General features: G+C 69.8%; 39 protein-coding genes and 1 tRNA gene. 19 read left to right on the forward strand and 21 right to left on the reverse strand.

Going from position 1 to position 47,728, the window contains the following annotated elements; all coding sequences use genetic code 11:
• Positions 1–469: 469 nt before the first annotated feature.
• Positions 470–1,291 (reverse strand): DUF881 domain-containing protein, encoded by an 822-nt coding sequence (locus ACFO0C_RS14115; protein ID WP_378067045.1) that lies wholly within the window; start codon positions 1,289–1,291, stop codon positions 470–472.
• Between the two features lie 173 nt (positions 1,292–1,464).
• On the opposite strand from ACFO0C_RS14115, the gene ACFO0C_RS14120 reads away from it, so the two are divergent.
• From ACFO0C_RS14120 to ACFO0C_RS14140, 5 genes are all read left to right on the forward strand, one after another.
• Positions 1,465–1,728 (forward strand): cell division protein CrgA, encoded by a 264-nt coding sequence (locus ACFO0C_RS14120; RefSeq protein WP_378067046.1) that lies wholly within the window; start codon positions 1,465–1,467, stop codon positions 1,726–1,728.
• Between the two features lie 179 nt (positions 1,729–1,907).
• Complete coding sequence (locus tag ACFO0C_RS14125) at positions 1,908–4,055, forward strand: (Fe-S)-binding protein (protein WP_378067047.1); 2,148 nt, start codon at positions 1,908–1,910, stop codon at positions 4,053–4,055.
• A 133-nt stretch (positions 4,056–4,188) separates the two neighbouring features.
• The gene (locus ACFO0C_RS14130; protein ID WP_378067048.1) at positions 4,189–5,523 is read left to right on the forward strand and encodes a hemolysin family protein; all 1,335 of its coding nucleotides are present in this window, start codon (positions 4,189–4,191) and stop codon (positions 5,521–5,523) included.
• Complete coding sequence (locus tag ACFO0C_RS14135; RefSeq protein ID WP_378067049.1) at positions 5,516–6,556, forward strand: hemolysin family protein; 1,041 nt, start codon at positions 5,516–5,518, stop codon at positions 6,554–6,556. The genes ACFO0C_RS14130 and ACFO0C_RS14135 overlap by 8 nt, the downstream gene beginning before the upstream one ends.
• A 111-nt stretch (positions 6,557–6,667) precedes the next feature.
• Positions 6,668–7,561: a LamG-like jellyroll fold domain-containing protein gene (locus ACFO0C_RS14140; protein WP_378067050.1), complete on the forward strand. Its 894-nt coding sequence runs from the start codon at positions 6,668–6,670 to the stop codon at positions 7,559–7,561.
• Here ACFO0C_RS14140 and ACFO0C_RS14145 read toward each other — a convergent pair whose 3' ends face one another.
• The 4 genes from ACFO0C_RS14145 to ACFO0C_RS14160 form a co-directional block, all read right to left on the reverse strand.
• Positions 7,562–8,056, reverse strand: a complete 495-nt coding sequence (locus ACFO0C_RS14145; protein WP_378067051.1) for a hypothetical protein — start codon at positions 8,054–8,056, stop codon at positions 7,562–7,564.
• Positions 8,057–8,135: 79 nt separating this feature from the next.
• Positions 8,136–11,969, reverse strand: coding sequence for a GDSL-type esterase/lipase family protein (locus ACFO0C_RS14150; RefSeq protein ID WP_378067052.1), 3,834 nt, complete (start codon positions 11,967–11,969; stop codon positions 8,136–8,138).
• A 373-nt stretch (positions 11,970–12,342) separates the two neighbouring features.
• Positions 12,343–12,413 (reverse strand) — tRNA-Gly (locus ACFO0C_RS14155).
• Between the two features lie 84 nt (positions 12,414–12,497).
• A complete protein-coding gene (locus ACFO0C_RS14160) occupies positions 12,498–13,007 on the reverse strand; it encodes a pyridoxamine 5'-phosphate oxidase family protein (protein ID WP_378067053.1) in 510 nt (169 codons plus the stop codon).
• Positions 13,008–13,103: 96 nt separating this feature from the next.
• Here ACFO0C_RS14160 and dcd point away from each other — a divergent pair, with 96 nt between their 5' ends.
• Positions 13,104–13,682 carry a dCTP deaminase gene (dcd, locus tag ACFO0C_RS14165; RefSeq protein ID WP_378067054.1) on the forward strand — a complete coding sequence of 193 codons (579 nt, stop codon included), beginning with the start codon at positions 13,104–13,106 and terminating at the stop codon, positions 13,680–13,682.
• A gap of 214 nt (positions 13,683–13,896) precedes the next feature.
• Here dcd and ACFO0C_RS14170 read toward each other — a convergent pair whose 3' ends face one another.
• Positions 13,897–14,376, reverse strand: a complete 480-nt coding sequence (locus ACFO0C_RS14170; protein ID WP_378067055.1) for a YcxB family protein — start codon at positions 14,374–14,376, stop codon at positions 13,897–13,899.
• An 83-nt stretch (positions 14,377–14,459) separates the two neighbouring features.
• Here ACFO0C_RS14170 and ACFO0C_RS14175 point away from each other — a divergent pair, with 83 nt between their 5' ends.
• On the forward strand, positions 14,460–14,738 hold the full coding sequence (locus ACFO0C_RS14175; protein ID WP_378067143.1) for a YciI family protein: 279 nt from the start codon (positions 14,460–14,462) through the stop codon (positions 14,736–14,738).
• Between the two features lie 10 nt (positions 14,739–14,748).
• Here ACFO0C_RS14175 and ACFO0C_RS14180 read toward each other — a convergent pair whose 3' ends face one another.
• A complete protein-coding gene (locus ACFO0C_RS14180) occupies positions 14,749–15,291 on the reverse strand; it encodes a phosphoribosyltransferase (protein WP_378067056.1) in 543 nt (180 codons plus the stop codon).
• 123 nt (positions 15,292–15,414) lie between these two features.
• Here ACFO0C_RS14180 and ACFO0C_RS14185 point away from each other — a divergent pair, with 123 nt between their 5' ends.
• Complete coding sequence (locus tag ACFO0C_RS14185) at positions 15,415–16,569, forward strand: PP2C family protein-serine/threonine phosphatase (RefSeq protein WP_378067057.1); 1,155 nt, start codon at positions 15,415–15,417, stop codon at positions 16,567–16,569.
• On the opposite strand, the gene ACFO0C_RS14190 is transcribed toward ACFO0C_RS14185, so the two are convergent.
• Positions 16,570–16,725, reverse strand: a complete 156-nt coding sequence (locus tag ACFO0C_RS14190) for a hypothetical protein (protein WP_378067058.1) — start codon at positions 16,723–16,725, stop codon at positions 16,570–16,572.
• Positions 16,726–16,972: 247 nt separating this feature from the next.
• Between ACFO0C_RS14190 and ACFO0C_RS14195 the strand changes: the two genes are divergently transcribed.
• On the forward strand, positions 16,973–18,829 hold the full coding sequence (locus ACFO0C_RS14195) for an acyl-CoA dehydrogenase (protein ID WP_378067059.1): 1,857 nt from the start codon (positions 16,973–16,975) through the stop codon (positions 18,827–18,829).
• A gap of 225 nt (positions 18,830–19,054) precedes the next feature.
• Positions 19,055–21,316, forward strand: coding sequence for a S8 family serine peptidase (locus ACFO0C_RS14200; RefSeq protein ID WP_378067060.1), 2,262 nt, complete (start codon positions 19,055–19,057; stop codon positions 21,314–21,316).
• Between the two features lie 49 nt (positions 21,317–21,365).
• Here the strand turns inward: ACFO0C_RS14200 and ACFO0C_RS14205 are convergent, their stop codons facing one another.
• Positions 21,366–21,884: a SixA phosphatase family protein gene (locus ACFO0C_RS14205; RefSeq protein WP_378067061.1), complete on the reverse strand. Its 519-nt coding sequence runs from the start codon at positions 21,882–21,884 to the stop codon at positions 21,366–21,368.
• A 111-nt stretch (positions 21,885–21,995) separates the two neighbouring features.
• Here ACFO0C_RS14205 and ACFO0C_RS14210 point away from each other — a divergent pair, with 111 nt between their 5' ends.
• Positions 21,996–22,274: a DUF6458 family protein gene (locus tag ACFO0C_RS14210; protein WP_317789289.1), complete on the forward strand. Its 279-nt coding sequence runs from the start codon at positions 21,996–21,998 to the stop codon at positions 22,272–22,274.
• A gap of 46 nt (positions 22,275–22,320) precedes the next feature.
• On the opposite strand, the gene trhA is transcribed toward ACFO0C_RS14210, so the two are convergent.
• The gene (gene trhA, locus ACFO0C_RS14215) at positions 22,321–22,998 is read right to left on the reverse strand and encodes a PAQR family membrane homeostasis protein TrhA (protein WP_378067062.1); all 678 of its coding nucleotides are present in this window, start codon (positions 22,996–22,998) and stop codon (positions 22,321–22,323) included.
• 78 nt (positions 22,999–23,076) lie between these two features.
• On the opposite strand from trhA, the gene ACFO0C_RS14220 reads away from it, so the two are divergent.
• Genes ACFO0C_RS14220 through ACFO0C_RS14230 form a run of 3 tightly spaced genes read left to right on the forward strand, consistent with a single transcriptional unit; the run spans position 23,077 to position 25,257 of the window.
• Positions 23,077–23,682, forward strand: coding sequence for a 5-oxoprolinase subunit B family protein (locus ACFO0C_RS14220; RefSeq protein ID WP_378067063.1), 606 nt, complete (start codon positions 23,077–23,079; stop codon positions 23,680–23,682).
• Positions 23,679–24,518 carry a 5-oxoprolinase subunit C family protein gene (locus ACFO0C_RS14225; protein WP_378067064.1) on the forward strand — a complete coding sequence of 280 codons (840 nt, stop codon included), beginning with the start codon at positions 23,679–23,681 and terminating at the stop codon, positions 24,516–24,518. Before ACFO0C_RS14220 ends, ACFO0C_RS14225 begins: the two co-directional genes overlap by 4 nt.
• On the forward strand, positions 24,514–25,257 hold the full coding sequence (locus ACFO0C_RS14230; RefSeq protein WP_378067144.1) for a LamB/YcsF family protein: 744 nt from the start codon (positions 24,514–24,516) through the stop codon (positions 25,255–25,257). The genes ACFO0C_RS14225 and ACFO0C_RS14230 overlap by 5 nt, the downstream gene beginning before the upstream one ends.
• On the opposite strand, the gene ACFO0C_RS14235 is transcribed toward ACFO0C_RS14230, so the two are convergent.
• The 8 genes from ACFO0C_RS14235 to pdhA all read right to left on the reverse strand — a co-directional run bounded on the left by ACFO0C_RS14235 (position 25,245) and on the right by pdhA (position 36,952).
• Positions 25,245–26,099 (reverse strand): CU044_5270 family protein, encoded by an 855-nt coding sequence (locus tag ACFO0C_RS14235; protein WP_378067065.1) that lies wholly within the window; start codon positions 26,097–26,099, stop codon positions 25,245–25,247. The genes ACFO0C_RS14230 and ACFO0C_RS14235 overlap by 13 nt on opposite strands.
• Positions 26,092–26,667, reverse strand: a complete 576-nt coding sequence (locus ACFO0C_RS14240; RefSeq protein ID WP_378067066.1) for an RNA polymerase sigma factor — start codon at positions 26,665–26,667, stop codon at positions 26,092–26,094. The genes ACFO0C_RS14235 and ACFO0C_RS14240 overlap by 8 nt, the downstream gene beginning before the upstream one ends.
• A gap of 31 nt (positions 26,668–26,698) precedes the next feature.
• Positions 26,699–28,492, reverse strand: coding sequence for an NHL domain-containing thioredoxin family protein (locus tag ACFO0C_RS14245; RefSeq protein ID WP_378067067.1), 1,794 nt, complete (start codon positions 28,490–28,492; stop codon positions 26,699–26,701).
• Between the two features lie 110 nt (positions 28,493–28,602).
• Positions 28,603–32,568 carry an LppU/SCO3897 family protein gene (locus ACFO0C_RS14250; protein WP_378067068.1) on the reverse strand — a complete coding sequence of 1,322 codons (3,966 nt, stop codon included), beginning with the start codon at positions 32,566–32,568 and terminating at the stop codon, positions 28,603–28,605.
• Positions 32,569–33,008: 440 nt separating this feature from the next.
• Positions 33,009–33,149 (reverse strand): hypothetical protein, encoded by a 141-nt coding sequence (locus ACFO0C_RS14255; RefSeq protein ID WP_378067069.1) that lies wholly within the window; start codon positions 33,147–33,149, stop codon positions 33,009–33,011.
• Between the two features lie 199 nt (positions 33,150–33,348).
• On the reverse strand, positions 33,349–34,830 hold the full coding sequence (locus tag ACFO0C_RS14260; RefSeq protein WP_378067070.1) for a dihydrolipoamide acetyltransferase family protein: 1,482 nt from the start codon (positions 34,828–34,830) through the stop codon (positions 33,349–33,351).
• A gap of 5 nt (positions 34,831–34,835) precedes the next feature.
• Positions 34,836–35,813: an alpha-ketoacid dehydrogenase subunit beta gene (locus ACFO0C_RS14265; protein ID WP_378067071.1), complete on the reverse strand. Its 978-nt coding sequence runs from the start codon at positions 35,811–35,813 to the stop codon at positions 34,836–34,838.
• Complete coding sequence (gene pdhA / locus ACFO0C_RS14270) at positions 35,813–36,952, reverse strand: pyruvate dehydrogenase (acetyl-transferring) E1 component subunit alpha (RefSeq protein ID WP_378067072.1); 1,140 nt, start codon at positions 36,950–36,952, stop codon at positions 35,813–35,815. The genes ACFO0C_RS14265 and pdhA overlap by 1 nt, the downstream gene beginning before the upstream one ends.
• 380 nt (positions 36,953–37,332) lie before the next feature.
• Here pdhA and ACFO0C_RS14275 point away from each other — a divergent pair, with 380 nt between their 5' ends.
• The gene (locus tag ACFO0C_RS14275) at positions 37,333–38,517 is read left to right on the forward strand and encodes a hypothetical protein (RefSeq protein ID WP_378067073.1); all 1,185 of its coding nucleotides are present in this window, start codon (positions 37,333–37,335) and stop codon (positions 38,515–38,517) included.
• A 9-nt stretch (positions 38,518–38,526) separates the two neighbouring features.
• On the opposite strand, the gene ACFO0C_RS14280 is transcribed toward ACFO0C_RS14275, so the two are convergent.
• The 3 genes from ACFO0C_RS14280 to ACFO0C_RS14290 are packed head-to-tail and all read right to left on the reverse strand — an operon-like array spanning position 38,527 to position 43,226.
• Positions 38,527–39,729 (reverse strand): hypothetical protein, encoded by a 1,203-nt coding sequence (locus ACFO0C_RS14280; protein WP_378067074.1) that lies wholly within the window; start codon positions 39,727–39,729, stop codon positions 38,527–38,529.
• Between the two features lie 33 nt (positions 39,730–39,762).
• Complete coding sequence (locus ACFO0C_RS14285) at positions 39,763–41,427, reverse strand: GTPase family protein (RefSeq protein ID WP_378067075.1); 1,665 nt, start codon at positions 41,425–41,427, stop codon at positions 39,763–39,765.
• On the reverse strand, positions 41,424–43,226 hold the full coding sequence (locus ACFO0C_RS14290) for an ABC transporter (RefSeq protein WP_378067145.1): 1,803 nt from the start codon (positions 43,224–43,226) through the stop codon (positions 41,424–41,426). Before ACFO0C_RS14290 ends, ACFO0C_RS14285 begins: the two co-directional genes overlap by 4 nt.
• 288 nt (positions 43,227–43,514) lie before the next feature.
• On the opposite strand from ACFO0C_RS14290, the gene dnaK reads away from it, so the two are divergent.
• The 4 genes from dnaK to ACFO0C_RS14310 all read left to right on the forward strand — a co-directional run.
• Positions 43,515–45,365, forward strand: coding sequence for a molecular chaperone DnaK (gene dnaK, locus ACFO0C_RS14295; RefSeq protein WP_378067076.1), 1,851 nt, complete (start codon positions 43,515–43,517; stop codon positions 45,363–45,365).
• Entirely contained in the window at positions 45,362–45,994 is a 633-nt protein-coding gene (grpE, locus tag ACFO0C_RS14300) for a nucleotide exchange factor GrpE (RefSeq protein ID WP_378067077.1), read from the forward strand. The genes dnaK and grpE overlap by 4 nt, the downstream gene beginning before the upstream one ends.
• Before the next feature lie 73 nt (positions 45,995–46,067).
• Positions 46,068–47,264, forward strand: a complete 1,197-nt coding sequence (gene dnaJ, locus ACFO0C_RS14305) for a molecular chaperone DnaJ (protein ID WP_378067078.1) — start codon at positions 46,068–46,070, stop codon at positions 47,262–47,264.
• 21 nt (positions 47,265–47,285) lie between these two features.
• The coding region (locus ACFO0C_RS14310) for a heat shock protein transcriptional repressor HspR (protein ID WP_378067079.1) at positions 47,286–47,728 on the forward strand (443 nt) is incomplete at its 3' end.

The raw sequence follows: 47,728 nt of genomic DNA on the forward strand, positions 1-47,728 counted from the left end.
GCCGGAGTTCCCGGCCCAGCGAAGGCTGCCTGAGCCGCCGGAGTTCCCGGCCCAGCGAAGGCTGCCTGAGCCGCCGGAGTTCCCGGCCCAGCGAAGGCTGCCTGAGCCGTGGGAGTTCCCGGCCCGACAAGGGCCGCAGGAGCCGCGGAGGTGGCAGCGCCAGCGAAGGCGGCCGGAGCGGACGGAGCCGTGGGGGCTGCCGAAGACACCGGGCCGGCCGAAGACGCCGGGCCGACTGAAGACACCGGGCCGACCGAAGAGGCCGGGGGGTTCGGGGCCGCGGGCGCGGCCGCCGCCGGGTGCGGGTCTACGTTGCCGCCCGGGCCCACCGGGGACGCGAGTGGCCCGCCGGGGACACCGTCCGGGGCCGCGTCGGTGATGCGCGGGATGTAGGCCGTCTGAGCGTCGCCGTCCGGCGCACGGTGCCGGCCGGAGCCGGGCTGGTTCGCGGGGTACTCCGGAGGAACCATCACCGGGCAGCCTGCGCCGATCGGAGGTCGGTCGAACCGTCGTACGCCTGCACTGTCACGTTCTTCTCCACCTTTTCCTGGTAGCCGAGCCCGAAGTCGGCGACGGCCTCCCGGAACTGCCTGACTCCCTCTGACGAGTCCAACGCATGACTTAGCGCTGTGGGTTCGCCGATCGCGGTGATCTTGAAGGGTGGTGAGAAGACCTGGCCGTGAAGGAGCAGCGTGTTGCCGACACAGCGTACCGCGCTCGTGGAGATCACACGGAGATCCATGATCGTCATGGCCTCGGCGCCACCTGCCCACAAGGCGTTCACGACGGCCTGGACGTCACCCTGGTGAACGACGAGATCGTCGTTGTCCGGCGCGTTGTCGCCGAAGTCGGTGCCGCGCCGGGGTGAGTCGTTCAGTGTCACGGTCATGCCCGGTCCCTCGAGTTCGGAGAAACCGGCCGACTGGCGCAGCGCGTTGACCTGGGAGAGGGCCGGCGGGTCCAGTTCGGCCAGACGGCCGGTCTGCTGGTCGACGTCGTTGAGCAGGCGGGCGGCCTTCTTCTCGTTGGCCGCGAGCCGTGCCCGTTTCTCGGCGATCAGTTGAGTCAGTTGCGGGCGGCGGTCGTCTCGCAGTGCCGTACCGTCGGCGGTGGTCGCTGATGTGGTGAACAGCAGGCCCGCCGCCAACGCGATCAGCGGAACCCCCGCTGACCAGATCGATCTGCGGCGGTCGCGCCGTGGCCGGAGGCCGCGGGCGACGCGCCGGAGCACGAGTTGCCAGGAGGCCCCACCGGCGTCGTTCCGAACGCCGCCAACCCCTCGAAAAGCCACCCAGCCCCCTCAAGAACAGACGCTCGGGGTATTTTCTCGCCCCGGCGGGTGCCTGTCTGCGTACCGCCTTGACTACGCTAGCGGTCGAACAGTATTCGCCACGGGCAGCATTCGGGAGTTCCGGAGCCGCTCAAGGGTGGGTTGTTCACCACTTGTTGCCCTCAGGAGACGCCGTGCCCAAGTCAGTGGTTCGCAAGAAGAAGGTCTACACCCCGCCGTCGGACATCAACCCGGCGGTGAAGGGTGCGTCCAACAAGCCGAGTCCGGTCTGGGTGCCCGTCAGTGCGGTGACCCTGATCGTCGTCGGCATCGCCTGGCTCGTCGTCTACTACCTGTCTTCACAGCAGTGGCCGGTCGCGAGCTGGGAGTACTGGAATCTTGCGGTCGGCTTCGGCTGCATGGTGGCGTCGCTGGGCCTGCTTTCGCGCTGGCGCTGAAACGCTGTTTCCATTTCTACCGCGTATACGTGAAAATCCTCGAAAGTTAGCGCACCCCCGCCTGGCGTGGGGTGCGCTTTCGGCGTGGGGGCGCACTCCCTTGACCTATGGCGTGTGCCCGTCTATTACTCGTGGGTAACATAGCCTGGCGCACCGCCGACCGAGGAGGCACAACGCAGATGGGCTACGCGCAGATAGTCGCCACCGTCTTAGCGGGGGCAATTACGGTGGTGGCCGTCTACCTGGCGGTCCGTGCCGTTATGACGATCACCGCGGTCATCCGGCAGGGTCAGCCCGACCCGGCCCGGTTCCAGGACCCGAAGACCCGTACGAAGACCATGCTGGTGGAGACCGCCGGTCACACCAGGATGCTCAAGTGGAGCGCGATCGGCGCCGCCCACTGGTTCGTGATGGTGTCGTTCGTCATCCTGTCGTCGCTGGTGCTCGAGGCGTACTTCGAGGTCGTCGACCCGAACCTGGGCCTGCCGATCATCGGGCACTGGGTGGTCTTCGGCCTGGTCACCGAGTGGATCGGCATCCTCGGCACGATCGGGATCCTCTACCTGGTCTTCGTCCGCCAGCGGCAGAAGCCGGGCGCGGTGAAGCGGAGCCGGTTCCTCGGCTCGACCATGTGGCAGGCGTACTTCGTCGAGGCGATCATCGTCGGCGTCCTGATCTTCGGGTTCCTGATCCGGGGCTTCAAGGTCGCCACCGACCACTTCGAGTACCCGCTGTGGGCCACCCCGCTCAGCCACGCGATCGGCTCGGTGCTCCCGGCCTGGGAGGACGGCGCCACCTGGATGGCGCTCATCAAGATCCTGATCTCGATGAGCTGGCTGATCACCATCTCGCTGAACCCGACGATGGGTGTGGCCTGGCACCGGTTCCTGGCGTTCTTCAACATCTACTTCAAGCGCAGCCCGGAGAAGCCGGCCGGTTCCGGTCTCGGCGCGCTGAAGCCGATGATGAGCGAGGGCAAGCCCCTCGACTTCGAGGAGGCCGACCCGGAGAAGGACCTCTTCGGCGTCAACCAGGTCGAGCAGTTCACCTGGAAGGGTCTGCTCGACTTCTCCACCTGCACCGAGTGCGGCCGCTGCCAGTCGCAGTGCCCGGCGTGGAACACCGCCAAGCCGCTGTCGCCCAAACTCCTCGTGCTGTCGTTGCGCGATCACGCGTACGCCAAAGCCCCTTATCTCCTCGCCGGAGGCGGCAAGGATCTGATGGGTGAGGAGAAGGCCACCGAGGCCCAGCTCGCCCACATGGACGTCCTGGCGCTGGCCGAGGCCGGCCGGCCGCTGATCGGCACGGCCGAGGAGCAGGGCGTCATCGACCCGGACGTGCTCTGGTCCTGCACCACCTGCGGCGCCTGCGTCGAGCAGTGCCCGGTCGACATCGAGCACATCGACCACATCGTCGACATGCGCCGCTATCAGGTGCTGATCGAGTCGAGCTTCCCCTCCGAGGCCGGCGTCATGCTGCGCAACCTGGAGAACAAGGGCAACCCGTGGGGCGCCCCGCAGAACACCCGCGAGGACTGGACCAAGGGTCTGGACTTCGAGGTGCCGCGGGTCGGCGAGGTCGAGGACTTCGACTACCTGTTCTGGGTCGGTTGCGCCGGCGCCTTCGAGGACCGGGCCAAGAAGACCACCCGCGCGGTCGCGACGCTGCTCAACGAGGCGGGTGTGAAATACGCCATCCTCGGTGAGGGCGAGACCTGCACCGGCGACCCGGCACGGCGGATCGGCAACGAGTTCATCTTCCAGATGCTCGCCCAGCAGAACGTCGAGACGCTGACCGAGGCCTTCGAGGGCCAGAAGTCGAAGAAGATCGTCGCGACGTGCCCGCACTGCTTCAACACCCTCGGCAACGAGTACGAGCAGCTCGGCCTGGAGGTCGAGGTCGTGCATCACACGCAGCTGCTCGCGCACCTCGTGAAGGAGGGCAAGCTCACCCCGGTTCAGCCGATCGAGGGCGACGTCACCTACCACGACCCCTGCTACCTGGGCCGGCACAACCGGGTCTTCGACGCACCGCGTGAGGTCCTCGGCGAGACGGCGAACCTCGTGGAGATGCCGCGTAACCAGGAACGGTCCTTCTGCTGTGGTGCCGGTGGCGCCCGGATGTGGATGGAGGAGCGGATCGGCAAGCGGATCAACGTGGAGCGCACCGAGGAGGCCCTGGCCACCGGGGCAAAGACGATCGCGGTCGGCTGCCCCTTCTGCTACACGATGATCGGCGACGGCGTCACCGGTAAGGGCAAGCAGGAAGAGGTCGAGGTGGTCGACGTGGCCACCGTCCTGCTGCGCTCGCTGAAACAGGACGTCTGATCATTCTCTGGTTCATGACCGTGGCCGGCAGCTCCCCAGCTGCCGGCCACGGCCGTTTGTGCCGGGCCGGTCACGGCACGGTTGGTGGCAATTGGCCCGAGTCCGGCACAATGAGGTCCGAGGTGAAGCGATCATGGACGGCCTGCTCCTGACCGCGGTGCTCCCGTTGGTGGCGTTTGCGCTGCTCACGGCGGGCAACGCGTTTTTCGTGGCGGCCGAGTTCGGGTTGGTCACCGTCGATCGGGTGGAGATCGACACACGTGCCACATCGGGTGACCGTCAGGCCCGCCGGGTCCGGACCGCCCTCCAGGAGCTCTCCTTCCAGCTCTCCGGCGCGCAGCTGGGCATCACGCTCACCGCGCTGCTCACCGGCTACCTGGCCGAGCCGGCGCTCTCCGAGATCTTCGAGCCGCTGGTGGAGCCGGTCGCCGGCGACTCCACCGAGACCGTCACCCACGTGGTTGCCCTGGTCGTGGCGACCCTGGTCTCGATGCTCTTCGGCGAGCTGGTGCCGAAGAACGCGGCGCTCGCCCGGCCGATGGGGATCGCGCTGCGCACCGCGGCGCCGTTGCGCGGCTTCTCGATCGTCTTCAAATGGCTGATCGCCGCGCTCAACGGGACCGCCAACTGGCTGGTCCGCCGCCTCGGCATCGAGCCACAGGAGGAGCTGGCCAGCGCCCGTTCCCCGGAGGAGCTCGGCCTGCTCGCCGCGATCAGCGCCTCGGCCGGCGCGCTGCCGACCGAGACCGCCACCCTGCTGCGCCGGACCATCCGGTTCGGCGAGAAACGGGCGGCCAAGGCGATGACCCCACGCGTCGACGTCGTCGGCCTCAAGACCACCGCGACCGTCGCGGACCTCATCACGGTGGCGCGCGAGACCGGTCACACCCGATTTCCGGTGTACGAGAACGAGCTCGACGTCGTCACCGGTGTGGTCGGCGTGAACGACGCTCTCGGAGTGCCTCCCGAGCGCCGGGCCTCCACGCGTGTCTCCACCCTCGCCCGGGAGCCGGTCTACGTGCCGGAGAGCCTCAACCTCGACAAGGTGCTCGAGGTGCTGCGGACCGCGGGCGCCGACCTGGCCATCGTGGTCGACGAGTACGGCGGCACCGACGGCGTGGTCACCATCGAGGACCTGATCGAGGAGCTGGTCGGTGAGATCGCCGACGAGTACGACACCGACCTCGGCGAGACCGGCACCCAGGAGCTGACCGCCCCCGGCGGCGAGAAGACGTTCCTGGTCGACGGGCTGCTCCGCGAGGACGAGGTGCACGAGCAGACCGGGTTCCGGCTCCCCGAGGGGCCGTACGAGACGCTCGCCGGATTCCTGCTCGCCCGTCTCGGGCACATCCCGGTCGCCGGGGAATCGCTGGAGGAACACGGGTGGGAGTTCACCGTGATGGAGGTCGACCGGCACCGCATCGAACAGGTGCGCGTCGTCGCGCCGCCGGAGCCGTCCGATGAGTGAGCTGCTGTTCGTCGCGGTTCTTCTGATCGGTAACGGGCTGTTCGTGGGTGGCGAGTTCGCGCTGATCGCGTCCCGGCGTACGGTGCTGGAACCGCTTGCCGAGACCTCGCAGGCGGCCCGCTGGGCGCTGTCGGCGATGAGCCAGATCCCGCTGATGATCGCCGGCGCGCAGCTCGGCATCACCATCTGCACGCTGGTGCTCGGCGCGATCGCCGAGCCGACGGTGGCGCACCTGCTGGAGGGGCCGTTCTCGCGCGTAGGGCTGCCGGACAACGCGGTGCACCCGATCGCGTTCGTGCTGGCCCTGATGATCGTGACTTTCCTGCACACGGTCGTCGGTGAGATGGTGCCGAAGAACATCACGCTCGCCGGCCCGGAGCGGTCCGCGCTCATCCTCGGCCCGTTCATGCTGGCCTTCTGCATCGCCACGAAACCGCTGCTCAACGCGATGCGCTGGGCCTCCCGCAACATCCTGAAACTGTGGAAGATCGAGACGACCGACGCGGTCAAGACGGTCTTCACCGCCGAGGAACTGGCCGGCATGGTCACCCAGGCCCGCAGCGAGGGCCTGCTCGGCTCCGAGCAGTACGCCCGCATCCACGCGGCCCTCGGCCTCAGCAACCGGACCGCCGCCGACACGCTGCTGCCCTGGTCGCGGGTCACGACGGTGGCCGCCGACGTGTCGCCGGCGACGCTCGAGGCGGTGGCGACCCGCAGCGGCCGCTCACGCTTCCCGGTGGTCCAGCGCGACACCCGGCGGGTGCTGGGATTCGTGCACGTCAAAGACATTCTGGGGTACGGGGGAGCCCAGCGCCGCCTACCGGTGCCGGCCGAGGTGATCCGTCCGTTGGCCGTGGTCCCGCCCGATCGGACCCTGGCCGACCTGTTGCTCACCATGCGGCGCGATCGGCTGCACATCGTGCTGGTCAGTGACGGCAGCCGCCCGCTCGGGGTGATCACCCTGGATGACGTGCTGCACGCGGTGATCGGCGAATCGTCCGCTGCCGCGCATCCGGCGACAAGGATGCGGTGATCTGCGTTACCCCGGTTCGGATTCGGTGGTTCGGTCTACCGCCTTCGAGTGCTTTTCCGGCGTTTCGGTGCGCCGGTTCGCGACTTAACTGTCAATCCGGACAATAAGTGCATGCTTCACTTCCGGCGGCGCGCTGTATCGATCGGTGTCCTGTCCGCGGCTCTCGTCCTGGCCGGGGTCGTACTGCTCCTCCAGCGCACCCCATCCGTCGCCGGGCCACCCGTCTCATCCAGCCCGCAGGCCACCGTCGCGCCGTCACCCGGCGCAACGCCGGACCGGATCCGGCCGGTGCCCGGATTCCTCAACAACGTCAGCACGTTCTCCGCACGCGTCACGCCCGGCCGGATCGGCATCGCGGGCGCGCCGTTCGAGGTCCGGTACGACTTCGACGGCGGTGTCGGCCAGCCGATCGCCGACCTCACCGGCAGGCACGAACTGCGGCCCCTCGGACAGAACGGGGGCGCGCTTCGGCTCGTACCCCAAGGATCCGGTCTTGCCGTCGCCTATCCGGACCGATGCACCCTGCCGCGCGAAAGGGATTGCCCCCGGGCCATCCTCGAAGGCTTCCGTGACGACAGACTCAACCCCGGACGCCGGTCCATGCGGTACGGCGCGTCGATCCGGATGACCCATGACGACCTGGCCGACGGCGCCAACGTGCTCCAGAAGGGCTACTCGGTCGGTGGGGTCAGCCAGTACAAGCTGCAGGTCGACCACCGGCAGGGCCATCCGAGCTGTGTGATCGCCGGCCCGCGGGCCAGCATCTACCGCGCCGAACCGTGGATCAACGTGGCCGACGGCGTATGGCACGACCTGGAGTGCCGCCGAACCCTGAATCGCCTGGTCATGGTCATCGACGGAATCCCGCGGGCGTGGGTCGCGATCCCGCCCCAGCTCTCCGTCGCCAACGCCGAGCCCCTCCGCATCGGCGGAAAGGGCCCGGCCCCCGGAAACGACCAATTCGCGGGCGCGATCGACGACGTCTTCATCACCATCGGCGACTGATCAGTCTGCCGGCAGCGGCCCGATCGCGTCGACTCCTCCCCATACGTCCGCCGGCGAAAAATCGGCGGGACACGGAATGGCTTCGACCTGCGATGCCGGGTCCGGCGAGGGGGCTCCGGTCACGGACGCGCACGTCACCCAGAAGAACTCCTCGTACGTGCCGCCACCACCGCCGGCGCCCTTACCGCGTACGGCGAACTGCGCGGCGACCTGGCGCCCGTCCGCGGTGATCGAGAGCAACCGGGAATCACCGCCGCGGTCGCGCAGCCCGGGCTCTATCTCATCGCGAAGCTTCTGACCGGCCCAGGTCTCACCGGCCGCCTGGCGTAACTGGTAGTCGAACCCGTCACGGAAGTCGTCCAGGCCTCGACGGGCCGACTCGGCGGCCGCGGTGCGCGCATCGTCCTCCGCGTCGGGGAAGTCGCACCCGGCAGCGACCACGAGCACCCCGACCGCCAGAACCGCCAGCCCGTAGCGTCGTCCGGCAGCTTTCATTCCGGCTGTCTCCTGTTTCTGGGTGTGGCACTTCTGGGTGTGGCACGAGGCGCCGGGTCGGCGCCTCGTGCCCATCGTTTTAGAGGCCCATCTGGCGCAGCGACGCGCTGGCGACCTGAGAGTAGAGGGTCGCCCCCTCGAGCTTCGGGTGGAAGCTCTGGGCTGACATCAGCGCGTCCGGGGTATCGCTCGCGGTCAGACCCCTGATGACCCCGTGGATGCGTTCGGGTTCGCCGCAGACGCCCTTACCGTCGAACGCCTCCTCCGGGTTCGCGAACGTCACCGGAATTCCGGCGGAGGCGCTCTGGCTCACCGCCTGCTGCATCTGATCGTTCAGCAGTTCGCCGGTCTCCTTCAACCACTGCGTCTCGTCGTCATCGATGAGGGGAATGCAGTAGTTCCACCCGTTGGTCTCCAGCAACTGGGGGTAGCCCATCAGGAGGATCTTCGCGTTCGGCGCCAGTGCGTGGATCTCCTCCAGGGCGCTGCTGATGGCCGGGCGCACAATGTTCCTGATGCGCGCCGGTTCGGCGACGATCAACGGATCGTTGTCGTGCTCCAGGGTGCTGTCCTGGCAGTCCTTGACACCCGCCCACAACACGCACTGCTCGATGACCTTGGAGAACTTCGCGTCGTTGCCGCCGATGGAGAGCGTCACCAGGGTGGTGTCCGCGTCCACCCAGCCGCTGTCCAGCTGCGCGGGCTCGGTGTACTGGCCGTCCTCGCCCGTCTTCGACGCCGACCGGAGGTCCTTTGTCGTGGCGCCGGAACAGGCCGTCATGTGGTAGTCCACGTCGGCGGACCAGCCGGCGCTACGGTTGCCGACCGAGTCGGTGCTGTCAGCGAGCTGCATCTGCCGCGACCAGGCATACCGCGAGCGGTGGCAGGCGTTACGCCACGGGCCGCCGCCGTCGACGTTGGTCTCCGCGTAGTAGTCGGTGCCGGCGTTCGCGGCTGCGCCCTCACCCGAGGAGTAGGAGTCACCGAGTGCCGCGACGATCTGCTTCGGCTTCGCGTTCAGCGGCAGCACCGCCGCGGCGTCCCATGCGACGTCCTCATCGCCGTTGCCGTTCGGGGTCGCCGTGCTCAGGGAGATCACCGGTTTACCGGAGAACTTGAACGAGCCGAGCGAGACCCAGCTGTTGGCCCGGATGCGCTGCTGGACGGTCCGGTACCGGGTCTCGCTACCGGTGTTGATGATGTACTTCGCCTCCCGTGTGTGTGCACCGTGATCAGGAATGTGCACGTAGACCCGGGCCCACTGGTCCAGCGACTGGTTGAATCGCCAGGTCCCGGTGACCTTCATCTTCTGGAGTTCCGGGACGTCCTTGCGAGTGTGCGCGAACCAGAAGTGCGAGCCGAAACCGCTGCCGAGCTGGTGGAGATCCACCTTGGACGTCGCATTGCCCTTGCTGTCCGTGCCGAAGCTGAGATCGAACGTCCCGGCATTGGCCGGCCGCGCGCAGTCCTGCCGCACCGGGGCCATGCTGTCCGGCAGATCGTCGACCACGAGCAGCCCGGACGGCTTGTTGGCGATACTGCAGACCGGTGGGTTGCTGTTCCCGTCCTCGGGCTCCTTGCTCGCGTACGTCGAGTCGTACCGGATGAACTCGTTGCCGCAGGTGGTCGCGCAGTCGGTCTTCCACGTGACCGGCGTATGCCACCAGCACTTCAGGTCGTACTTGCCGTTCGTGGCCTGGTGCGCGCAGGGTCCGGCCTTCTCTCCCAGCACGTTCGTCCCGGGTGTGCCGTTGCCCTCGTAGGTCGGCAGGTGCTCGGCGCCCCACTCACAGTCGTTGGCGGCGGTGCAGAAGGTGTTGGTATCGGGGGTGGCGTGCTCCCGGCGGTAGGACGCCCGCTCCGCCGGGATCGGCCAGACATCGTCCCTGCCGTTCCACCAGGCCGGGCGGAAGAGCGGGACGTACACGTCGGTGGGGTTGTTGCTCTCCAGCACCGACGGCGGGAGAGAGGCGAAGCCGATGATCTTCTCCGGGTAACCCCAGTCCTGCGGGTGGGAGAAGTCCTTGGGGTCCAGCCCGAAGAGCTTACGGTTGGCCTTGTAGCGCGGGTTGGCCGGATTGTTTCCCCAGCCCAGCCCGTATGCGCCGTTGGTGTCGGCCTCGCCCATCGGGTGGTATCCGGCGTTGTACGCCCAGGCCGCGAGGAACCAGTTCTCGATCTTCGAGGGGTCGTTGTTGTTGACCCGCAGACCCTCCGCCTGCGTCTGGTTCCACTTGGAGACCAGAATCTGCAGACCGGCGGCGGCGTTGGCGACGTAGTCGGTGGCGACGGCGACCTGCTTGTCGTGGCTCAGGATCTTCTCATCCGGCTTGGGGTGTGCGGCCTTGCGCATACCGTCCGTCGTCTGGGAGACGCCATAACCACAGTCCGCCTTGTCCCAGGTGATGTCCCAGTCGACGGCGCCCTTCTCCCGGTCGACACCGTAGTAGTTGCCGATCAGCGGGTTCCCGTACTCACCGGGCAGGGTGTTCCCGCTGGCCTGCCACAGGTTGGACTCCTGGCCCATGATGCCGAGCATCACCTGAGCCGGCACCTGGCCGCCACCGGTCAGCGCGGGGGTCGGGAACATGGTCACCGGGTTGTAGGCATCCAAGCCGTTGTTGTGCCAGTCCGCCTTGCGGGTGATCGCCAGGGTGCCCTTCACCAACTGGTTCGCCGCCCACTCGATCTGCTTCGGCTTGGGCTGGTAGACCTGCAGCTCAGGGTTGTTGCGCTCGACCGAGCAGTACCCGTTCGGGTCCCAGGTCGGCTCAGCGTCGGAGACCGCGGTTGTCGCGGCCGCGGCGTCGACCGTGAAGGACAGCGCCTTGCCGGTCTTGGTGCTGAGCGCGTCGATGCTCACCGGCACCGCGCTCTCCGGGTCGACCGGAGCGGTCCGGGGGTCCGCCCCGTCCGCGCGCTCCTGCGACGTCACCACGGTCTCCCCGCGGGTGGAGACCGTCGCGTCGGTCGGTGCGGTCAGCCGGCCGACCGTGGCCGGCAGCCCCTTGACCTTGGCCGGCCGGCCGACGATGAACACCTTGCCGCTGGCGGCCCGGGTGATCCCGAAGTCGGCCGCCTCGCCGGTGGCCAGCGTGCGGACGTCCACCTTGCGCTTGGCGCCGGATCCGCTGACCGTAGCCCGCCGGACCTGCGCCTGAGTTCCGGCCTTCTCCTGGTAGACGACACCACCGGAGGCATCGGCGCTCAGGCTGAACGGAACCCCGCTGGTCTCGGCGAGCTTGCGTCGCGCGCCCTTGCGGTCGACCGTCACCACGGCGCCCGCGTCCGCGCCGACCAGCCCGAAGTCAGTCGGGACCACCGAGGTCAACTGGCCGGGGACGTCGATCGGGGCGGCCAGCTCACCGGTCGCCGCGTCGAGGGTCAGGATCCGGGTATGTCCCAGGTCCAGGTCGCCCTCCTGGGTCAGCGCCACCTGCTCACCGGCGCCGCAGCCCGGGTTGTAGTAGGCCAGGCTGGTCCGTACGTCGAGGTTCCGCACCGCACCGCTGGTCAGGTCGACGACGGCGGTGTAGCCACCGCGTCCGGCGAGCACCTCGCGGTTGGTGAAGGTGCGGGGCGCGTACACCACGACGGCACGGCTGCCGGACTCGGTCACGCAGGCATTGCCGATCCAGCGGTCCGATTCCAGGCCGGGAACATTGAGAGTGGCCGCACTACGCCACTGGTACCCGGTTCGAGCCTCGGCCACCAGGATGTGGAAGCCGGTCGCGTCACCTGACGTCGTCCAGAGCCGGTCACCGGAGGCCTGCCATCCCGCCCCGAGGAGTTCCTTGCGCCTGTCCGGCTCGACGACAGAGGGATCCCGATCGGGCGGCGCCGCGGCTGCGGGCGCGCTCGTGCTCGGGACCGGCGTCGGTTCGGCATGGGCGACCGTGGTTGGACCGGTCACCGCCAGTGTCACTACTGATGTCAGGCACAAGGCATGCCTGAAATCCCATCTCACGATTGTTTCCCCCGTGTCTTGATCTTCCTGCGAAGCTGCGGTCCCGGCGGCGTGACCTTCAGGCTGCCGGGATCAGCGTCGCTGAATATAGATCAAGATGAGAATATTGCGCTGCCCGTCTGCCTTTGCCCGGCTATTACGTACGTCTCTATGGCGAGCGGCCCACCACTGCCCGGGCCATCGGGCCACAGGCACCTCGACGAGAGGGTCGCGGACGGGCTCAGCGAACAGGCCACTATCGGGCACGCCGAGCGGCGGAAACCAGGCACATGCACGAAGGCCAGGTCGGGAACGTGTCCTGACCTGGCCTTCGAATCTGAGCGGGTGACGGGAATCGAACCCGCACTGTCAGCTTGGGAAGCTGATGTTCTGCCATTGAACTACACCCGCAAGCTGCCCCACTGTACCTGATTATCCGAGTCGGTGGCGGCACCGCCCCACGAATGGAGGTGGGTGGGGAGTGGGCCGTCTCGGTCAGCTGGCGACTGCCATCAGGTTGGGCTTCTTGGGGCGCGGAGCGTGCCACGTCTGGGCGTAGGCCGGCAGGAACGGGGTGGCGGCCAACGGCAGGGCACCGGCTGGGCCGTGACGGCGGAGCATGGCCGTGTCGATCGTCAGCTCGAACAGGCGCCAGTCGACGTCAGGGGAAGCGTGCAAGGTGCCGGCCAGGTGGGCGATGATCCGCGTGTCACGGACCGGGACCGCCTGGCCCGTCAGCGTGGCCTCGTCGTCGTTGTCCTCCGGTGGGTAGGCATGCAGCGCGTAACGCCCGTCGCGCTCCAGGTCTCGGCGCTTCGGCGAGTCGACGATGAAGCAGTAGAGGCCGTCGTCGGTGAAGACCGGGGAGACCGGGTGGACGCGTGGACCGCCGTCGGGGCGGATGGTCGCCAGGTAGCCCATGCCGGGGCCGTACTGCTGGAGCAGCGCACGGATGCCGTCGGCGAGCGCGGGCTCGGCGGCGGCGAAATCGGACCAGGATGCCATGCGGGCATTCTATCGAACATACGTTCGAGACTGCCACCGAACACGCCGATCCGGGCAGGTCAAAACACGGGCAGGAGTCCCCGGTATGGTGTTGCGATGCTTCTTTCCGACCGGGACCTGGTCTCCGAGATCAAGTCGGGCGGTCTTTCGCTCGAGCCATTCGAGCCGTCGCTCATGCAGCCGTCCAGCGTCGACGTTCGGTTGGACCGCTTCTTCCGAGTGTTCAACAACCACCTGTACACCCACATCGACCCGGCCGAGCAGCAGGACGAGCTGACCGCCCCGGTCGAGGTGGAGGATGGTCAGCCGTTCGTGTTGCATCCGGGTGAGTTCGTGCTGGCGTCGACGCTCGAGGTGATCACTCTCGGGCAGGAGCTGGCCGCACGGCTGGAGGGCAAGAGCAGCCTGGGGCGTCTCGGCCTGCTGACCCACTCGACCGCGGGGTTCATCGACCCGGGGTTCTCCGGGCACGTCACGCTCGAACTCTCCAACGTGGCCAACCTGCCGATCAAGCTCTGGCCGGGGATGAAGATCGGACAGCTGTGCATCTTCCGGCTGTCCAGCCCGGCTGAGCACCCGTATGGCTCGGCCGTCTACGGCTCGCGGTACCAGGGGCAGCGCGGCCCGACCGCCAGCCGCTCGGCGATGAACTTCCGCACCTGGCCGACGCGCTGACGGGCCTGCCTGGAGCGATGATCGGCCTGGCCGGAGCGATGATCGGCCTAGCTGGAGCTATGACGGGCTCGGTCAGAGCTATGACGGGCCTGGCCGGAGCTGTGAAGGGCTCGGCTGGAGCTGTGACGGGGTCGGACGGAGCTGTGACGCGTCCGGCCATACCGCGGGACGGCATGCGGCAGGCCGTCCCGGGGGAGAGCGGGTAGCCGTACCCCTAAAGGGTGAAACGCCGAACCTGGAGACCTCGCGCCGAGGCGGTGACCAGGACCTGTTCGATCTGCGCCGGGCTCAGCCCGGCGGTCGGCACCGGCAGCAGCCGGGTGCCCCGCAGCCGGAAGAGCAGCTGACCGGAGAGCTGTTCGACCGAGCGGACCGCCCGCCAGGCGTATGCGTGCCGGGCCTCCTCGTCCGAGCTGGCGACGCCGCCCTCGCTGATCTCGTACGTGGTGAGCCGACCGGCCCGCAGCCCGCGCGCGGTGTGGTTGAGCAGGAGTACGGGAACGAGCACGGCGAGGGCCGCCCCACCCGCCAGCAGGCCGGGGCTGAGATCGCCGGTGACGCCCAGCAGAAGCACCGCGACCAGCAGGAACGCCCATCCGGCGAGGCGAGCGGCGAGGACCGGGCGCCGCAGGCCGTGCCGGGCGGCGGCCGCGATCAGCGCCGGATCGGATACCGCGGTGATCTGGATCTGCACCTGTGAAAAGTACCTTTTGCCCGAGGTGAATCGGCACCGTCCGGGCGGCCGATGTGCGATCTACGATTGGCGGCGTGTATCTCATGATTTCGACGTACCTGAAGCCGCTCGACGAGGTCGACGCGGCCCGTGCCGACCACCTGGCCTTCGTCGACGAGCTGGAGAAGTCCGGTTACGCGGTCACCGCCGGCCGGATCGACCCGCCGACCGGTGGCATCATCCTGCTCGACGTGGACACCGAGGCCGAGGCGCACGAGCTGATCGCCCGCGACCCGTATGTGGTTCGGGGCCTGGCCAGTTATGCCGCAACCGGCTGGCACCCGACCCGCGGAGCGCTCGCGGGCTACCAGCGCACCCGATAGTCCAAAATGTCTACGGGTCGAGGTCCATTCCGGTCAGCAGGCCCCTGATCGCCAGCTCGGCCGAGACCGGTGGCGGGCACTCGTCCACGATCACCGCCGCGCCCACATATCTCGACCCGAGGAGTTCCCGCAGGCCACGCGCCTGAGCCCCGGTGGCCGCCCAGTCGTCGACGACGAGGACGCGGTCCCCGGGGCTGATCAGTTTCTCCCGGAAACCGAGCCGCTGCACGTCGCCGCGGTGGTCGGTCGGCACGTCGGCCCAGATCATCGGCTCGGCGATGGCCCGGCGGGCCCCGGCACGGTACGCCTCGACGAACCCCACTCCCAGCGCCCGCGCCACCAGTGGCCCGACCATGAAACCGGTGACCTCGGGCGAGACCACGACGGTCGGCCGGTCGGCCCGGAACAGCCCCGCGAGGGCCGGACCGAGTCCGTCCAGGATGCGCGGATCACGCCACCAGCCGGACCGGTCGCTGACCATGTAGTCGTGGCCGGGGCCGAGGTCGGTCCAGCGGAAGGTGGATCGGAGAAGATCACGGAGATCGTCGGTCACCCGGACATCCTGTCACCGGGCGCCGTTCTTGTTGGACCGACCGAATGACTGCGGTACCTACGTCGGGTCAGAACCGACTCAGCCTACGGGTCAAGTTGATGCCCGACGACAGGTCGATCGGGCATGCTGTTCGGCGGAACCATGCCTACTTTCATGGCGGGACGACGCCCGCTGAGCCCAGGGAACCGCGCCGGACTCGGCGCGGCCCTCGTGCTGCTCGCCGTCGTGTCCGCCGTGGAGCTGGCAGACGGCCCCTGGGCGCGCTATGTCGGCCTGCTGGCGGCGGTGCCGTTCGTGGCCGCCGTCTTCGCGGTCTGGCAGCTGGTTCTGGGGGCGGGCATGCTCGCCACGGTCGTCGGAGCCCTGTTCGTGGCCTTGGCGGCCGCACCGCCGGAGGGTGCGGCCGGCGACGGCATGGCGATGGCCGGACTGGTCAATCTGATGGGTGTGGTGCTCGCCACAGGCGTGGCGGCCGCCGGGGCCACGATCCGCCAGCGGCAATCCGAGAAGATCGGCGAGCTGCTGCGTCTCGCGGCGGTGGCCCAGCAGGCGGTGCTGCGCCCGATCGGACCGCAGGTGGGCGCGCTGGCGGTGGCCGGCCGGTACATCTCGGCGACGGCCGCGGCGGACATCGGAGGGGACCTCTACGAGGCCCTCAACACGCCGTACGGTGTCCGGATCATCATCGGGGACGTGCGGGGCAAGGGTCTGGACGCCGTCCGCCTGGCGAGCATCGTGCTGGGTTCGTACCGGCACGTCGCGTACGAGCGGGCCGATCTGAAGTCGATCGTGCAGGACCTGGACCGGGCGGTGGCCCGCAGTGTCGGCGACGAGGACTTCGTGACGGCGGCCCTGGTCGAGGAGCGCGGCGGCACCCTGACGATCGTCAACTGTGGACATCCGGCGCCGCTGCTCCTGCGCCGGGGTCAGGTGATTCCGCTGGAGCCGCCGGCGCCGGCACCACCGCTCGGGTTCATGCCGGAGGTGAAGGCGCGGGTGGAGCGGCTGGAGCCGGGTGACCGGCTGCTGCTGTTCACCGACGGTCTGGGCGAGGCGCGCCGGGAGGGTGAATTCTTCCCGACCGCCGACCGTGCGTGGCGCCTGCTGGGCCACGGCACGGTCGGGGACGGTCTGGCGTCGCTGGAGACGGCCCTCGTCGACTGGGTCCACGGGCGTCTCGAGGACGACATCGCGTTGGTTCTGCTGGAGTACGCCGGTCCGGACGGCGGCGCTGCCGTCTCGGTGCCGAGCTGGGAAGTCGGAGCCGCGGGCAGCTGATCAGGCTGCGCTGTCCTCGGTCTCGGCCGGTGCGGCCGGTGAGGTCGGCGCTGGAGCTGGTGGGACATGCTCGGGCTGGCGATGCCGCCCGACGTAGTTGCGCGGCTGGTTGGCCTGGCGCGGCTCCGGGATCAGGTTCTTGAGCGTGGCGAACATGGCGTCCCCCCTGTTCGTAGCTGTCTATCCCTTAGAACGAGCATTCGGGGCCTGCGATACGTGATCGCTGTGTCGAAGTAGGCAAATGGCCGAACGGTTGTGTCGACAGCACCCGATCGGACGGACTGCCGCCCCTTCCTGGTGGGTCTGCCCAGAAACCCTGCCTGGGTTGTCGGTGGCTACCGATGAGTAATAGAGTGGGGGTTACTGACGGGTAACTCGCGTCCGGAGAGCGGGGCCAAGCACCATGACGCACTACAAGAGCAACCTTCGTGACCTCCAGTTCAACCTGTTCGAGGTCTTCGGAGCGGAGAAGTCGCTCGGCCAGGCGCCGTTCGACGAGTTCGACCTGGAGTCGGCGAAAGACGTGCTCGCCGAGGTCGACCGGCTGGCTCGCGAGGATCTTGCCGCCAGCTACACCGACGCGGACCGCAACCCACCGGTCTTCGACCCGGCGACCAACACCGCGCCACTGCCGGAGTCGTTCAAGAAGTCCTACGAGACCTTCATGGCGTCCGAGTTCTGGCGCCTCGACCTGCCGTCGGGTCTCGGTGGCACCCAGGCGCCGCGCAGCCTCGTGTGGGCCGTCGCCGAGCAGATCCTGGGCTCCAACGCCCCGGTCTGGATGTATTCGTCCGGGCCGTCCTTCGCCCACGTCATCTGGACCGAGGGCACCGAGGAGCAGAAGGAGTGGGCCAAGCTCTTCGTCGAGAAGCAGTGGGGCTCCACCATGGTCCTCACTGAGCCGGATGCCGGCTCGGACGTCGGCGCCGGTCGCGCCCGTGCCATCCCGCAGGCGGACGGCTCGTGGCACATCGAGGGCGTCAAGCGCTTCATCACCTCGGGTGAGCACGACCTGAGCGACAACATCATCCACTACGTCCTGGCCCGCCCGGTGGGCGTCGAGGGCGTGGGCGGTCCCGGTACCAAGGGGCTGTCGCTCTTCATCGTGCCGAAGTACCACTTCGACCCGGCCACCGGTGAGCTCGGCGAGCGCAACGGTGTCTACGCCACCAACGTCGAGCACAAGATGGGCCTCAAGGTCTCCAACACGTGCGAGATGACCTTCGGTGAGCACGGCACCCCGGCCAAGGGCTGGCTGCTCGGCGAGGTGCACCAGGGCATCCGGCAGATGTTCATGATCATTGAGAACGCCCGGATGATGGTCGGCACCAAGGCGATCGCCACCCTGTCGACGGGTTACCTCAACGCCCTGGAGTACGCGAAGAACCGCGTACAGGGTGCCGACCTGGTGCAGAACGGCGACAAGGCCGCGCCGCGGGTCACCATCACCCACCACCCGGACGTACGCCGTTCGCTGATGCTCCAGAAGTCGTACGCCGAGGCCCTCCGCGCCCTGGTCATCTACACCGCGACCTGGCAGGACAAGGTGGCGATCGCGACGGCCGCCGGCGACGAGAAGTCGGCGAAGATCGCCAGCCACGTCAACGACTTCCTGCTTCCGCTGGTCAAGGGCGTCGGCTCGGAGCGGGCGTACGAGCTGCTCGGTGCCGAGTCGCTGCAGACCTTCGGTGGTTCCGGCTTCCTCCAGGACTACCCGCTGGAGCAGTACGTCCGGGACGCGAAGATCGACACCCTGTACGAGGGCACCACCGCGATCCAGAGCCTCGACCTGATCTTCCGCAAGATCGTCAAGGACGGCGGGCGTACGCTCGGCACGGTCGCCGCCGAGATCCAGGGCTTCGTCGAGAGCGAGGCCGGCAACGGTCAGCTCAAGAACGAGCGGCTCGCCCTCGGCAAGGCGCTCACCGAGATGCAGAACATCCTGGGCATCACGCTGGGCTGGCTGCAGGCCGTCGGCAACGGCGAGTCCCGTGAGCTCTACAAGATCGGCCTGAGCTCGCGCCGGATCCTGCTCGCGCTCGGTGACGTGGTCCTCGCGTGGCTGCTGCTGCGCCAGGCCGAGGTCGCCCTGACCGCGCTGAACGGCGAGGTCTCCGAGGCGGACAAGAAGTTCTACACCGGCAAGGTGGCCGCGGCCCGCTTCTTCGTCGCGGAGATCCTGCCGCGGATCGGCGCCGACCGCCGGATCATCGAGAACACCACCCTCGACCTGATGGACCTGGACGAGGACGCGTTCTGATCAAGCTTTTCCCACTCTCCTGAAAAAGACGAGGGCCGGCGGACAATGACGTCCGCCGGCCCTCGTCTTTTCGTGTGCCCGGTCGTCCGTGGACGGAAGTTGGCATCTTTTGTGGAGAGACCGGCCCTCGATCGTCGCCATAGCATGCGGAGCATTGACGATCTTCGGTTCGGGGGACGAATCGTGCGAAAACTCGCGCCTACCCTATTGATACCCACCCTTCTCATGGCAGGGCTGGCGGCACCGGCGTACGCCGCGGATGCCCTTCCCGTACAGCTCAACGTCGCTCTCACCGACGGCGCCGACACGGCCGCGGTGCTCGCCGGCCTCGGTGACGCCGTCCGGAAGAGCGATCCGATCCCGGGGCTCAACGCGCTGCGGGTCGAGGTCCTCGACAGCGACGTGGACACGGTCACCGGCAAACTCGCGACCGACTCGGCCGTGCGTTACACAGAGCTCAACCAGACGGTACGGGCCGACGCCGACCCGCTCGACCAGATGAACCGGAACTACTGGGGCGGCCAGCAGGTCCAGTCCGCGTGGACCTGGACGACCGGCAGCCCGGACATCACGGTCGCCGTGGTCGACTCGGGAGTCAACACGACCCCGGACCTCGGCGCCGCCGACCTGACGGCCGGTTACGACTTCGTCGACGGTGACGAGATCGCCACCGATGACGACGACCACGGCACGATGATCGCCAACATCATCGCGGCGCGGGAGAACGGAAAGGGCGGCACCGGGGTGTGCCGGTCGTGCCAGATCATGCCGATCCGGGTCCTGGCCCACAACGACGCCACCGGCCGGGCCGAGGGCCGGGTCTCCGAGGTCAGCGCCGGGATCGTGTGGGCCGCCGACCACGGTGCGAAAATCATCAACCTCTCGCTGAGCGGCAACACCCCCAGCAAGCTGCTGGAGGACGCCGTCAAGCACGCCGAGGCCAAGGGTGCCCTGGTCGTCGCCTCGGCCGGCACCTCGACCGAGACGCCGAAGGCGTACCCCGCGGCCATCGAGCCCGTCCTCGCGGTCGGCTCGGTCACCCACGACGGTCAGCCCAGCCGCGGGACCCGGCTCAACACCGAGGGCGACCGCTGGATCGACGTGGCGGGCCCGGACGGCGCCGAGGTGCTCAACCGGGTCGGCGTCCAGGAACTCGTGGCCGGTCCGTCGGTCTCCACCGCTGTCGTCTCCGGTGCGGCGGCCCTGGCCTTCGCGACCAAGCCGGACGCGACCGCCTCAGAGGTCCGCAGCCGGATCGTCGCCGACGCCTCCCAGGCTGTCGGTTACCCGGCCTGGAACGCGCCGGTGCTCGACGCCGCACGGCTCCTCCACAGCCTCGGCGCCAAGGACCAGCAGGCCCCGGTCCTCGACTCGCTCAGCGGCCTGCCGACGGCCGGGCAGGTACTGAACTTCAGCAGCAAGCGGACGATCTATCCGGTGCTGGCCGACGACCACGCGATCGAGCGGGTCGAGTTCCGGGTCAACGGCGAGCTGGTCGACACCGACTGGGCGTACCAGACGGGGAAGCGGCTCCAACTGTCCGCGCCCAAGGGTTTCGTCGGGGACCTGCCGATCTCGGCCAAGGTCTACGACTACGCCGGTCAGTCCGACGAGTTCAAGACGACGGTGAAGGCCGACGGCGAGGTGCCGGAGGTGAAGATCCTGTCGCCGGCCGAGGGGGCTCACGTCACCCGTCCGGTCCGGGTGGAGGTCGAGGTCCCCGGTGACGACATCACGTCGGTGCAGGTCAACCGGATCGGATACTGCGGCTTGGCGATGACGAAGGACGCCGCGACGGGTCACTGGTTCGCCGACGTGCGTAGCGTGTCGAACGACTGGATCCACGACCGCTTCTGCTCGACCCCGCCCGGCACGATCTCCATCACGGCCGAGGACGTGAACGGGAACATCACCACGGTCGTCCGCAAGGTCGTCGTCGATGTCGCCGGCCCGACCGCCACGAGCATCTCGCCGAATGCCGGTGCGATCATCCGTGGCTCGTTCACCAGCCGGATCAACGGGGTCAGCGACCCGTCCGGGGTGGTCTCCGCACGGCTCTACGTCAACGGCAAGTCCGCCGGCGCCGACACCACCGCGCCCTACGAGGTCAAGGTCTGGCCGGGGAACTACAGCGGCTCGCTGAAGCTGACCTGGGAACTGACCGACGACGTCGGTGACAAGCGCACCTACAACCGCTACGTGGTCGCTGACAACAAGGCACCGACCGTGTCGATCACCAAGGCCCCGAAGAACAAGGCCAAGATCAAGGGCACGCAGAAGGTGTACGTCAAGGCGTCCGACTCCAGTGGCGTCTCGCGTGTCGAGCTGATGATCAACGGCAAGGTCGTGGCTCGTGACACCAAGGCCGGGTACGTGTTGAGCTTCAACGCGTCCAAGCAGAAGAAGAGCATGAAGGTGCTGGTCCGCGTCTACGACAAGGTCGGCAACGTGACCGTGACGATGAACCGCACCTGGTACCGCAAGTAGTCGGTGGTGCGAGCGAGGGGCCGGCGACGAACAGTCACCGGCCCCTTTCTCATCCGCGCGCGGTGTGCGAGCGGACCAGCCGCATCGACCCCGGCTGGACCTGCGTCCACGGATCGTCTCCGGTGTGGACGGCGATCCCGGACGTCTTCATCTCGACCACCGTGCCGGTGTACTGATCGTCGGGGAGCAGCAGGGCCGACACTTCGGACATCGTCGGGTTGTGGCCGACGACCAGCACCGTGCGAACCGTGTCCGGAAGCTCGTGCAGCAGGTCGAAGACCTCGCCGCTGCGCCCCAGATAGAGCGAATCCGGGTAGTGCACCTCGGGCGCGGGCTGTCCGGACCGGCCCTGTGCCAGCGCGATCGCCGCGTTCTGCCAGGTCTGACGGGTGCGTTTGGCCGGTGAGCAGATCACCAGATCGGGGTGCAGCCGCTCGTCGACGAGCCACGCGCCGGCCGCGTCGGCGTCGAGGCCGCCACGCTCGCTGAGTGCACGGTCGTAGTCGTCGAAGTCGCCGGGGATCTCCGCCTTGGCGTGGCGCAGCAGGATGAGCGTCCGCGTGGTCATCGGTACAGCTTGCCTGATTGGGATTGGACGCGTGCGGGTAAACGCTCGATCAACGCATTCATCACGGTCGAGCGGGCTCGCACGGCCGGGCGGACACCCGAGGAGGGTCCGATGGGCATCGGTGCAAGCATTTTTCTGCTCGCTCTGGGGGCGATCCTGGCGTTCGCCGTGGAGGCGGACATCAGTGGACTGGACATCGGCGTGATCGGCTGGATCCTGATGCTGGCCGGCCTGGTCGGCCTGGTCATCACGCTGTCGTTCTGGAGCAGCCGTCGCCGTACCGTGGTCACCCGCACGCAGGCGCCGGTCGCCGGGGCGGGCTACACCTCCGAGTACCGCGAGGTCCGCCGCGACGACGTCCCGCCGCCGCCTCCCCCGGCGTACTCCTGACGAACGATGCCCCGGGCCAAGGCCCGGGGCATCTTCATAGGGAGGATCAGGCGTACAGAGCGAAGTAGACGGCGATGTGGTGGCAGATCGCCGCGACGAGCGTGCAGGCGTGGAAGAACTCGTGGTGACCGAAAACGGTCGGCCACGGGTTGGGCCGCCGCAGCGCGTAGAAGACCGCGCCGATCGTGTAGATGGCACCGCCCACCAGCAGCAGCACCAGGCAGGTGACGCCACCCACGTGCAGCACCTCGGGGATGATCGCGACCGCGACCCAGCCGAGCGCCACGTAGAGCGGGGCACCCGCCCAGCGGGGCAGGTGCGGCCAGACCATCTTCAGTGCGACACCGCCGAGCGCGCCGCCCCAGACCAGGCTGAGAAGGACGACCTGCTGGGTGCCCTCAAGCAGCAGGACGCAGAACGGTGTGTAACTGCCGGCGATGAAGATGAAGATCATCGAATGGTCCGCGCGGCGCATGATCTGGTACCCACGCTCGGTCCACACCCTGCGGTGATAGAGCGCGCTGGTGCCGAAGAGCCCGCACACCGTGATGCTGTAGATCAGACAGCTGATGAACGGTGAGTAGCCGGGACGGCTCAGCGCTATCGAGCTGAGCACGATGCCGCAGACGAGTGCGACAAAGAATGCGTACTGATGCAACCGGCCGCGTAGTCGCGGCTTGCCGAGGTCGGTCGGCTTCATCCGGAACGGGGCTGAGGTCGTCACGCGTTCCAGGTTACGGCACCGTAGGTTACTGGAGGGTAGTGATGCCGGATACGGTTGACGCTGCCGGATGATTTCCACATGAAGATACGACGGGTGGGAGCTGCCGGGCTACTGATCGAGTGCGATGATGCCGACCGAGTCGAGGACTGGCGCGCTGAGCTGTGGAGACGCCGCGAAATCGGTGAGCTGCAAGCGGTCGAGATCGTGCCCGGCGCCCGCACGCTCCTGCTGGACGGGGTGGCTCCCGGCACCGCGGAACTCCTCGCTCAGTGGGAGCCGTCACCCGGAGAAATTCAGTCCGAAGGGCCCCTCGTGGAGATCCGGACGGTCTTCGACGGCGAGGATCTCGAACCCGTCGCCGCCCTCTGGGGCGTCACCACCGGCGAAGCCGTCCAGCGCCTGGTCGAAACACCGCTCAACGTCGCCTTCTCCGGCTTTGCCCCTGGTTTCGCCTATCTGCGAGGTCTTCCGGACGCATGGGCGGTCCCCCGGCTCGCCGCTCCGCGGCCTCGCGTTCCGGCCGGCGCGGTCGCACTCGCCGGCGGCTACGCGGGCATCTACCCCACGGCCTCCCCGGGCGGGTGGCGGCTCGTCGGTCACACCGATCAAAACCTCTTCGATGTACGGCGGGAGCAGCCCGCACTCCTGACGCCCGGGACTCGCGTCCGGCTGGTGGCGGCATGATCACCGTGTTGCGGGCCGGTCCGCTCACCACCGTGCAGGACCTGGGCCGGCCCGGATACGCGCACCTCGGTGTACCCCGCTCCGGCGCGCTCGACGAACCCGCCCTGCGGCTCGCCAACCGTTTCGTCGGCAACCCCGACGACGCCGCCGGACTGGAGACCACCCTGCTCGGCTGCACCCTGCGCTTCGACCGGGCGGCACTGGTGGCCGTCACCGGAGCCGTCGCCCAGGTCGGCGTCAACGGCCGGCCGGTCGAGAGACCGCACGGACAGCAGCTCTTCGAGGTGCCGGCCGGTGGAGTCGTCGACATCGGACGGGCCAGCCGCGGAGTGCGGTCCTACGTCGCCGTGGCCGGCGGGATCGCCGTCGAACCCGTGCTCGGCAGCCGCTCCACGGACACCCTCTCCGGGCTCGGGCCGGACCGCCTCACCGACGGTGTCACGCTGCCGGTCGGCACCCCGTCCGGTGGGGCTCCGCTGGTCGGCGAGCCGGCTCGGATCGGCGGTGAACTGGTGCTCGGGATCCGGCTCGGGCCGCGCGACGACTGGTTCGTGTCACACGGGCTGTTCGGTTCCTCGTATCAGATCAGCCCGTTGAGCAACCGAGTCGGCGCGCGGCTCGCCGGCAACGCCCTGACCCGCACGAACGTCGGCGAATTGCCCTCCGAGGGCGTCGCCCTCGGCGCCGTCCAGGTGCCGGCCGACGGTCAGCCGATCATCTTCCTCGCGGACCACCCGACGACCGGCGGATACCCGGTGATCGGCGTGGTCGGCGACGTCACACCCCTCGCGCAGGCGCGCCCTGGCACTACCGTGAGGTTCCGTGAGCTCGATTGACCTGAACGCGGACCTCGGCGAGGGCTTCGGCGCCTGGCGCCTCGGCGACGACGACGCCCTGCTCGACGTGGTGACCTCGGCCAACGTGGCCTGCGGTTTTCATGCCGGGGATCCGTCCACGATGGCCTCGGTGTGCCGCAAGGCGGTCGAGAAGGGCGTCGCGATCGGCGCCCAGGTCGGCTACCGCGACCTCGCCGGATTCGGGCGGCGCCGGATCGACTACGCCCACGACGAACTGCGCGACGACATCGTCTACCAGATCGGGGCGCTCGACGCGTTCTGCCGGATCGCCGGTGACCGGGTGCGCTACGTCAAACCGCACGGCGCGCTCTACAACACCGCCGCCGTCGACGAGCTCCAGGCGTCCGCCGTGGTGGCCGCCGTCGTCGCCTACGACCCGGCGCTGCCGGTCCTCTGCCAGCCGGGGTCGGTTCTGGCCGTACGGGCCGCCGAGGCCGGCCTGAGCGTGGCCGGTGAGGGCTTCGCCGACCGCGGCTACCTCCCGGACGGCCGCCTCGTGCCCCGCTCCCGGCCGGACGCGCTGGTGCACGACCCGGACGAGGTCGTCGCCCGGGTCGTGCGGATGGCGGTGGACGGCACCGTCACGGCGGTCGACGGTTCCACGGTGGAGTGCCGGGTGCGGTCGATCTGCCTGCACGGCGACACCCCGGGCGCTGTGGTGCTGGCCCGTGCGGTCCGGGCCGGGCTCGCCGAACGCCTGACGGTTCAGGCCTTCTGACGGGCGCGGTCCACCAGCGCGATCTCGTCGATGCTCGATTCCGGTGTACCCAGCATCCGGAAGGTCTCCGGGTCGAAGATCCAGACCACGCTCCGGCTGGTCTGCCCGGTGGGCACCCAGGCCACCCCGACGCCCTCCCTGCCTCGTGAGTCCTTCACGCCCTCGACCAGGCTGACCCCATCGATCAGGCCGATCGCCCGGTAGAGCGCCGCCCGCTGCGCCGGCCGCATCCAGTACCGGGTGGATACCGTGCCCAGGAACTTGGTGACGGCGTCCAGGCTGTCCGAACCGAAATCGGCGCGGGCCGCCCTCCGGAGCCATCCGGCCATCGCCTCCGGATCGGTCGGCATGTCGTCCCGGTAGCGCACGATCACCTTGCAGTCGTCGCCGGCCGGGCAGCCCGGGATGGTCGCATACTTCCCGTCCTGGTCGATGCCCCACCCGTCGTGCCTGCCGTCGATCGACAGCCAGCCCTCGTTGGCACTGCCGTCCCACTCGATGAAGCGCAGGTAGAGGAACTGGTCGCCGCGCGGGACGACATCGGGCTCGCTCTCCACGGTGGTGGCGGCCTGATCGAGGAAGGCGGCAACCGGAGTCAGCTTCGGGAGTTGCGCCGAACTCGGTGCCGGGGTGGGCGGTTGGGCACTCGGCGTCACGATCTGCGGGACGGTGACCGCCGCGATGGCGGCGGCGGCCCCGGCGGCCAGGAGCGATGCCCACCGGCGGGTCCGCCTCGGCGGCGAGATCTCGGACATCACCCGGGTACGCGCCGCGGCGAGACGATCCACCGAGGGCAGCCGCGTCTCCTCGCCCCACTCCCGGACCAGCGTGATCTCATCCATGACGAACCCCCTCCTCGATGCTGTTCAACGGATTGGTGCCGCCCAGCGCGGCACGCAGGACGTTCCGGGCCCGGTGCAGGCGCGACCGGACCGTGCCCACCGGGATGTCGAGCGCGGCCGCGACCTGCTCGTAGGTCAGCTCCTCCTGCACGATCAGGAGCAGCACGTCACGGTCGCCGTCGGCGAGATCGGCCAGCGACGAGGTGAGTACGCCCCGCAGGGCGGCCGCGGTCACGTCGGCGGCCACCCGGTCGGCGTGGCAGGAGGCGTCCGGCTCGGCCGGGACGGCCTGGTGCAGGCGCAGCCGCCGGACCTCGTCACGGCGATGCTGGGCGACCTGAAGAGTGGCGATCCCGTAGAGCCACGGGCGGGCGTCGCGCTGGTCCGCCCGGAACGAGTCGCGGCGGCGGAACGCGGTCAGGAACGTCTCGGCGACCAGATCGTCGGCCGCCTGATCACCGAGACGCCGGGCCAGGTAACGGTGGATGTGTGGAGCATGCCGGTCGAACAACGCCGCGAAGTCCTCGCGGAGCAACGCGGCGTCGTCCGGCTCATCGTCGGTCCTCATGCCCGTTATCCGTCACTCGACGGAGATGAGTTCACGCATCCATGCCGCGGAGGATCAGCGGGAGCCTGCTCGGAGCGGACGGGTCGATCACGATCGGCACACCCCAGTCCTGCCGGGTCAGGTGGCAGGCACCGAACTCGGCGTCGACATCGCAGGTCGCGGCTTGTGCCACCACCTGGAGCACGCCCTTCGGTACATCCGGATTCAGCACGATTTCTCGTGACAACTCGGTTGTTGTGCCTTCACCCGCCAGGAGCAATTCCGCGGGGGACGCCGAGACCACCAAGCGTACCGGCGAGCCGAACTGGCTGTCCAGCTTCTGACCCGGCGCCGGGGTGAAGATCACGTCGAGGGTGACCGCGCCCGGAGCCAGGCGTGACGGCGGCCGCTCGGTCTTGTGCCGCTCCCCGTCGACCCGCTTGACCACGCCGGGAGCGAGCCGGGTCAGCCGGTGCGCGGCCGACTCCACCACGATCACCGTGCCGTCGGCGAGAAGCAGGACGTCACTCGGCTCGGCCAGCCCGGAATCCACCGTGGACACCTCGCCCGCCGCCGGATCGAAACGCCGGACCGCGCCGTTGTAGGTGTCGGCCACCAAGACCGAACCGTCCGCCAGAGCCGCCACACCGAGCGGGTGCTGGAACAGTGCCTCGGTCGCGGGGCCGTCCACGTGACCGAAATCGAACAGACCCTGGCCGACCGCGGTGTGCATGACGCCGTCCTCGACGTAACGCAACGCCGACGTCTCACTGTCCGCGATCCACAGCTTCTTCTGATCCGCGCTCACCGACAGACCGGACGGCTGGGCCATCCACACGTCCGGGATCGGGCCGTCACGCAACGCCTCCACCGTCGTACCCGCGTAGACGCCGACCGTGCGCTTGATCGGGTCGAACCACCACAGCTGGTGGATGCCGGCCATGGCGACGACGACCTTCTCGTCGAACCAGGCCAGATCCCACGGCGACGACAGATCGGCGGCGAGCGCGTCGTGCGCGTGGTCGTCGACCGCCGAACGCCACGGCCGCCCCGAACCGGCGACCAGGGTCACCTCACCCGTCGCCGTGTTGAAGCCGCGCAACTGGTGATGGACCGTGTCGGCGACCACCACGTCGTAACCGGCCACCTCCGCGACCTGCGGCGGCAACAGGACCAGGCCCTGCGGCTCACTGAACGGCTCGCCACGGACGCCACTGCCGATCCGGCGGACCAGCGTCTCCCCGTCCGGGGTCAGCTCCACCAGCGAATGCCGAGCCGAATCGCTGACCAGCAGATTGCCACCCGGCAGCTCGATCACCTTGCCGGGGAAGTGCAGCAGACCCTCCGGAGCGGGCGGCGGAACATACGGCCCGTCGCCGCGGTGCAGTGTGCCGTTCGCCTCGTGCTTCGTGATCAGCTCGTCGATCAGCCGGGACAGGCCCTCGGCGTGACCCTCGCCGGCCATCGACGCGACCAGATAACCCTCCGGGTCCACCACGGCCAGAGTCGGCCATGCCTTCGCCGCATACTGCTGCCACACGTGCATGTCACCGTCGTCGACGACCGGGTGATGAACGCCATAGCGCTCCACGGCGGCGGCCAGTGCCACCGGGTCACGCTCGTGCTCGAACTTCGGCGAGTGCACGCCGATCACGACGAGCGCGTCACCATACTTCTCCTCCAACGGCCGCAGCTCGTCCAGGACGTGCAGGCAATTAATGCAGCAGAAGGTCCAGAAATCCAGTAATAGGATTTTTCCGCGCAGATCGGCCAGGGTCAGGGCCTTACCGCCGGTGTTGAGCCAACCGCGACCCTTGAGTTCGGGCGCACGCACGCGAAATTCCATCCCGCCATGGTGCCTCACCGGCGGGCGGGGCTCCGGCCAGGCTTCTCGACAGCGAGAGGCCTCACCTTTCGGTGAGGCCTCTCGCGGCAAACCCTTGTCAGCTGATCCGGTCAGCCGTTCTTCTTCAGGCACAGGACCTGGTCGCCGTCGTCCTTCGGAACCACGATGTACGGCTGGGAGGCGTCACCGCACTGCTCCTTGGCCGTCACGATCGAGACCACCTGGAACGTCTCCGGCTCCGAGCACGAAGCCACCACGGGGGTCGTGCCCTCCCGCTTGACGCACTCACCCTGCGAGACGCTGAAATCATCGCCCGAGATCAGGTAGACCAGGCCGAACACCAGGCTGAGCAGCAGCGCCGCACCCAGGACGACGGCCAGAGCCACCGGGATCGTGCGGACGTTCACCTTGCCCGACGGCGCCGGCGGTGCCGGGGGATCGGCCTTGAACTGGTCGAACCGTCCCTGCTCCTCGGCCGGACCGGGCCAGCTCGTGGTGTCCTCCGGGCCGGGCGGCGTCACCGTGGCACGGGCGGCCGGGCCACTCGGGTACATCCCGCCGGGCTGCTCCGCCGGCATCGGGGGCAGAGCGGGCGCCGGAACATACGGCGAGTTGCCCCGGCCGGAGACGTCGGTGGTGTGCTCGTTGAACTGGTCGGGGAAGCCACCCGGCGCCGCACCGCGGCCGCTGGCGTCCATGGTGAACTCGCTGTACGGCGGGCCGGACGGGTGATCGCCCGGTGTGCCGAACTGCGGGCCGGAGCCGGGGAACTGCGGCGACCCCGGCATGGCCGGACCACCCGGGCCGCCCGGGCCGTTCAGGCCGCCCGGATTTCCCAAGCCACCCGGGCCGTTCGAGCCGCCCAGACCACCTTGACCGCTCGGGCCGCCGTGACCGCCCACACCGCCTTGACCGCTCGGGCCACCGTGACCGCCCAGACCACCTTGACCGCTCGGGCCACCGGCCGGGAAGGACGAGGCGACCGGGAACGGCGGCGGAGTGATCGGGCCGTCGCCGGGGACCTGCGGAGAGCCCGGCATCGCGAAGGGAGAACCGCCGCCCGGAGGAGTCTCCGGCGGGGTGACCCGTGCACTCGCCGTGGCGCGGGCGGTGGCCCGAGCCGGCGACTGCGGGGCGACACCGGGAGCACCCGGGCCACCGGGAACACCCGGGCCACCGGGAACACCCGGAGAGCCGAAGCCACCCGGAGAGCCGAACCCACCGGGACCACCTGCACCGCTACCGCCGGGACCACCGAGGTCACCGGGACCATCGGGGTTACCAGAGGCGCCGAAGCCGCCGGAACCACCAGAGGCGCCGAAACCGCCCGCACCGCCGGATCCGTCGCCGGGCGGTGGCTGGAAACGATCATCCGTTGAGTACGGGGTCGCGGTGCCGAACGTCGTCGACGGGGGCGGGAAACCACCAGACGGGCCGTCGCTCTGCTGTCCGCCGAACGGCGCGGGCGGGAAACCACCGGACGGGTTGTCGCCCTGCTGGCCACCGTAGGGCGAGGTCGGCGCGGGCGGGAAGCCACCGGACGGGTTGTCGCCCTGCTGGCCGCCGTAGGGCGAGGTCGGCGCGGGCGGGAAGCCACCCTGCTGGGAGGCGCCGCCGAGCGGGTTGTCGCCCGGACGTGCGGCCCCACCGAACGGCGAAGCGGGCGCGGGCGGGAAGCCGCCGAGCGGGTTCTCACCCTGCTGCGACCCACTGAACGGATCGTTCTGCTGTGCCGGAGCACCGAACGGATCGCTCTGCTGGGAAGACCCGCCGAATGGACTCTTCTGCTGTGCCGGAGCGCCGAAGGGATCGTTCTGCTGCGCGGGAGCGCCGAAGGGATCGTTCTGCGCGGGAGCGCCGAAGGGATCGTTCTGTGCGGGCGTGCCGAAGGGATCGTTCTGTGCGGGGGCGCCGAACGGGCTGTCGCCTTGAGGGGCGTTGCCGTAAGGGCTGTCGCTGCGCGGGGCAGGGCCGCCGAACGGGGACGTGGGTGCCGACGGGAAACCGCCCGACGGGCTTTCGCTCTGCGGCGGACCGCCGAACGGGGAAGTCGGGGCCGGGGGGAAGCCGCCGGACGGGCTCTCGTCCCGCTGCGGCAGGCCGCTGGGCTGGCCCGGCGGATACGGCGTGGCCGAACCGCTGTCTCCCCGCTGGGGCAGGCCGCTGGGAGTCGACGACGAGAAACCACCGGACGGTGACTCATCCGCGGACGCCGGGGTCTCCTCCGGGGCCGGGGCGGCCGGACGACCATAGACCCTGGCCTGCGGTGCGGCGTTGGACGGCGGCGGAATCTCGGCGGCCTCGGCCGGAGTGACCCGCACACCGGGCACCGACGCGCTGGCGGTGACGGGGCGGGCCGAGCCGACCGCGGGCTTCTTCGCCGGGTCGCGCGGCTGCGGGACCGACGAGCCGCCCTGCTGGTCGTCGGCCGGGTCCGGGAGAGCGCCGCCGGAGGAGAGAGCCGCGCCGGGGACCCGCTGCGGGTATCCGGCTGCGGACACCTGCGGGTCGTCACCGTCGCGCGGGCCGGCCGAGGCCTCCGGCGCACCCGGGAACGAGCCACCACCGAAGGCCGGGGCGTCGCCCGAAGCCGGGAAGGAACCACCGAAGCCCGGAGCGTCACCGGCAGGCGGGAAAGCGCTGCCGCCCTGGACCGGAGCGTCACCCGGGGGCGGGAAGGCCCTGCCACCGTCGGCCGGAGGCGGGAAGGAGTCGCCGCCGGAGGGCGGGAAGGAGTCGCCGCCGGAGGCCGGGAAGGAACTGCCACCCGGGGCCGGGAAGGAACTGCCACCCGGTGGCGGGAAGGAACTGCCGCCGGCAGGGGGGAAGGAGTCCCCGCCCGGTGACGGGAAAGAGCTGCCAGCCGCGGGCGGGAAGGAGTCGCTGCCGGGAGGCGGGAAGGAACCGCCACCAGAGGCCGGGGCCGGGAAGGAACCGCCACCCGGCGGTGGGAAGGAACCGCCGCTGGACGGAGGAGGCGGGAAGGCGCCGCCACCGGATGCCGGAGGCGGGAAAGCGCCGCCACCGAAAGCCGGGACGTCACCAGCAGGGGGGAACGAACCGCCGCGAGCCGGGTCGGCGGGGCCGTTGAACGGCTGCTGGCCGCGGACCGGCAGGTCGAGGCTGGGCTGGCTGCCGGAGGGTGACTCGACACCGGGGCCGGCGGGTGCGCGCAGCGGGAAACCGCCGCCCTCGCCGCGCCGGGACGGGAACGTGGTGCTGGCCGGCTGCTGGGCGGCCGCGTCGGCCGGAGTGTCGGGTGTGCGGACGTTCTGCATCCAGCTGTTCTGTGCCGGGCCGGCACTGAACGCGCCCGGAGCCGAATTGTCCGGCAGGTCGGAGAGGCTGGCGCCGGGCACGCGGACCGGCTGGTCGCCGAAGGCGGAGAACGATCGGCCGAGACCGCCGTCCTCGGGCGCGGTGGCACCGGGGGTCCGCGTCGGCAGCCCGCTGGTGGTGAGCCGGGCGCCGGGTGATGCCTCGGGCGCGGCAGCACCGCCGGGTGGCGGGAAGCCGGAACCGGAGCCGCCGAACGACGAGGCCGGCGGGGTCGCCGAACCGGACGGGGCCCACGACGACGACTGCGGCGGGCCGGCGTCGAACGGCGCGGGGGCCGGGACGGACGCGGCGCCGGAGGCCGGGACGGGACCGGAGGCGGGGACGGGACCGGAGGCCGGGGCTGCGCCATAGGGCGGCGGCGGGGTGCCGGGCTGCCCGTATGCCCCCGGTGACGGCGAGACCGAACCGTAGGGCGACGCGGTGCCGGAACCCTCGGGTGAGACCGAACCGTAGGGCGAGGCCTCGGACTGTGGCACACGAGCGGACCCGTACGAGGTGCCGCCCTGACCGGAGCCGGCGCCGAAGGTGGAGACGGCGGGCACGACGAACGGCGAGCCCCCGCCAGGAGTGGAAGCAGGCGGCGGACCATACGAATTGGGGAAGCCCTCAGCGGGCGGCTGGGCCGAGGCCCGACCGGCGATCCGCTGTGCGTCGGCGTCGGGCGGGAAACCGCCTGACGTGGGTCCGCCCGACGTGGCCTCGGCCGGCTGACCGGCGTGCTGCCCCTCGGACGTCATACGCGCCTCCTCATCGATGCGGCCGTGCCAGCTTTGCACGGACGCGACTCCACCGACGACCTTCCGCCAGGGGTCGTGCCAGCTTTCCGGCCTGGCCGTGCTGGGGCCGGGCGATGTCGCTGCCCGGGTGGCCCCGGTCTCCCTCACCGACCGGCCGTGCCGGTTCGGGGACCGTGCCCACGGTACCGGGCGGGCGCGCGGGGAGGAATCCCGGTGTACGCCCCTTGGGGGCGTCTTCCCGATCACCGAGGCGGCGATGAGGCGGGGATGGAGGTAGGAGAAGGCGGGGATTCACCGCTCGGAGGCGGTGTGAGGCCGGAGCAGTGGGCCGCCGGCCGGGATGGGGTGTGCCCGAAGGCGAGAGAGATGCGAAACGGCCCGCCCGGGTGATCCGGGAGGGCCGTTTTCACGTGTTGGTAAACCCCTGCGGGCCGGTGACCTCAGTTGGTCCAGCGGCGCTGGGCGATGACGGCGATCTCGTCGCGCATGGCCTGCGTGGGAGCGGCCATCATCGCGCGCTCGATGGCACGGTTCTGGCGGCTGATCATCCGGTGCCGGCGAATGCGGTCGATCATGTTCATGGCACTGCTCACTTCCCCCGCGGTGGCGGGTCTGGCTCTGACGAGCGTCGCCGGACCGCTTGTGGCGGAACCCTGGGCGCGCGTCCCGTTGTCGACTCAAGTATCTGCCGACAACGGGAGCGTGGCCAGTGAATTAGGGGGTGAGCTGGGTCATGAACCTAAGGATCGAAAGTCAACTGCCCAATCAGGCCGAAGGTCCTTAGGTCCAGCTGAGCAGGGTGGCCTCCGGGTCGGTCAGGAACGCGCCCACGTCACGCAGGAATTTCGAGCCCAGTTCGCCGTCGATGATCCGGTGGTCGAAGGAGAGCCCGAGCGTGGTGACCTGGCGCACCTTGATCTTGCCTTTGTGCACCCAGGGCGTCGGCCGGATCGCGCCGAAGGCCAGGATCGCCGACTCGCCCGGGGGCAGGATCGGCGTTCCGGTGTCGATGCCGAACACGCCCACGTTCGTGATCGAGAGCGTGCCGCCGGTCATGTCGGACGGCGGTGTCTTGCCCGACTTGGCCACCCGGACCAGCGTGTTCAGGGCCTCGGCCAGCTCGTGGAGGGTGAGCCGGCCGGCGTCCTTGACGTTCGGGACGATCAGGCCACGCTCGGTCGCCGCGGCGATGCCGAGGTTCACGTAGTCCTTGACGATGATCTCCCCGGTCGCCCCGGACCAGGTCGAGTTGACCATCGGATGCCGTTTCGCCGCGAGCAGCACCGCTTTCGCCACCAGCAGCAGCGGGGACACCCGGGTCTCGGCGAACTCGGGCCGGGCCTTCAGCTTCTCCAGCGCCTTCATCGAGCGCGTCACGTCGACGGTGAGGAACTCGGTGACGTGCGGCGCGGTGAACGCCGACGCGACCATGTTCTCCGCGGTGAGCTTCCGCACCCCCTTGATCGGGATGCGCTGCTCGCGAGAGGCGTCGAAGACCGCGGCCGGTGCGGTGGGAGCGGTCGCCGGAGCGGTCTCGGCCGGCGTCTCCGGACGAGATGCCGCCAGCTGTACGTCGTTCCGCGTCACCGACCCCATCGGGCCCGTCCCGTTCAGACCGGCGAGGTCGACGCCGAGATCACGGGCGAGTTTCCGAACCGGCGGCTTGGCGAGCACCGGCCCGGTCCGTCCGGCTGCCGCGGGAGAGACGGCCGCCGGGGGGACGGTCGCCGGAGCGGTGGACTGGACCACCGGTGCCGGAGCCACGGGAGCCGGCTCGACCGGTGCGGCCACGATCGGGGCGGCAGCCGCCGGAGGCGGGGTAGGTGTGGTTGCGGTCGTGGGAGCGGTGGCCGTACCGCTGCGGGGTCGTCGTTTCGCCGTTGTGGTCTTCGGGCCGTAACCGACGAGGACCGCGGTGCGGCCGCCGGGCGCCGGACCACCGATGAGGCCGGCTTCGGTTTCGCCGTCCCCGGATGAGGACGAGGACGTGGGCGCGGGGGCGATGGGTCCGGCGGTCGGGTCGGTGTCGATGGAGATGATCGGCTTGCCGACCTCGACCACCACACCGGCCTCGTGGAAGATCCGGGTGACGACGCCGCCCCACTTCGCCGGGATCTCGACGGCCGCCTTCGCCGTCTCCACCTCGACGATCGGCTGGTTGAGCTCGATGGTGTCACCGACCTTGACCAGCCAGGACAGGATCTCGCCCTCGGTCAGACCCTCACCGAGGTCGGGCAGGTTGAACTCTTTGATCCGGGACATCGCGGTCACCAGCCGAACGAGCGGTCGACGGCGTCCAGCACCCGGTCGAGGTCGGGGAGGTACTCCTCCTCGATCCGCGCGGCCGGGTAGGGGATGTCGTATCCGGTCACGCGCAGCACCGGGGCCTCGAGTGAGTAGAAGCACTCCTCGGTGATCCGGGCAGCGATCTCGGCGCCGAGGCCGACGTTGCCGGGGGCCTCGTGGACGACGACGGCGCGGCCGGTCCGCTTGACCGACTCGAAGATCACCGGGTAGTCGATCGGGGAGAGCGAGCGCACGTCGATGACTTCGAGCTCACGGCCGTCCTCGGCGGCGGCGGAGGCGGCGTCGAGCGCCACCCGGACCATCGGGCCGTACGCGAGAAGCGTCGCGTCCCCACCCGGCCGCGCGACCCGTGCCGAGTGCAGCGGGAACGCGGCATCCAGGGGAGCGTCGAGGTCGACCTCCCCCTTCTCCCAGTAGCGCCGTTTCGGCTCGAAGAAGATCACCGGGTCGTCGGAGGCGATCGCCTGCTGGATCATCGTGTACGCGTCGGCCGGATTCGAGCAGCTCACGACCTTGAGGCCGGGGGTGTGCGCGAAGTACGCCTCGGGCGACTCGGAGTGGTGCTCGACCGCGCCGATGCCACCGCCGTAGGGGATCCGGATCGTGATCGGCAGCCGCAGCTTGCCCTTGGACCGGTAGTGCATCTTCGCCACCTGGGCGACGATCTGGTTGTACGCCGGGAAGACGAACCCGTCGAACTGGATCTCGCAGACCGGCCGGAAGCCACGGATGGCCAGGCCGACCGCGGTGCCGACGATGCCGGCCTCGGCCAGCGGGGTGTCGATGACCCGGTTCTCGCCGAAGTCCTTCTGCAGAGCGTCGGTGATCCGGAAGACGCCGCCGAGCTTGCCGACGTCCTCTCCCATGATCACGACCTTGGGGTCGTCCTCCAGCGCTCGGCGCAGGCCGTGGTTGAGAGCTTTGCCCAGGGTGATCATCAGTGCCCACTCCCCTCGAAGGACGCCTGGTACCGGGTGAACGCGTCACGCTGCGCGTCGATCTCGGGCGAACCGTTGGGATAGACGTGATCGAAAAGGGCCACGGGCTCGGGGTCGGGCATCGCCAGCACCCGCTTCCGCAGGTCCAGGGCCTTCTTGTTGGCCTCCTCGTCCACCTCGAGGAAGAAGTCCTTCTTCGCGACCTTCTGCTTGGTCAGGAAGGCGCGGAGCCGGCTGATCGGGTCCTTCGCCTTCCACGACTCGACCTCGCTCGCGATGCGGTAGCGGGTCGGGTCGTCCGAGCTGGTGTGCGCGCCCATCCGGTACGTGTACGCCTCGACCAGCGTCGGGCCCTGACCGTTGCGCGCGTTGTCCAGCGCCGCCCGGGTCACCGCATAGGTCGCCAGTACGTCGTTGCCGTCCACCCGGATGCCGGGGAAGCCGTAGCCGCCGGCCCGCTGATAGAGCGGGACACGGGTCTGCCGCTCCAGCGGCTCGGAGATCGCGTACTGATTGTTCTGGCAGAAGAAGACGATCGGGGAGTTGAACACCCCGGACCAGACGAACGCCTCGTTGACCTCGCCCTGGCTGGTCGCACCGTCGCCGAAGTAGGCGATCACGGCCTCACCGTCGGAGGAACCGGTCTTGCCGTCCATGGTGACGCCCATGGCGTAGCCGGTCGCGTGCAGCGTCTGCGAGCCGATGACGATCGTGTACTGGTTGAACTTGAACTCGTTGGCGTCCCAGCCGCCCTGGTCGACACCCCGGAACAGGCCGAACGGCATGATCGGATCGATGCCGCGGCAGTAGAGGACGCCGTGCTCCCGGTAGGTCGGGAAGGCCATGTCCTGCGGGCGCAGTGCCCGCCCGGAGCCGACCTGAGCCGCCTCCTGCCCGAGCAGACTGGCCCAGATGCCCAGCTCACCCTGCCGTTGCAGGGCGACCGCCTCGGTGTCGAGGCGCCGGACGGTGACCAGATCCCGGTAGAGCTCGCGGTACTCCTCGTCGGTGAAGTCGACGGAATACGTCGTCCCGTCAGCGGTGGTGACGCTGTCGACACGCTCGCCGTCGGGGGTCAGCAGTTGGACGAAGCCGCCGGGCGGGATGTCGGTCCCGGCCACGCTCTCGCCTTTCGCCATCCGTGTCTCCTGTTTCCTCGTTGCGCCCGCGGCGGGTGTCTCCCGGCCACGCGGCTGAACCACTCAGGTGCCGCGCCTGGCCCGGGTGTGGGTTGTCGCGCGGCGAACACCGGCTCGAAGCCGGGACGGCCGCCGTGACCCCGCTGGTCGGCGTAGGCAGCGACGTGCCGTCGCCCCCATCCTGACAGAGAGAGTGACCGCCGTTACAGGCTGCGTGGATCACGAATCCAGAATTCTTGTCTGGTCTTTTGTCTTTTTTATGGGGTTTTGTCCATTCACTTCGGTACTAATGGCCCTTTCATGCCGCTCCCTCCGGTGCCCGCCGTCGTTCAACCCCAGTGACCGGGACGGATCCAAGCTGATCTTTGGAGGAGCCTCGCGTGCCGCACCTGCCCGACGACGACTACTTCGCGCGGCCCCTCAAGGTGCTGCGCAAGCGGATCAACGGGGTGTATCGCGAGGATCTCGGCTTCTCCGGGCCGACCCGCCGCTACGTCGTGATGGTGGCGCTGCTCGTCGCGCTCGCCTCGTTCCCGACCCTCGCCATCCTCACCACCGGATCCAGCGAGATCACCGATGACGGGCGGACCGGGGCGATGGACGTGCCGTTCCTGCCGCCGCCGGCGACCGGGCCGGTCATGCCGACGACCATTCAGGGGTACGGGGAGAAGCCGCCCCGGCCACAACAGTCCCGGCCCGCGAACCCGGGGATCGTTGCGGAGCCGCCCTCGGTGACCCCCGCGCCCACGGCCTCGCGGGTCTCGGCCGCGCCCCCGTCGCGTGCTGCCGTATCTCCGTCGCGTGGCGCCGCCGCTCCGCCGCGAGCCACCGCGCCCGTGCCGCGGGCGTCGCTCTCGGCCGCTCCCGTGCCGCAGCGGGTCGCGCGCCCGCCGGCGCCGAGGTCGCGGCATGCGTCGCGCTCACCCGTGCCGAGCCGGGCCGCGCCTCTGCCCGCACCCACGTCGCGTCAAGCCTCGCCTGGGCCGGCCCGCACGTCGCATCGGGCCCTGCCTCTGCCGGGGCCGCGGCGGGCCTCGTTCACATCGGGTCCGATTCCGGTGGTGCCGAATCTGCCCGTCGTCCCGGCGGAGGACGAGTCTCCGGAGCCGGAGTTGCCGCGCGACTTCCCGACCGTTCCCAGCCTGCCGGACATTCCCGATGAAACCGGCCGTGCCGCGGATGATGATTCACATAAACCCGAGGAACCGCATAAACCGGACGTGCCGGGGAAGCGGGACTGTGAGAAAGCCGTCAACGATCGCCGATCCGTGGATCGGCCCCGACACAGCCGGAGGTCAGCAGTGGCCGAACGCCCGTACAACGTCCGCCCGTCCCGGGTCCTCGAGCAGAGCCACACCGACGGCAACCTCAACGTGGTCCGCCGCCTGCTGACCGAAACGAACTCGGAGGAGAACCGGCGCGCCAACCGCCCCTATCGCGGGATGCACCGGGCCGAGCACACCAATTACCCGGAGGAACGCAGCGCCTCCTACGACCGCAGCACCCGGGTCGGCCGTCATCACGCCGACCCGAGCACGGACGCCCATCACATCAACCGCCGCTGACCGGGCGGCTCACTCGTCGCGGTTGGCTTCCAGCCACGCGTCGATGGCGGCGGTGTCGCCGGGGTCGACGCCCTCGGAGATGAGCTGGGCCACCGCGGCGGTGGCCGGGCTCCGCCGCTCGCCGGTGGTGTAGAGCCGGGCGAACTCGGGGATCAGCTCCCCCAGTGCGTCCTCGGTCTCCTGGACCGCCGCCGCCGGCAGGTTGCGCCGCACCGTGGCATAGGCCGACCAGGCCCGCACCACGCGCGGCATCATGGCGGCGTCGTCCAGATCCAGGACGGCCCGCCGGTGCACCCAGTCGAGCAGGAACAACCCGGCGACCGCCGGACTCCAGCGCAGCGGATCGCCACCCGGCAGGCTCGCCGCGTGATCGAGCACCAGGCTGACACAGAAGTCCAGGGAGGCGAGGTCGGCCGGGTCGCCCGAACCGGCCGGCAGGTCGAACCGGGCCGCCTCCGGCGAGGACAGGAAGTCACGGACCAGATCGTGGCCGGCCGGCCCGGCCGGCTCGGTGAGCGGCGGCGTGGTCACGGCCGGCAGCAGCGCCAACCGGGCCGCCGCGAGCGCGCGGTCGGTGGCGAGCGAACCGTCCGACGGCAGCTCGCTCAGCTCGTCGGTGACACGCAGGTGCCGGCCCACCTCGTCACGCAGGCGGCCGGGATCCTCGGTGCGGAACCAGGTCAGCTCGTCGGCCTCGCAGAGCTCGCGCACCTGCGCGAGCCGCGGCGCTGCCGAGGCGGCCACGAACAGGTCCTTGGTGATGCCGATGTTGTGGTCCACGAGAGCCACCACGGCGTGCTCCGGCCCGCCCTCCGAGTCGTCCTCGTAGGCGAAGGTGACCAGGTAGGACGTCTGATCGCCGAAGACGTCCCCATAGGCCCAGCAGCCGGTGGGCCGGACCCGCCCGAGCTGTGCGGCCCAGGCGGGCGCCTCCGCGGCGTGGCCCACCTCGGTCGCGCCGTCGGCGTCGGGCACCAGGGCCGCGAAGACCTCGCGGATCGTCGTGGTGGCCGGGGCGTCCGGAGCGGTCGTGGCGGTCAGGAACCGGCCCACGAAGTCACGGACGGCCGCGGCCCGGTCGTCGGAGGCAACCGAGTAGACACTGCCGAGCAGAGCCGTGCCGAGCATCTCGGCATCGAGAGCGCAGCCCAGCTTGGTGACGTCACGGGCTGCTTGCAGCACGGCGTCGTAGACCGTCCGGGGTGCGGGCATGCCGCGAGCCTACGCCCGCGGCACCCGCCGGAACTACTCCGCTCGCACGACGCTGAGAGCTTCTCTCGCCTGGGCGTAGGCGTTCAGCACCTCACGGACCGGCGCGACCACGTACCCACGCCCGACCTCGGTGACCGCGGCCCGCAGCCGCAGCTCCGCTCGTCGCCGGGCCCGTCGCGCTCCGGCCTCGATGATCGGCCGCAACACCAGCCACAGCAGCAACCCGCCGGCCAGTCCGATGAGCAGCAACAGCGTCGGCAGCGGGACGACACCCACCTCCGGACCGTCGATGTCGGGCAGGCCGAGAGCGGACAACGCGTACCCCAGGATCAGCCAGCCGAGACCGGCCGCGGCGGTCGCCAGCAGCACCCACTGCAGGACGCCGACTGCCCGCCACCAGACCGGCGGTTGCTCCAGGCCCAGGTCGGTCTGTGCGACCGCCCGGTCGAGCGCGTCCGGCACGTCGGCCGCCTTCGAACGGGCGGCGCTGTTCAGCGCGGGGGACCACACCTCCGGCAGCGGAGCCGCGGCGCGTGCCGCGACCGCCCGGACGGTCAGGCCCACGGCGGACTTCTGCGCGGCGTCGGCCTCCGGGACCGACGTACGCGGAACGACATCCGTGGACACCGAGTCGGTCTTGACCGGCTCGGCGAGATGCAGCTTGCGCAGCGGGTCGGGCCGGAGCCGGCGCAGCCCGCGCGCCAGCGGCCAGCCGGTCGCCGCCGAGGCCCGGTGCCGGTAGGCGGCGGCGGTCGAGTCCGCCACGCCCGGCACCCCGGCCGACTCGGCCAGCGCGTCACACAGCTGCCGGACGGTCGCCCGGTCCACCTCGTCCTCGGCGGCCGGTGGCCCGATCATGGCGCCCAGTTCCTCACCGACCGCGTCCAGGTCGGCGGTGAGCCGGCGCAGTGCCGCCTGCCGGTTCGCCACCGTGGACTCCAGGGCCGACCGCAGCTCGCTCAGCATGCCCGGCTGTTTCGCCGAGGTGGCGATCACCGGGGTCCCGGTGAGCCCGTCCTCCTCCAGGAGCCGGGCCAGGTCGTTGCGGACCACCTCGGTGTCGGCCGGGTTGAGCCGGTCGGCCTGATTGAGGACCACGATGGTGACGCCGGCGTGGGTGCTGAACTGGGACAGGTACGCCCGGTGCAGGACCCGGTCGCCGTACTTCTGCGGGTCGACGACCCAGACGATCTGATCGACCAGACCGAGCAGCCGGTCCACCTCGAGCTGATGGGCGCGCTCGATCGAGTCGAAGTCGGGCAGGTCGAGCAGGATCAGCCCGCGCAGGGTGGCCTCGTCGTCGCCGTCCAGAGCGCTCTCCCGGACGAACCGCTGCCGCGGCAGCACCCCGACCCAGTCGAGCAGCCGGTTGGCCGGCTCCAGCGGGCCCCACACCACAGCGTGCGCGGTGCCGGTGGTCGGCCGGCGCACACCCACCGGCGACAGCTTGAACCGGGCGAGCGCATTGAACAGGCTGGACTTGCCGCTGCCGGTGCTGCCGGCGAGCGCGACCACGGTGTGGTCGAGGGAGAGGGTGAGCCGGCCACTGGCCCGCTCGACAAGGGTGTGCGCGGCCACGAGCTCGCCGTCCGGCAGGTACGGGTCGGCCACCCGCAGGAACCGGGCCAGCGCTTCCAGTCGTCGTCCCAGGGCCTCCGCGTCGACGGACTCGTCGCGCGACTTCTGTACCAAGTTCATGACCCGGACCCGGTCAAAGCGAGTTCCTTCCTGGCGTTCTCCACCTCGGCGGCGGTCTGGCGCAGAAGCGTGCCATGCGTCGTCTCGAGGCGTGCCGCCGAGGTCCGTTCCGTGAAGCGGGCGGCCTCGACGGCGAGCAGTTTCTCGACCCGGTCGAGCAGTTCGGTGCGGGCGCGGCCGGCGAGGGTGCGGATCGCCTGGTCGCCGAAGACGGCCTCGAGCACCTTCTGTGCGGCGACCGCGCTGCCGGCACCCGCGGCGACCTCCAGCCCGGTGGGGATGAAGGCGGTGGCGGTGAAGACCGCGATCATGACGGCGAGCCCGGCGCCGTTGACCGCGTACGCCGCGCCCCGGGCCACGGCCCGCTTGTCCGACGCCTCGGTACGGACCAGTTCGAGCACCCACTGCTGCCAGTCACGGACCAGGCGGTCGGCGCGCTCGGGCAGGTCGGGCGAGGCGTGCTGCAGGTTCGGCGCCAGCAGGGCGGCCCCGGCCGGGTGGGCCTGCCACGCCGCATACGCCTGCTCGGCCGCGTCCGTCGCCACCCCGCGCAGCAGGGTGACCAACTGCGACTCGAGAGCGACCCGCAGGTTCTGCCCGGGGGTGGTCCGGCCGCTGAGAGCCGCGAAGAGACGGTCACGCAGGTGACCCACCCGGGACTCCAGGTTGCGGACCAGGTCGCCGGTGCCCACGTAGTCCTGCCAGCGGGCCAGCACCTCACCACGGAGCAGCCGGCCGTCGCGCAGGCCCTCCTCGGTGACCCGGTGGGCGTTGCGGTAGGCGGACTCGACCCGCTCGTCCAGCGCATGCGCCGTACGGACCTGGTCGTCGGCGGCCTCGGCCAGCCCGTTGAGTGCCGGGGTGAGTGCGCTGAGCGCTCCGTCCAGGGTCTGCCGGACCACCGTGCCCCGGGCTCCGGCGTCACCGGCCAGCTGGGCGAACCAGATCCGCATCGGGCCGATCGCCGCGTCCGGCAGCATGCCGTGCTGGTCCAGCTCGGTCTCGGGCAGCACGAACAGCGGTGCCGAGCCGAGGTCGTTGGCGGTCAGCATCTCGCCCAGGTGGGCGGCGATCTCGGCGGCCGCGTCGACCGGCACCCGGTCCAGGACCAGGGCGATCACCGTGCCCCGTAGCCGGGCGGTGGTGAGCAGCTCCCACGGGACGGCGTCGGCGTAGCGTGCGGCGGTGGTGACGAAGAGCCACAGGTCGGCCGCAGCCAGCAGCTGGGCGGCGAGCTTGCGGTTCTCGTCGACGACCGAGTCGACGTCGGGCGCGTCCAGCAGGGCCAGGCCGGGACCGATCGTCGGGGTCGCCACCACCTGGAGCACGTCCGCGGCGTTGCTCGGCTGACCGGTCCGGGTGAGGCCGGGCAGCAGCCCGCCCCGGCCGAACCACTGCACGTCGTCGGGGTGGGTCACGAGCACCGGTGACTTGGTCGTCGGCCGGAGCACGCCGGCGTTGCTGACCGGGGCTTGGACCAGGCTGTTGACCAGTGTCGACTTGCCCGCTCCGGTGGAACCGCCGACGACCACCAGCAGGGGTGCGTCGAGGCGGGCCAGTCGTGGGAGCAGGTAGTCGTCGAGTTGAGCGGCCAGGGCCGAACCGACTCGCCGGGCCTCGTCCGCGGACGGAAGGACCAGGGGGTACGAGACCGCGCCGAGCGCCGCCCGTAACCGGCTCAGGGCCGTGGCCAACCGGCCGACCGCCGGGGGTACTTCGACCGGTTCGGGGCGGTTTCCGTGGTTTTCCGGACGGATCGGGCTCGCCCCCGTACGCTCTGATGGGCCACCTGTGGCCACGCTGACCTGGTTCTTTTCATCCGATTGGGCGGGGACGGCGGAAAGGGCCGACGGACCGACCGCGTCTCCGTGCGTCGTCACGGGTAAAGCGTGCACGATCTATGCATCCAGGACAACAGGGTCCCGGTATGCCGTGACCTGACAGGTATGTGCCGGTGCCCCTGTATGCACCGGCTTGCGCCCCAGGGGCTCAACTTCGATTTGACGCTGTGCGGCACCGTGGCATCATTGAGTCGGTTCCACTCAACCTTCGTACGCGAACCCCAGCTGTGAAAAGCGAGGAACACCATGGCACGTGCGGTCGGCATCGACCTCGGCACCACGAACTCCTGCGTCAGCGTTCTGGAAGGAGGCGAGCCCACCGTCATCGCCAACGCGGAGGGCTCCCGGACGACTCCGTCGATCGTCGCCTTCGCCCGCAACGGCGAGGTGCTCGTCGGTGAGGTCGCCAAGCGCCAGGCGGTGACCAACCCCGACCGGACCATCCGTTCGGTCAAGCGGGAGATCGGCACCAACTGGTCGATGGACATCGACGGTAAGCAGTACACGCCGCAGGAGATCTCCGCGCGGGTGCTGATGAAGCTCAAGCGGGACGCCGAGGCCTACCTGGGTGAGCAGATCACCGACGCGGTCATCACCGTCCCGGCGTACTTCAACGACGCGCAGCGCACCGCCACCAAGGAGGCGGGCGAGATCGCCGGCCTCAACGTCCTGCGCATCGTCAACGAGCCCACCGCCGCCGCTCTGGCGTACGGGCTGGACAAGGGCTCCAAGGAGCAGACCGTCCTGGTCTTCGACCTCGGCGGCGGCACCTTCGACGTCTCGCTGCTCGAGCTCGGCGACGGCGTCATCGAGGTCAAGTCGACCTCCGGTGACAACCACCTGGGCGGCGACGACTGGGACCAGCGGATCATCGACCACCTGGTGAAGAGCTTCCGTGGCGAGCACGGCATCGACCTCTCCCAGGACAAGATGGCGCTCCAGCGTCTGCGCGAGGCGGCCGAGAAGGCCAAGATCGAGCTGTCCGCCGCGACCACGACCAGCATCAACCTGCCCTACATCACCGCGGGGGCGAACGGCCCGCTGCACCTGGACACGTCGCTGAGCCGCGCCGAGTTCCAGCGGATGACGCAGGACCTGCTGGACCGTTGCAAGGGCCCGTTCGAGGCGGCCATCAAGGACGCCGACGTCAAGCTGGCGGCCATCGACCACGTCATCCTGGTCGGCGGCTCGACCCGTATGCCGGCCGTCACCGAGCTGGTGCAGAGCCTGATCGGCCGCGAGCCGAACAAGGGCGTCAACCCGGACGAGGTCGTCGCCGTCGGCGCCGCGCTCCAGGCCGGTGTGCTCAAGGGCGAGGTCAAGGACGTCCTGCTGCTCGATGTCACCCCGCTCTCGCTGGGCATCGAGACCAAGGGCGGCATCATGCACAAGCTGGTGGAGCGCAACACCACCATCCCGGCGCACCGCTCCGAGGTCTACACCACGGCCGACGACAACCAGCCCTCCGTGCTGATCCAGGTCTACCAGGGTGAGCGCGAGATGGCGGCGAACAACAAGAAGCTCGGCACCTTCGAGCTCAGTGGCATCGCCCCGGCGCCCCGCGGCGTCCCGCAGATCGAGGTCTCCTTCGACATCGACGCGAACGGCATCGTGCACGTGTCCGCCAAGGACCTGGGCACGGGCAAGGAGCAGAAGATGACGATCACCGGCGGCTCCGCGCTGCCGAAGGACGACATCGAGCGCATGATGCGCGACGCTCAGGACCACGCGGACGACGACAAGAAGCGCCGTGAGGACGCGGAGACCCGCAACCTGGCCGAGCAGCTGCAGTGGCAGACCGAGAAGTTCCTGGCGGAGAGCGGCGACAAGCTCCCCGAGGACAGCAAGAACAAGATCGGCGAGGCGCTCGGCGAGCTCCGTGGCGCGCTCGGCGGCACCGACATCGAGAAGATCAAGTCGGCCCACGAGCGGCTGTCGCAGGTCTCCCAGGAGGCCGGCTCGCTGCTCTACTCGCAGGGTGAGGCCCCGCAGGCCGCCGCGGGTGGCGCCCCGGGTGCCGGTGCGGGCTCGACCGGCCCGGCGGCCGGCGGTGACGACGTGGTCGACGCCGAGATCGTGGAGGACGACAAGAAGTGAGTGCCAAGGACGACGAGAACGACGGTCCGGCGGCCGAGCGGGAAGTCATCCAGGGCGAGATCGACCCGACGGCCGAGGAGGCTCCCATCGAGGAGTCGGCGAGTAAGAAGTCGCAGAAGCCGGTCGGCGCACACCGCGCCCCCGAGGAGGAGGACGTGACTCCCGTGGCCGAGGAGGACGCGAAGCCCGGTCTCGGTGCTGAGCTGGAGGCCCTGCGGGGCGAGCTGGAGGAGCGTACGCACGACCTCCAGCGCGTGTCGGCGGAGTACGCCAACTACCGCAAGCGGGTCGACCGTGACCGTGGCACCGCGGCCGAGCAGACCACCGGCAAGGTCCTCACCGACCTGCTCCCGGTCCTGGACGACATCGACCGGGCCCGTGAGCACGGTGACCTGGTCGGGCCGTTCGCCTCGGTGGCGGAGCAGCTCACCGCGGTGACCGGCAAGCTCGGCCTGGTGGCCTTCGGCGAGAAGGGCGACCCCTTCGACCCGAACAGGCACGAGGCGGTCGCGCACCAGACGTCCGCGGACGTCGACGAGCCGACGTGCGTCGAGGTGATGCGCCGGGGTTACACACTGGGCGAGCGCCTGCTGCGCGCGGCTCTGGTCGCTGTCGCCGATCCGGAGTGAAATCAGTGACTGTGTCCCGCCCACCGGTCTCCGGTGGGCGGGGCGTCGCCGACAAGTCGAGGAGGTGGACTGAATGAGCTCGAAGGACTGGCTCGAGAAGGACTTCTACGCCGTGCTCGGCGTGAACCGGTCCGCCTCCCCCGACGAGATCAAGAAGGCGTACCGGAAACTCGCCCGCGATCTGCACCCGGACCGCAATCCCGGTAACAAGGAGGCGGAGGAGAAGTTCAAGGCCGCTTCCGAGGCGTACGACGTGCTGGCCGACGACAAGAAGCGCAAAGAGTATGACGAGATGCGCTCGTTGTTCGGCTCGGGCGCGTTCCGGCGCGGGGCGCGGGGTGGCGGTGGCACCCAGTTCGACCCGTCGGACCTGTTCGGCGGCTTCTCCGGTGGAGCCGGGGCGCCGGGCGCGGACCGGCGGTTCGGCGGCACCGGTTTCTCCGACATCTTCAGCTCGATCTTCTCCGGCGGTCAGCCGCCCGGCGGGCCGGCGGGGCGGCGTGGTCCGCAGCGCGGGCGCGACGTGGAGACCGAGGTGACCCTCGACTTCGCCCAGGCGGTTCGTGGCACGACGCTGCCGCTGACCTTGCGCACGCCGGGCGCCTGTGACACCTGTCACGGCAGTGGCGCCAAGCCGGGGACCACGCCACGCTCCTGCCCGAAATGCCACGGGACCGGCCTGATCTCCAGCAACCAGGGTTCGTTCAGCTTCTCCGAGCCGTGTCGTGACTGTCAGGGCTCGGGCAGCATCGTGGACGAGAAGTGCCCGGAGTGCCGGGGCAGCGGTGGGGTCACCAAGACCCGCACGATCAACGTCCGGTTCCCGGCGGGCGTGGCCGACGGCCAGCGGATCCGGCTCAGCGGCCGGGGCGAGCCGGGTGACCGGGGCGGCTCGGCCGGCGACCTGTACGTGCAGGTCAAGGTGCGGCCGGACGACCTGTTCGGGCGCAGCGGCGACGACCTGACACTGACCGTTCCGATCACCATCGCCGAAGCCGTGCTCGGCACCGACCTGAAGGTGCCGACCCTGGACGGTCCGGTCACGCTGCGGGTGCCACCGGGTACTCCGGGCGGCCGGAAACTACGGGCGCGGGGCAAGGGCGTGGTCCGCAAGGAGGGCCAGGCCGGCGATCTGATCGTCACCGTCGACGTGCAGGTCCCGGCCGGAGTCACCGGCGAGGCCCGCGACCTGCTGGAGAAATTCGCCAAGCTCACCCCGCCCCCGGCGCGGGACCGGATCGACGAACGTCTGCGCCGGGCTGCCGGTTAGAGCCCTCCCGGGAGGTGGCACATGTATGAAGAGATCCACATCTCGATCGAACAGGCCTCCGACGCGAAGGTTTTGATCATCTCGGTGGCCGCACGTCTGGCCGGGATGCATCCACAGACCCTCCGGCAGTACGACCGGCTCGGGCTGGTGCAGCCCGGCCGGGCCGGTGGCGGTGGCCGGCGGTACAGCGAGCGGGACGTGGCACTGCTCCGCGAGGTGCAGCGGCTGAGCCAGGAGGACGGCGTCAACCTGGCCGGCATCAAGCGGATCATCGGCCTGGAGCAGTTGGTCTCCGACCTTCAGCACCGGGTGGCCGAGCTGGAGCAGGAGCTCGAGTCGGCCTACCACCGGATGGCCCAGGTGGAGGCGATGACGAATCCGTACGGGAGCCGTGACCTGGTCCGCCAGGAGAGGCAATCGACGGCGCTGGTGGTCTGGCGACCCCGGCGATCCCCGGACAAATG

It is taken from the genome of Actinoplanes subglobosus, from assembly GCF_042650585.1.
GTDB classification, from domain to species: domain Bacteria; phylum Actinomycetota; class Actinomycetes; order Mycobacteriales; family Micromonosporaceae; genus Actinoplanes; species Actinoplanes subglobosus.

Coding starts and splice junctions, on each gene's coding strand:
- pdhA (WP_378067072.1), bottom strand. CDS start 36,952: ATGGCGAAAGGCGAGAGCGTGGCCGGGACCGACATCCCGCCCGGCGGC.
- dnaJ (WP_378067078.1), top strand. CDS start 46,068: ATGAGCTCGAAGGACTGGCTCGAGAAGGACTTCTACGCCGTGCTCGGC.
- ACFO0C_RS14125 (WP_378067047.1), top strand. CDS start 1,908: ATGGGCTACGCGCAGATAGTCGCCACCGTCTTAGCGGGGGCAATTACG.
- ACFO0C_RS14280 (WP_378067074.1), bottom strand. CDS start 39,729: ATGCCCGCACCCCGGACGGTCTACGACGCCGTGCTGCAAGCAGCCCGT.
- ACFO0C_RS14160 (WP_378067053.1), bottom strand. CDS start 13,007: ATGGCATCCTGGTCCGATTTCGCCGCCGCCGAGCCCGCGCTCGCCGAC.
- ACFO0C_RS14185 (WP_378067057.1), top strand. CDS start 15,415: ATGCTGTTCGGCGGAACCATGCCTACTTTCATGGCGGGACGACGCCCG.
- ACFO0C_RS14200 (WP_378067060.1), top strand. CDS start 19,055: ATGGCAGGGCTGGCGGCACCGGCGTACGCCGCGGATGCCCTTCCCGTA.
- ACFO0C_RS14130 (WP_378067048.1), top strand. CDS start 4,189: ATGGACGGCCTGCTCCTGACCGCGGTGCTCCCGTTGGTGGCGTTTGCG.
- ACFO0C_RS14195 (WP_378067059.1), top strand. CDS start 16,973: ATGACGCACTACAAGAGCAACCTTCGTGACCTCCAGTTCAACCTGTTC.
- dcd (WP_378067054.1), top strand. CDS start 13,104: ATGCTTCTTTCCGACCGGGACCTGGTCTCCGAGATCAAGTCGGGCGGT.
- ACFO0C_RS14260 (WP_378067070.1), bottom strand. CDS start 34,830: ATGTCCCGGATCAAAGAGTTCAACCTGCCCGACCTCGGTGAGGGTCTG.
- ACFO0C_RS14235 (WP_378067065.1), bottom strand. CDS start 26,099: ATGGATGAGATCACGCTGGTCCGGGAGTGGGGCGAGGAGACGCGGCTG.
- ACFO0C_RS14140 (WP_378067050.1), top strand. CDS start 6,668: ATGCTTCACTTCCGGCGGCGCGCTGTATCGATCGGTGTCCTGTCCGCG.
- ACFO0C_RS14255 (WP_378067069.1), bottom strand. CDS start 33,149: ATGAACATGATCGACCGCATTCGCCGGCACCGGATGATCAGCCGCCAG.
- ACFO0C_RS14175 (WP_378067143.1), top strand. CDS start 14,460: ATGATTTCGACGTACCTGAAGCCGCTCGACGAGGTCGACGCGGCCCGT.
- ACFO0C_RS14225 (WP_378067064.1), top strand. CDS start 23,679: ATGATCACCGTGTTGCGGGCCGGTCCGCTCACCACCGTGCAGGACCTG.
- ACFO0C_RS14220 (WP_378067063.1), top strand. CDS start 23,077: ATGAAGATACGACGGGTGGGAGCTGCCGGGCTACTGATCGAGTGCGAT.
- ACFO0C_RS14285 (WP_378067075.1), bottom strand. CDS start 41,427: ATGAACTTGGTACAGAAGTCGCGCGACGAGTCCGTCGACGCGGAGGCC.
- ACFO0C_RS14245 (WP_378067067.1), bottom strand. CDS start 28,492: ATGGAATTTCGCGTGCGTGCGCCCGAACTCAAGGGTCGCGGTTGGCTC.
- ACFO0C_RS14135 (WP_378067049.1), top strand. CDS start 5,516: ATGAGTGAGCTGCTGTTCGTCGCGGTTCTTCTGATCGGTAACGGGCTG.
- ACFO0C_RS14210 (WP_317789289.1), top strand. CDS start 21,996: ATGGGCATCGGTGCAAGCATTTTTCTGCTCGCTCTGGGGGCGATCCTG.
- ACFO0C_RS14190 (WP_378067058.1), bottom strand. CDS start 16,725: ATGTTCGCCACGCTCAAGAACCTGATCCCGGAGCCGCGCCAGGCCAAC.
- dnaK (WP_378067076.1), top strand. CDS start 43,515: ATGGCACGTGCGGTCGGCATCGACCTCGGCACCACGAACTCCTGCGTC.
- ACFO0C_RS14145 (WP_378067051.1), bottom strand. CDS start 8,056: ATGAAAGCTGCCGGACGACGCTACGGGCTGGCGGTTCTGGCGGTCGGG.
- ACFO0C_RS14250 (WP_378067068.1), bottom strand. CDS start 32,568: ATGACGTCCGAGGGGCAGCACGCCGGTCAGCCGGCCGAGGCCACGTCG.
- ACFO0C_RS14240 (WP_378067066.1), bottom strand. CDS start 26,667: ATGAGGACCGACGATGAGCCGGACGACGCCGCGTTGCTCCGCGAGGAC.
- ACFO0C_RS14205 (WP_378067061.1), bottom strand. CDS start 21,884: ATGACCACGCGGACGCTCATCCTGCTGCGCCACGCCAAGGCGGAGATC.
- ACFO0C_RS14265 (WP_378067071.1), bottom strand. CDS start 35,813: ATGATCACCCTGGGCAAAGCTCTCAACCACGGCCTGCGCCGAGCGCTG.